This is a genomic window from Brevundimonas sp. RM1 (assembly GCF_052907225.1).
The window spans coordinates 1-55,587 of record NZ_JBRERY010000015.1 but is presented as its reverse complement, the minus strand read 5'-3'; the positions used below and the strand labels follow the sequence as shown (position 1 = coordinate 55,587).

Annotated in this window: 55 protein-coding genes and 1 tRNA gene (1 of these 56 only partly in view); 19 read left to right on the top strand and 37 right to left on the bottom strand. The window is 67.8% G+C overall.

Translation table 11 applies throughout. The features are described from left to right. A protein-coding gene (locus tag ACU5AP_RS12905; protein WP_128116211.1) for an OmpA family protein crosses the window boundary here: on the bottom strand, positions 1–332 show its beginning. 343 nt of this gene lie to the left of the window's left edge; 332 of the gene's 675 nt are visible here — the first part of the coding sequence; the start codon lies at positions 330–332; its stop codon lies off the left edge, out of view. 203 nt (positions 333–535) lie between these two features. On the opposite strand from ACU5AP_RS12905, the gene ACU5AP_RS12900 reads away from it, so the two are divergent. Beyond that, the gene (locus ACU5AP_RS12900) at positions 536–955 is read left to right on the top strand and encodes an Hsp20 family protein (RefSeq protein WP_003163940.1); all 420 of its coding nucleotides are present in this window, start codon (positions 536–538) and stop codon (positions 953–955) included. A gap of 58 nt (positions 956–1,013) precedes the next feature. After that, complete coding sequence (locus tag ACU5AP_RS12895; RefSeq protein WP_128719468.1) at positions 1,014–1,268, top strand: DUF1150 family protein; 255 nt, start codon at positions 1,014–1,016, stop codon at positions 1,266–1,268. A gap of 38 nt (positions 1,269–1,306) precedes the next feature. Here ACU5AP_RS12895 and ACU5AP_RS12890 read toward each other — a convergent pair whose 3' ends face one another. From ACU5AP_RS12890 to rplU, 11 genes are all read right to left on the bottom strand, one after another. Further along, a complete protein-coding gene (locus ACU5AP_RS12890; protein ID WP_003163938.1) occupies positions 1,307–1,771 on the bottom strand; it encodes a PTS sugar transporter subunit IIA in 465 nt (154 codons plus the stop codon). A 77-nt stretch (positions 1,772–1,848) separates the two neighbouring features. Further along, on the bottom strand, positions 1,849–2,499 hold the full coding sequence (hpf, locus tag ACU5AP_RS12885; protein ID WP_040344572.1) for a ribosome hibernation-promoting factor, HPF/YfiA family: 651 nt from the start codon (positions 2,497–2,499) through the stop codon (positions 1,849–1,851). Positions 2,500–2,571: 72 nt separating this feature from the next. Then, positions 2,572–4,095, bottom strand: a complete 1,524-nt coding sequence (gene rpoN, locus ACU5AP_RS12880) for an RNA polymerase factor sigma-54 (RefSeq protein WP_128719469.1) — start codon at positions 4,093–4,095, stop codon at positions 2,572–2,574. 108 nt (positions 4,096–4,203) lie between these two features. Next, positions 4,204–5,004, bottom strand: a complete 801-nt coding sequence (gene lptB / locus ACU5AP_RS12875; protein ID WP_076224610.1) for an LPS export ABC transporter ATP-binding protein — start codon at positions 5,002–5,004, stop codon at positions 4,204–4,206. Between the two features lie 6 nt (positions 5,005–5,010). Then, a complete protein-coding gene (locus tag ACU5AP_RS12870) occupies positions 5,011–5,499 on the bottom strand; it encodes an LptA/OstA family protein (protein ID WP_128719470.1) in 489 nt (162 codons plus the stop codon). Next, on the bottom strand, positions 5,496–6,158 hold the full coding sequence (gene lptC / locus ACU5AP_RS12865) for an LPS export ABC transporter periplasmic protein LptC (protein ID WP_446681328.1): 663 nt from the start codon (positions 6,156–6,158) through the stop codon (positions 5,496–5,498). The genes ACU5AP_RS12870 and lptC overlap by 4 nt, the downstream gene beginning before the upstream one ends. A 20-nt stretch (positions 6,159–6,178) precedes the next feature. Beyond that, a complete protein-coding gene (locus ACU5AP_RS12860; RefSeq protein WP_128719471.1) occupies positions 6,179–6,793 on the bottom strand; it encodes a ribonuclease D in 615 nt (204 codons plus the stop codon). A gap of 163 nt (positions 6,794–6,956) precedes the next feature. Then, positions 6,957–7,043, bottom strand: a tRNA-Leu gene (locus ACU5AP_RS12855). 124 nt (positions 7,044–7,167) lie between these two features. Then, positions 7,168–7,701, bottom strand: coding sequence for a GNAT family N-acetyltransferase (locus ACU5AP_RS12850; RefSeq protein ID WP_003163930.1), 534 nt, complete (start codon positions 7,699–7,701; stop codon positions 7,168–7,170). A gap of 177 nt (positions 7,702–7,878) precedes the next feature. Then, positions 7,879–8,163, bottom strand: coding sequence for a 50S ribosomal protein L27 (rpmA, locus tag ACU5AP_RS12845; RefSeq protein ID WP_040344569.1), 285 nt, complete (start codon positions 8,161–8,163; stop codon positions 7,879–7,881). 96 nt (positions 8,164–8,259) lie between these two features. Next, positions 8,260–8,739 carry a 50S ribosomal protein L21 gene (gene rplU / locus ACU5AP_RS12840; RefSeq protein WP_003163928.1) on the bottom strand — a complete coding sequence of 160 codons (480 nt, stop codon included), beginning with the start codon at positions 8,737–8,739 and terminating at the stop codon, positions 8,260–8,262. Between the two features lie 304 nt (positions 8,740–9,043). On the opposite strand from rplU, the gene ACU5AP_RS12835 reads away from it, so the two are divergent. The 4 genes from ACU5AP_RS12835 to ACU5AP_RS12820 all read left to right on the top strand — a co-directional run bounded on the left by ACU5AP_RS12835 (position 9,044) and on the right by ACU5AP_RS12820 (position 12,120). Continuing rightward, entirely contained in the window at positions 9,044–9,703 is a 660-nt protein-coding gene (locus tag ACU5AP_RS12835) for a hypothetical protein (RefSeq protein ID WP_128719472.1), read from the top strand. 86 nt (positions 9,704–9,789) lie between these two features. Beyond that, complete coding sequence (locus ACU5AP_RS12830) at positions 9,790–10,761, top strand: cation diffusion facilitator family transporter (protein ID WP_128719473.1); 972 nt, start codon at positions 9,790–9,792, stop codon at positions 10,759–10,761. A gap of 49 nt (positions 10,762–10,810) precedes the next feature. Continuing rightward, entirely contained in the window at positions 10,811–11,914 is a 1,104-nt protein-coding gene (locus tag ACU5AP_RS12825; RefSeq protein WP_446681327.1) for a CobW family GTP-binding protein, read from the top strand. After that, the gene (locus ACU5AP_RS12820; RefSeq protein WP_003163923.1) at positions 11,911–12,120 is read left to right on the top strand and encodes a DUF2093 domain-containing protein; all 210 of its coding nucleotides are present in this window, start codon (positions 11,911–11,913) and stop codon (positions 12,118–12,120) included. The genes ACU5AP_RS12825 and ACU5AP_RS12820 overlap by 4 nt, the downstream gene beginning before the upstream one ends. Positions 12,121–12,138: 18 nt before the next feature. Here ACU5AP_RS12820 and ACU5AP_RS12815 read toward each other — a convergent pair whose 3' ends face one another. Beyond that, positions 12,139–12,825, bottom strand: coding sequence for an alpha/beta fold hydrolase (locus ACU5AP_RS12815; RefSeq protein ID WP_128719475.1), 687 nt, complete (start codon positions 12,823–12,825; stop codon positions 12,139–12,141). Positions 12,826–12,913: 88 nt separating this feature from the next. Here ACU5AP_RS12815 and ACU5AP_RS12810 point away from each other — a divergent pair, with 88 nt between their 5' ends. The 3 genes from ACU5AP_RS12810 (at position 12,914) to ACU5AP_RS12800 (ending at position 16,740) form a co-directional block, all read left to right on the top strand. Further along, a complete protein-coding gene (locus ACU5AP_RS12810; protein ID WP_128719476.1) occupies positions 12,914–13,879 on the top strand; it encodes a WD40 repeat domain-containing protein in 966 nt (321 codons plus the stop codon). 113 nt (positions 13,880–13,992) lie between these two features. Further along, positions 13,993–14,700 carry a monofunctional biosynthetic peptidoglycan transglycosylase gene (gene mtgA, locus ACU5AP_RS12805; RefSeq protein ID WP_128719477.1) on the top strand — a complete coding sequence of 236 codons (708 nt, stop codon included), beginning with the start codon at positions 13,993–13,995 and terminating at the stop codon, positions 14,698–14,700. Positions 14,701–14,826: 126 nt separating this feature from the next. Beyond that, positions 14,827–16,740, top strand: a complete 1,914-nt coding sequence (locus ACU5AP_RS12800; RefSeq protein ID WP_128719478.1) for a ubiquitin-activating E1 FCCH domain-containing protein — start codon at positions 14,827–14,829, stop codon at positions 16,738–16,740. Positions 16,741–16,815: 75 nt separating this feature from the next. Here ACU5AP_RS12800 and ACU5AP_RS12795 read toward each other — a convergent pair whose 3' ends face one another. The 5 genes from ACU5AP_RS12795 to ACU5AP_RS12775 form a co-directional block, all read right to left on the bottom strand. Next, complete coding sequence (locus ACU5AP_RS12795; protein WP_128719479.1) at positions 16,816–17,838, bottom strand: isopenicillin N synthase family dioxygenase; 1,023 nt, start codon at positions 17,836–17,838, stop codon at positions 16,816–16,818. 54 nt (positions 17,839–17,892) lie between these two features. Next, positions 17,893–18,726: a DUF4908 domain-containing protein gene (locus tag ACU5AP_RS12790; protein WP_046651918.1), complete on the bottom strand. Its 834-nt coding sequence runs from the start codon at positions 18,724–18,726 to the stop codon at positions 17,893–17,895. A 48-nt stretch (positions 18,727–18,774) separates the two neighbouring features. Then, positions 18,775–19,500 carry an acetoacetyl-CoA reductase gene (phbB, locus tag ACU5AP_RS12785; RefSeq protein WP_128719480.1) on the bottom strand — a complete coding sequence of 242 codons (726 nt, stop codon included), beginning with the start codon at positions 19,498–19,500 and terminating at the stop codon, positions 18,775–18,777. A 100-nt stretch (positions 19,501–19,600) separates the two neighbouring features. Further along, the gene (locus ACU5AP_RS12780; RefSeq protein WP_446681326.1) at positions 19,601–20,671 is read right to left on the bottom strand and encodes an NAD(P)-dependent alcohol dehydrogenase; all 1,071 of its coding nucleotides are present in this window, start codon (positions 20,669–20,671) and stop codon (positions 19,601–19,603) included. A 4-nt stretch (positions 20,672–20,675) separates the two neighbouring features. Further along, positions 20,676–21,428, bottom strand: a complete 753-nt coding sequence (locus tag ACU5AP_RS12775) for a DUF72 domain-containing protein (RefSeq protein WP_128719482.1) — start codon at positions 21,426–21,428, stop codon at positions 20,676–20,678. A gap of 135 nt (positions 21,429–21,563) precedes the next feature. Between ACU5AP_RS12775 and ACU5AP_RS12770 the strand changes: the two genes are divergently transcribed. Beyond that, positions 21,564–21,944: a hypothetical protein gene (locus tag ACU5AP_RS12770; RefSeq protein ID WP_446681325.1), complete on the top strand. Its 381-nt coding sequence runs from the start codon at positions 21,564–21,566 to the stop codon at positions 21,942–21,944. Between the two features lie 92 nt (positions 21,945–22,036). Then, a complete protein-coding gene (locus ACU5AP_RS12765; RefSeq protein ID WP_128719484.1) occupies positions 22,037–22,828 on the top strand; it encodes a TSUP family transporter in 792 nt (263 codons plus the stop codon). Positions 22,829–22,843: 15 nt separating this feature from the next. Here ACU5AP_RS12765 and ACU5AP_RS12760 read toward each other — a convergent pair whose 3' ends face one another. The 3 genes from ACU5AP_RS12760 to ACU5AP_RS12750 form a co-directional block, all read right to left on the bottom strand. Continuing rightward, on the bottom strand, positions 22,844–24,454 hold the full coding sequence (locus ACU5AP_RS12760; protein WP_128719485.1) for a PAS domain-containing hybrid sensor histidine kinase/response regulator: 1,611 nt from the start codon (positions 24,452–24,454) through the stop codon (positions 22,844–22,846). 94 nt (positions 24,455–24,548) lie between these two features. Beyond that, the gene (locus ACU5AP_RS12755; protein ID WP_128719486.1) at positions 24,549–25,910 is read right to left on the bottom strand and encodes a glutamate--cysteine ligase; all 1,362 of its coding nucleotides are present in this window, start codon (positions 25,908–25,910) and stop codon (positions 24,549–24,551) included. A 69-nt stretch (positions 25,911–25,979) separates the two neighbouring features. Then, entirely contained in the window at positions 25,980–26,699 is a 720-nt protein-coding gene (locus ACU5AP_RS12750) for a 16S rRNA (uracil(1498)-N(3))-methyltransferase (RefSeq protein WP_128719487.1), read from the bottom strand. A gap of 73 nt (positions 26,700–26,772) precedes the next feature. On the opposite strand from ACU5AP_RS12750, the gene ACU5AP_RS12745 reads away from it, so the two are divergent. Together ACU5AP_RS12745 and ACU5AP_RS12740 are read left to right on the top strand one after the other, a co-directional pair. After that, positions 26,773–27,186: a hypothetical protein gene (locus tag ACU5AP_RS12745; RefSeq protein WP_128719488.1), complete on the top strand. Its 414-nt coding sequence runs from the start codon at positions 26,773–26,775 to the stop codon at positions 27,184–27,186. Between the two features lie 50 nt (positions 27,187–27,236). Then, on the top strand, positions 27,237–28,751 hold the full coding sequence (locus ACU5AP_RS12740) for an ABC1 kinase family protein (protein ID WP_128719489.1): 1,515 nt from the start codon (positions 27,237–27,239) through the stop codon (positions 28,749–28,751). Between the two features lie 6 nt (positions 28,752–28,757). Here ACU5AP_RS12740 and ACU5AP_RS12735 read toward each other — a convergent pair whose 3' ends face one another. The 6 genes from ACU5AP_RS12735 to ACU5AP_RS12710 all read right to left on the bottom strand — a co-directional run bounded on the left by ACU5AP_RS12735 (position 28,758) and on the right by ACU5AP_RS12710 (position 34,892). Next, positions 28,758–28,946, bottom strand: coding sequence for a hypothetical protein (locus ACU5AP_RS12735; protein ID WP_003163904.1), 189 nt, complete (start codon positions 28,944–28,946; stop codon positions 28,758–28,760). A 35-nt stretch (positions 28,947–28,981) separates the two neighbouring features. Beyond that, entirely contained in the window at positions 28,982–30,145 is a 1,164-nt protein-coding gene (locus ACU5AP_RS12730; protein ID WP_446681324.1) for an acyl-CoA dehydrogenase family protein, read from the bottom strand. A gap of 101 nt (positions 30,146–30,246) precedes the next feature. Continuing rightward, entirely contained in the window at positions 30,247–32,028 is a 1,782-nt protein-coding gene (locus ACU5AP_RS12725; protein ID WP_128719490.1) for an acyl-CoA dehydrogenase C-terminal domain-containing protein, read from the bottom strand. Between the two features lie 4 nt (positions 32,029–32,032). Next, a complete protein-coding gene (locus ACU5AP_RS12720; RefSeq protein WP_003163901.1) occupies positions 32,033–32,521 on the bottom strand; it encodes a MerR family transcriptional regulator in 489 nt (162 codons plus the stop codon). A 201-nt stretch (positions 32,522–32,722) separates the two neighbouring features. After that, a complete protein-coding gene (locus tag ACU5AP_RS12715) occupies positions 32,723–33,136 on the bottom strand; it encodes a DoxX family protein (protein WP_313518948.1) in 414 nt (137 codons plus the stop codon). A 262-nt stretch (positions 33,137–33,398) separates the two neighbouring features. Beyond that, positions 33,399–34,892, bottom strand: a complete 1,494-nt coding sequence (locus tag ACU5AP_RS12710; protein WP_313518951.1) for a protein adenylyltransferase SelO family protein — start codon at positions 34,890–34,892, stop codon at positions 33,399–33,401. A 222-nt stretch (positions 34,893–35,114) separates the two neighbouring features. On the opposite strand from ACU5AP_RS12710, the gene nhaA reads away from it, so the two are divergent. Together nhaA and ACU5AP_RS12700 are read left to right on the top strand one after the other, a co-directional pair. Next, positions 35,115–36,326, top strand: a complete 1,212-nt coding sequence (gene nhaA, locus ACU5AP_RS12705; RefSeq protein WP_128719493.1) for a Na+/H+ antiporter NhaA — start codon at positions 35,115–35,117, stop codon at positions 36,324–36,326. 231 nt (positions 36,327–36,557) lie between these two features. Next, a complete protein-coding gene (locus ACU5AP_RS12700; RefSeq protein WP_128116239.1) occupies positions 36,558–39,152 on the top strand; it encodes a TonB-dependent receptor in 2,595 nt (864 codons plus the stop codon). Positions 39,153–39,438: 286 nt separating this feature from the next. Here the strand turns inward: ACU5AP_RS12700 and ACU5AP_RS12695 are convergent, their stop codons facing one another. From ACU5AP_RS12695 to ACU5AP_RS12660, 8 genes are all read right to left on the bottom strand, one after another. After that, positions 39,439–42,528, bottom strand: a complete 3,090-nt coding sequence (locus ACU5AP_RS12695; RefSeq protein ID WP_313518957.1) for an efflux RND transporter permease subunit — start codon at positions 42,526–42,528, stop codon at positions 39,439–39,441. A gap of 9 nt (positions 42,529–42,537) precedes the next feature. Continuing rightward, positions 42,538–43,698 carry an efflux RND transporter periplasmic adaptor subunit gene (locus ACU5AP_RS12690; RefSeq protein ID WP_446681323.1) on the bottom strand — a complete coding sequence of 387 codons (1,161 nt, stop codon included), beginning with the start codon at positions 43,696–43,698 and terminating at the stop codon, positions 42,538–42,540. A gap of 182 nt (positions 43,699–43,880) precedes the next feature. Then, entirely contained in the window at positions 43,881–44,318 is a 438-nt protein-coding gene (locus ACU5AP_RS12685; RefSeq protein WP_003163895.1) for a DUF6491 family protein, read from the bottom strand. Positions 44,319–44,351: 33 nt separating this feature from the next. Beyond that, complete coding sequence (gene mnmD / locus ACU5AP_RS12680; protein WP_128719495.1) at positions 44,352–46,163, bottom strand: tRNA (5-methylaminomethyl-2-thiouridine)(34)-methyltransferase MnmD; 1,812 nt, start codon at positions 46,161–46,163, stop codon at positions 44,352–44,354. 133 nt (positions 46,164–46,296) lie between these two features. Next, complete coding sequence (locus tag ACU5AP_RS12675; protein ID WP_052747950.1) at positions 46,297–46,584, bottom strand: hypothetical protein; 288 nt, start codon at positions 46,582–46,584, stop codon at positions 46,297–46,299. A 139-nt stretch (positions 46,585–46,723) separates the two neighbouring features. Continuing rightward, a complete protein-coding gene (locus ACU5AP_RS12670; protein ID WP_003163894.1) occupies positions 46,724–47,041 on the bottom strand; it encodes a hypothetical protein in 318 nt (105 codons plus the stop codon). A gap of 91 nt (positions 47,042–47,132) precedes the next feature. Next, a complete protein-coding gene (gene motA, locus ACU5AP_RS12665) occupies positions 47,133–48,002 on the bottom strand; it encodes a flagellar motor stator protein MotA (protein WP_003163893.1) in 870 nt (289 codons plus the stop codon). A 112-nt stretch (positions 48,003–48,114) separates the two neighbouring features. After that, on the bottom strand, positions 48,115–48,885 hold the full coding sequence (locus tag ACU5AP_RS12660) for a DUF2306 domain-containing protein (protein WP_223850992.1): 771 nt from the start codon (positions 48,883–48,885) through the stop codon (positions 48,115–48,117). Between the two features lie 176 nt (positions 48,886–49,061). Between ACU5AP_RS12660 and ACU5AP_RS12655 the strand changes: the two genes are divergently transcribed. Beyond that, the gene (locus tag ACU5AP_RS12655) at positions 49,062–50,051 is read left to right on the top strand and encodes a helix-turn-helix domain-containing protein (RefSeq protein WP_128719496.1); all 990 of its coding nucleotides are present in this window, start codon (positions 49,062–49,064) and stop codon (positions 50,049–50,051) included. Here the strand turns inward: ACU5AP_RS12655 and ACU5AP_RS12650 are convergent. Next, the gene (locus ACU5AP_RS12650; protein ID WP_138141940.1) at positions 50,048–51,847 is read right to left on the bottom strand and encodes a long-chain-acyl-CoA synthetase; all 1,800 of its coding nucleotides are present in this window, start codon (positions 51,845–51,847) and stop codon (positions 50,048–50,050) included. The two genes, ACU5AP_RS12655 and ACU5AP_RS12650, sit on opposite strands and share 4 nt — an antisense overlap. A 257-nt stretch (positions 51,848–52,104) precedes the next feature. Further along, positions 52,105–53,430: a PQQ-dependent sugar dehydrogenase gene (locus ACU5AP_RS12645; RefSeq protein WP_446681322.1), complete on the bottom strand. Its 1,326-nt coding sequence runs from the start codon at positions 53,428–53,430 to the stop codon at positions 52,105–52,107. Positions 53,431–53,580: 150 nt separating this feature from the next. Between ACU5AP_RS12645 and ACU5AP_RS12640 the strand changes: the two genes are divergently transcribed. The 3 genes from ACU5AP_RS12640 to ACU5AP_RS12630 form a co-directional block, all read left to right on the top strand. Further along, positions 53,581–54,516 carry an ABC transporter ATP-binding protein gene (locus ACU5AP_RS12640; RefSeq protein ID WP_003163886.1) on the top strand — a complete coding sequence of 312 codons (936 nt, stop codon included), beginning with the start codon at positions 53,581–53,583 and terminating at the stop codon, positions 54,514–54,516. Beyond that, on the top strand, positions 54,516–55,283 hold the full coding sequence (locus ACU5AP_RS12635) for an ABC transporter permease (protein ID WP_446681321.1): 768 nt from the start codon (positions 54,516–54,518) through the stop codon (positions 55,281–55,283). The genes ACU5AP_RS12640 and ACU5AP_RS12635 overlap by 1 nt, the downstream gene beginning before the upstream one ends. A gap of 93 nt (positions 55,284–55,376) precedes the next feature. Next, the coding region (locus tag ACU5AP_RS12630) for a hypothetical protein (protein WP_446681320.1) at positions 55,377–55,587 on the top strand (211 nt) is incomplete at its 3' end.

The window sequence follows — 55,587 nt, the reverse complement described above, 5'->3', positions numbered from 1 at the left end:
AGGACCAGGTTGTCGCCCTGACGCGCCACGCCGACGCCGGTGCCCGACAGTTCGGCTTCCAGGGCCCGCTGCTGGCCGTCCATGTACTGGCCGACCCCGGCGCCGGCCAGGGCGCCGATGCCTGCGCCGATCAGGGCGTTCTTGCGGCCCTGCTCGCCGCTGGAGGTGTTGGTCAGATAGCCCAGCAGCGCGCCGCCCAGGGCGCCCGCGACGGCGCCGGTGCCGGTGTTGTTGCGGCGCGGCGTGGAGCTGTAGGGGTCGGTCGTGGTGCAGGCGGCGGCGCCCAGCAGGGCGGCGATGCTCAGACCGGCGACGGCGATCTTGGCGCGCATGGGAAATCCTTTCGATGGCGACTTCTGGTCGCGTGAACGCTTGCCCCACAGTTAAGGTTTCAATGTGTATGGACCATGAACGCGGACCGGCGTCGCCTGCCGTTGACCTCCGCAGCCCGTCCCCCCATCTGTAACAGCGGCCGGGCGCTTCGCCGATCACGGGGGGCGCCGGACGGCCGAGGTCGCTTCATTGCGAGGGCCCCATGACTGCACGCACCCTGTTGTTCGACAGCCCCTTCCTGTTGGGTTTCGACCATACGCGCGCCCTGATCGATCGGGCGGCCAAGGCGGCGGCCGAGTCCTATCCGCCCTACAACGTCGAGCAGCTCGGCGAGGCGGCGGTGCGCATCACCCTGGCGGTGGCGGGCTTCACCCCCGAAGAGCTGTCGGTCACGGTCGAAGGGCGTCAGTTGACCATCACCGGCAAGCGCGACGACGCCGGGCGCGACCCGCAGGCCTTCCTGCACCGGGGCATCGCGGCGCGCGGCTTCGTCCGCAGCTTCGTCCTGGCCGACGGGCTGGAGATCGCGGGCGCCCGCCTAGAGCATGGCCTGCTGCACGTCGAACTGATCCGCCCGGAACAGGAACGCAGCGTGCGGCGCATCCCCATCACGACGGGCTGAACGGCCGTCGAACCGCCTGGCTTTCCAGGCGTTTAGTCAAGCGTAAGGAGGCGGTCTTATGACGCCCAACATGAATACGAAGGACTTCGCCGATTTCGGCGCCCCGGACCTGGTCTATGTCCGCGCGATCCGCGCCTCCGACGTTCTGGAGGATGTCAGGGCCGAGACGGCCGCCGACATCGAAATCGATCCGGATCAGATCCTCTATGCGGTGCACGGCGCCGACGGCGAGCGTCTGGCCGTCATGCTGGACCGCGAGACCGCCTTCGCGGCCGCCGTGGCGCATGACCTGGAGCCGATGTCGGTCCATTAGGCGTGTTGAAAACCGAATGAAGACGTAAGGAAGACCGCTCAGGCGGCGGTCTTCGACACATCCTTGACGAACAGGGCGCGGATGGCGTCCACGGTCCGCGCCTGGCGCAGTTGCTCGCGCAGTTCCGGCGAACGCAGGGCGCGCGACACCGCCGCCAGCGCCCGCAGATGCTCAGCCCCGGCGTCCAGGGGCGCGAACAGGGCGAACAGCAGATCAACCGGACGATCGTCCAGCGATTCATAGGCGACCGGCGTGTCCAGGCGCACGAAGACGGCGCAGACCCGATCCAGCCCCTTGATGCGCGCGTGCGGCACAGCGACGCCCGAGCCCAGACCCGTCGAGCCTAGGGCCTCGCGCTCCTGGAGAGCCTCGAACGCCTTGTCGGCGTCCAGGTCGAAAGCGGCGCCGAAAGCTTCGGCTACGGCGTGCAAGGCCTGACGTTTGGATGACGCCCCGCCCCGCAGGACGATCCCGTCCGACGACAGCAAATCAGCGATGTCCATGCTTACCCCGAAAATCGAACCCGACATTGGCGGAAGGGCGGGTGCTCTTTAGCGCCTTCGCCCTTCCTGAGGAAGCCTCAGCCGACAGCTTGCGCCGCCGCGCCCTTGGTCGTGCGCTGCGGATCGATCCAGCCGACGTTGCCGTCGGGCCGGCGATAGACCACGGCCAGGCCGCCGTGGGCGGCGTTGCGGAACATCACCAGCGGATAGCCGGTCATGTCCAGTTCGGCCACGGCGCGCCCCACGGTCAGGGTGCGGATCTCGGCCTCGGTCTCGGCGATGACCATGCCCACAGGGGGCGGTTCGCCCGGCAGGCCCGCCTCGCCGAACTCCTCGTCCTCGACGGTGTCGGGGTCGCGGAAGATGGTCAGGGCGGCGACTTCGCGCGCGGCGTTCTCAGTCTTCTCGGGCGACAGGCCCTTGGGTCCGATGTGGTGGTCCTTGAGGCGGCGCTTGTAGCGACGCACGCGCTTCTCGAGCTTGGACAGGCTGTCGGCGAAGGCCGCCTGGGCGTCGCCGCCGAAGCCGGTCGTCACCAGCGACTGGCCCGAGGCCAGACGCACCCAGCAATCGACCCGGAAGCCGTGTCGATCCTTGGACACCACGACCTCGGCGTCCTGGGCGCCGCGGGCGAAATACTTGCCGATGCCCTCTTCGAGTTCCTGGGAGATGCGCGAGCTTAGCGCTTCGCCGACATCCACTTGCTTGCCGCTGACTTGGATCTTCATGTCCCTAGAACGCGACTGACTGGCTTTGGTGTCAATGCCGATCACCGATTTGTGGTGACGCTTGAGAAGGGGTCAGCCGGCCTTCATCAGGCGGCGGCGCTGGATCGACGAGGGAATGCGCAGGGCCTCGCGATATTTCGCCACAGTGCGCCGCGCGATGTCGATTCCCGCCTCGTTCAAAATCTCCACGATGCGGTCGTCGCTCAGCACGTCGCCGTCGCCGGATTCGCCGTCGATCATGGTCTTGATTCGCTGGCGCACGGCTTCGGCCGAGTGGGCCGCGCCGCCGTCGCTGGACTGGATGGCGGCGGTGAAGAAGAACTTCAGCTCGAACACTCCGCGCGGGGTGGCCACGTATTTGTTCGAGGTCACGCGGCTGACCGTCGATTCGTGCATCTCGATGGCCTCGGCCACCGTCTTGAGGGTCAGAGGCCGCAGGAACTCGACGCCGAAGGCCAGGAAGGCGTCCTGCTGGCGCACGATCTCGGACGCCACCTTCATGATGGTGCGGGCGCGCTGATCCAGCGACTTGACCAGCCAGCTGGCCTGGGCGGCGCAGTCGGCGACGAAGGTCTTCTCCATGTCCGAACGCGCGCCGGCCGCCACCACGGCGTGATAGCGCTTGTCGACCAGCAGGCGGGGCAGGGTGTCGGTGTTCAGTTCGATCCGCCAGCCGCCGGCCGGGTCGGGGCGCACATGGACGTCGGGCACGACCGTCTGGGCCGGTTCGCCGCCGAAACCGGCGCCGGGACGCGGCGTCAGGGCCTTCAGCTCGGCGATCATCTCGACCAGATCCTCGGCGTCGACGCCGCAGACTTTGCGCAGGGCCGCCAGGTCGCGCCGCGCCAGCAGCTCCAGATGGTCCAGCAGGGCGCCCATGGCCGGGTCGAAGCGGTTGCGCTCGACCAGTTGCAGCTTCAGGCACTCGGGGATGGAGCGGGCCATGACGCCGGTCGGCTCGAAGCCGTGGCAGACGGCCAGGACGGCCTCGATGCGGGCTTCGTCCACGCCCAGCCGTTCGGCGATCTCGCCCAGGTCGGCGCGCAGATAGCCGCCTTCGTCCGTGGCGTCGATCAGGGTCAGGGCGATGGCGTGGTCGGCGGGGCTGAAGCCGGCGGCCGAGGCCTGGGCTTGCAGATGCTCCCACAGGGTCTCGTCGCGCTGGTCGGGGCGTTCGCGCTCCTCGCCGTCGGCCAGGCCGCCGCCCGAGCCGGCGCGAGACCAGTCGGCCAGGCCGGGCTGGTCGGTGGCCGGATCATCCTGGCGGTCGCTGACGCGCTCGCCGGGAGCGGCGTCGCCGTACAGATCGTCGGCGCCGGCGTCCAGACTCTGGGCGTGGGCGTCCGAGCCTTCGACGAAACGCATCTCGCCGTCGTCGCCGCCGTCGCCCGCAGACGCGTCATTGGCGGCCTCGGGCGCGCTCTCAGAGCCGGGCTCGCCCTCATCCCGCTGCAGCAGGGGATTGCGCTCCAGCTCGCCCTCGACGAAGGCCTCCAGCTCAAGGTTCGACAGTTGCAGCAGCTTGATCGCCTGCTGCAGCTGGGGCGTGATGACCAGCCCCTGCCCCTGCCTGACCTCCAGCCTCTGACCGATCACGTCGTTTCCACCCCGCACGCAGGCGCTGTTGGCCCGCTTCTTGCTGGGATCATGGATCGGAAGCCGTTAACGCGAGGCGAACAGCCGCCGCGTCAGGCCTTCTGGGCGTCAGGCGTACATTTCGCCCAGGTAGACGCGGCGCACCTCGGCGTCGGCGACGGCTTCGTCGGCCGTGCCTTCAAACAGGACGGATCCGGACGAGATGATCGAGACGCGATCGATGATGTCCAGCGTCTCGCGCACATTGTGGTCGGTGATCAGCACGCCGATGCCCTGGCTGGACAGATAGCGGATCACCTGGCGGATGTCGGCGATGGCCAGGGGGTCGATGCCCGCGAACGGCTCGTCCAGCAGCATGAAGCTGGGCCGCGCGGCCAGGGCGCGGGCGATCTCGACGCGGCGCCGCTCGCCGCCCGACAGGCCGGTGGCCGGGGCGTGGCGCAGATGGTCGATGCGCAGTTCTTCCAGAAGGCGGGTGGTCTCGTCCCGCACGCCGGCGGCGGTCTTCTCGCGCAGTTCGACCACGGCCTTGACGTTCTGCTCGACCGTCATGCCGCGGAAGATGGAGGCTTCCTGCGCCAGATAGCCCAGGCCCATGCGCGCGCGCTGGTACATGGGCTGCTGGGTGATGTCCTCATTGTCCAGCCAGATCGAGCCGCTGTCGGCGGGGATCAGGCCGGTGATCATGTAGAAGCAGGTCGTCTTGCCCGCCCCGTTGGGGCCCAGCAGGCCGCAGACCTCGCCGCGCTGGACGTTCAGGGAGACGTCGCGGACGACCTGGCGCTGGCCGAAGCTGCGGGCGATGTGCTCGACGCGAAGGCCGGTCGGACGCGCATCGTCGGCCGAGGTCGCCGCCGTCTCGGCGGCGGGCGCGTCCCGATTCAGGGCTGAGAGTTCCTTGCGCGCCACGCGGGGTCAGTTCCCTTGCGGATAGAAGACGCCCTGGACGCGGCCGTTGGCGCCGCCGCCCTCGATGCGCGCCGTCTCGGTGCGGACGTTGTAGACGAGGCGGTTGCCGGTCAGCACGCTCTTGCCCTGGGTCAGGATGACGTCGCCGGTCACGACGATGTTGCCGTCGTTTAGCGTGTAGACGGCGCGGTCGCCCTTCATGCTCTGGTCCGGGGTGACGAAGTAGACGCCGCCGTTGGCCTCGATGCGGTTCAGCTCGCCGTTGGCCGTGAAGCCGCGGATGGCGTCGGCGCGCAGGCGGTTGCCGCCCTGCGTCACCTCGGCTCGTCCGCGCAGGGAAAAGCCGTCGGGCGTATATTCGCCGCTGTCGGCGCCGTACTGGACCGGCTGGCGGCTGGCGTCGGCGCGGTTTTGGGCGCCCGAAACGGCGGGCAGGGCCAGGGCGGTCATCAGGACGGCGCCCGCGATCGTCAGCTTGGACTTGGACATGTTCATCGGTCGGCTCCGGCGGGATTGATCGTCCCGCTTACCTTGGTTTCGCCCTGGCCGTTGAAAACGACCCGCTGGCCTTGATCATAAATCGCATAAGACGAAGCATTGATGCTTCCAAGGGGGCCGCGACCCTGCACCCCCTTGTCGCCGGTCACCACCCCGGTCTCGGTGTCGACCACGGCCTCGGGCGTGACCAGGGTCCAGCCCGAGCCGCCGTCGGAAATCTTCACGTTCGGGCCGATGACGACCTTGCGCTGGGTTTCCAGATAGGTGCCGCCGTCGGCGGTCAGCTCGGTCGTCTTGCGCGCGCCGAGGTTGAGCCGCAGCAGCGGGCCGACCAGGCGGAAATGACCCGTGGCCGGATCGCGCACCGCGCCCTGGGCGCCGATGACGAAGGAGCGGCCCTGCGCGTCCTGGCCGTGGAACATGGGGTTGTCCAGGCGGATCTCGCGGCTCTCGCTGGCCTTGCGCTCCACTCCCGACATGACGGTGCGGAACACGGTCCAGGTCAGGGCGCCGCCCGCCAGCATCAGGATGACGATGGGCAGGACGCGGCGATACAGCTTCACCCGGCGCGAGCGCGTGCGCCAGCGTTCGCCGGCGCGGGCGACGCGCGCCTCGTCAGCGCGCTTCTGCTCGTCCTGGGCGGGCTGTTCGCTCATCGGCGTCTCGGGTCCGATTCTCAGGCGTGGGCGAAGATGTCGATCTCGTCCCAACCGGCCAGGTCGAGGCGCGAACGCACGGGCAGGAAGTCGAAGCAGGCCTGGGCCAGCTCCATGCGGCCTTCACGCACCAGCATCTCGTTCAGGCGGTTCATGATGGCGTGCAGGTACAGAACGTCCGAGGCGGCGTAGTCGAGTTGCGCCTGGCTCAGTTCCGCCGCGCCCCAGTCCGAGCTCTGCTGCGCCTTGGACATGTCGACCCCGGCCAGCTCCTTGGCCACGTCCTTCAGGCCGTGGCGGTCGGTGTAGGTGCGCGCCAGCTTCGACGCGATCTTGGTGCAGTAGACCGGGCGCGTCTCGACGCCCAGGTGCAGGTCGAACATGCCGATGTCGAAGCGGCCGAAGTGGAAGATCTTCAGCACCTTCGGATCGGTCAGCAGCCGCTTCAGATTGGGGCAGTCGTAGGTCGGACGGTTCAGGCGTACGACGTGGGCGTTCCCGTCGCCCGACGACAGCTGCACCACGCACAGCGGATCGCGACGGAAGCGCAGGCCCATCGTCTCGGAATCGATCGCCACCTGCGGCCCCAGGTCGAGGCCGTCGGGCAGGTCGCCTTCGTGGAAATAAACCGTCATGCGCGTAAAACTCGTTCGTCGTTCAGGCCGTAACATAGACGAACCGCGCGCTATCGCTAGGACGCAGGCTCGAGCTTTGCTGTCGCGGCCGTCGGGAAGGGGAAGCAAGGGCCGAAATGACAAACGGCGCCGCATCCGATCGGATACAGCGCCGCTTGAGAAATGGTGCCCAGGAGAGGACTCGAACCTCCACGGCCGTTAAGCCACTGGCACCTGAAGCCAGCGCGTCTACCAATTCCGCCACCTGGGCCCGGTGGGTCGCCCCGCCGAGGGCCGGACTAATAGGGGGGAGCCTCGGGGCGGTCAACAGGCTTTTTTCCGATTCCTGAAAAAACTGCACCGTTGACCAAAAGCTCCGAGAAATCCGCGCTCTATCAGGCCAGCCAGACCATCATCCGCGTATCGGCGCTTTCGCCCCGCGCGCGGCTGAAGGCCGGGCGGGTCTCGCCCGTGTACAGGAAACCCGCCTTCTCCAGCACCCGGCCAGAGGCGGGGTTGTCGGCGAAGTGGCCGGCCATCAGGGCGCGACGCTTCCACCGCGTCGAGGCCCAGACCAGGGCGCCTTCCAGCGCCTCGGTCGCATAGCCGCGGCCCCAGAACTCGCGCCCGATCCAATAGCCGGCCTCGGGCACGGCGTCGGTGTTCTGGAACATGCCGATGACGCCCACGGGACCGTGGTCCTCGTGCTCGATCAGGAAGGTGTTGGCCCGCTTCGGATCCTGGGACGCCACCTGCAGGACGAAGTCCTCGGCGTCGTCGACGCGAAAGGGGTGGGGCATGCGCTGGGTCATGCGGGCGATGTCGTGGTCATTGGCCAGGGCCGCGATCCGCGTCACGTCCTGGGCGCCGGGCGCGCGCAGCAGCAGACGCCGCGTCTCGACGACGGGGGAGGTTTCGATCACGCACATGGTTCGGTCTCGATGTCTTCGGCGCCGCCTCCTTGGAGGGCTCGGGCGGCTTGCGAGGCGGGGAAACGCAAACGGGGAGCCTGGTGATCCAGACTCCCCGCGGAAAATTTTCCCTTGGTCCGGATCGGCTGCTGTCGAGAGCAACGCGATCCGGGGAAATACTGTCCTGGCTTCGCGTTACTCGGCGGCCATCGCCTGGGCGTCGTCGTTGGCCGGGAGAATCGACACGTAACAACGGCCGCCACGTTTGGTGGTGAACTGCACCGCGCCGGTCGCCGTGGCGAACAGGGTGTGGTCACGGCCCAGGCCGACGTTGGCGCCCGGGTGGAACTTGGTGCCGCGCTGACGCACGAGGATGTTGCCGGCCAGCACGCGCTCGCCGCCGAACTTCTTCACGCCAAGGCGCTTCGACTCTGAGTCGCGACCGTTACGCGACGAACCGCCGGATTTCTTGTGAGCCATCTTGCTGCTCCTCTTCCTTGGTGCGCTACCGCCCGTTCGGGCTGCTTGAGCGCGCCATCTGTCCTGCTAGGCGCTGATCCAGCGCCGGTGAAAATCTTAGGCTTCGGCGCCTTCGGCCTTGGCGGCCTTCTTGGCGGGAGCCTTCTTGGCCTTCGGAGCCTCGGCTTCGACAGCCTCGACGCGCGGGGCCAGGCCACGAGCGCGGGCGTTGATTTCCGCCTTGGTGATCAGCTCGACCTTGCCGTCCCACTTGGCCTTCTCGCCGGCGCCTTCGATGCCGGTGATGCGCAGGACCGATTCCATCTGGCGATGGCCGTTCGTGCGGCGATAGCCCTGACGACGGATCTTCTTGAAGATCTTGATCTTCTCGCCCTTGCGGGTCTCGATCAGCGTGGCTGCGACAGCGGCGCCGTCGATCAGCGGAGCGCCGACCGTAACACCCTTGTCGCCGCCCAGCATGAGGACTTCACCGAAATTGACGGCAGCGCCAGCGTCGCCGTCGATCTTCTCGACAACAATCACATCGCCCGGTTGGACCCGGTACTGCTTTCCGCCGGTCTTGATCACCGCGTACATTAGGAAGCCTCAGCGTGAACGCAAAAATGGATGCGCCCGCCAGGAGACCCTGCGGGCGAAGAGCGGCGACATATACGGATGGTCACGGAAGAGTCAACGTGAAAGGGCGGCGTCTGGGGCGAAAACCCGCGCGAAACCTGTTCCTGGCGGAGTCTGTGGCCCGATTGCACGGGTGATGCAATGGGCGAGACAGGATGTTCGCGCGCGTATGCGAGACGGACGGCGGCGCGGCGTGACGCCGCGCGTGAAGATTCTTCGCCGATTCTTCTCGATTGTTATAAGGTAACATTCTAAGGGAGCAGCCATGTCCTCCCCCGATCTCGCCGAGCCGGTGCTGTTGTCGCTTCTGGGCGGCGGCTTCGTCGCGGCCTTTCTGCATGCGGCCCTGCCGACCCACTGGCTGCCTTTCGTCCTGGTCGGCCGCGCCCAGCGCTGGAGCGTGGCGCGGGTGATGACGGCCGTGGTCACGGCGGGGCTGGCGCATATTCTGTCGACGGCCGTGGTCGGCTCGCTGATCGTGGCGGCCGGGCTGGCGCTGAACCGTTGGGTCGAGGGGCTGCTGCCGCACCTGTCGGCGGCGCTGCTGTTCCTGTTCGGCGCCTTCTACCTGGCCAGGGCCTCGCTGAAGCGTCCCGTCACGGCGGGCGGGCCGGCGACGGAACTGGCTGAACCCGCCGTGTCCGACAAGGCGGCCTTCTGGGGCCTGGTGCTGATGATGGCGGTGACGCCGGGCGAGGTGCTGCTGCCCATCTATCTGTCCTCGGCGACCGAGGGCGTGGGCGCCCTGGCCCTGCTGACCCTGACCTTCGCGGCGGGGACCGTGCTGGGCATGACCTTGCTGGCCGCCCTGGCGACGGCGGGCTACTCTATCCTCAGGCTGGAGCGGTGGGCGCGCTATGAAGGCGCCATCCTGGGCGGGGCGCTGATCCTGATCGGCTTCCTGGTGCTGACGCACCAGCACTGAGTTTCGATAGGTTATATATTTACATTCAAAGACTTATCTTCTGCGGGACTTGACCTTCTCGCGCGGGAAGACCTAGCTGAGCGGACATGGCGCACGATCACGCACACGGCCATGACGGCCACGACCCCTCCCATGACCCCGGTCATTCGCATGGCCATGGCCACTCGCACGGCTTCGGCGGGCACCATCATCATGGCCCGACCGACACGGGCGACTGGCGCTACGCCGTCGGCCTGATCGTCAACCTGGCCTTTGTCGTCGCCGAGTTCACGGCCGGCTGCATCGCCGATTCCACCGCCCTGATGGCCGATGCGGGCCACAATCTGTCGGACGTGCTGGGTCTGGCCATGGCAGGCGGGGCGGCCTGGCTGGCGCGGCGCGCGGCGGGGCCCAAGCGCACCTACGGCTATGGCAAGGCGACGGTGCTGGCGGCCCTGGGCAACGCCCTGCTGCTGATCTTCGCCTGCGGGGCCATCGCCTTCGAGGCGGTGCGCCGCCTGGCGGAGCCCGCGCCCGTGGCCTCGGGCGTCATCATCGTCGTGGCCGGGATCGGCTTCTTCATCAACCTGGGCACGGCCCTGCTGTTCATGAAGGATCAGCACAAGGATCTGAACGTGCGCGGCGCCTATCTGCACATGATGGCCGACGCCGCCGTGTCGCTGGGCGTGGTCGTCGCGGGCGTCGTTATCCTGTTCACCGGCTGGTCGCTGATCGACGGGATCGTCAGCCTGATCATCGTCGCCGTCATCATGATCGGCACCTGGGGCCTGCTGAAGGATTCGGTGAACCTGGCCCTGGACGCCGCGCCCAACGGTCTGGACGTGGGCGAGATCCGCGCCGCCTTCCTGGCCCTGCCGGGGGTGACGGCGGTGCACGACCTGCACGTCTGGGGTCTGTCGACGACCGATGCGGCGCTGACCGCACACATCGTTCATGAACGCCCCGACGGCGACGCCCTGCTGGCAGAGGCGCAAGGCCTGGCGCGCGGCCGATTCGACATCAGCCACACGACCCTTCAGCTGGAAACGGCGGTCCTGCCGGATTGTCCGACCTGCTGAGCGGTTTCGCCTCTTCCCAAGGCGGCCCTCAGCCGCCATCTAGCGAGCCATGACCCAGAAGACACCCGTGACCGTCCTCACCGGCTACCTCGGCGCCGGCAAGACCACCCTGCTGAACCGCATCCTCACCGAGGACCACGGCAAGCGCTACGCCGTCATCGTCAATGAGTTCGGCGAGATCGGCATCGACAACGACCTGGTGGTCGGCGCCGACGAGGACGTGTTCGAGATGAACAACGGCTGCGTCTGCTGCACGGTGCGCGGCGACCTGATCCGCGTGGTCAACGGCCTGATGAAGCGCCAGCGCCCGGGCAAGCCCGCCTTCGACGCCATCATCGTCGAGACCACGGGTCTGGCCGACCCCGGCCCGGTGGCCCAGACCTTCTTCGTCGACGACGAGGTCAAGGCCAAGACCCAGCTGGACAGCGTCACCGCCCTGGTCGACGCCAAGCACGTCATGGCGCGTCTGGACGACTCCAAGGAAGCCCGCGAGCAGGTGGCCTTCGCCGATCGCATCATCCTGAACAAGATCGACCTGGTGGACGAGGCCGCTCTGGCCGCCGTCGAGGCCCGCCTGCGGGCGCTGAACCCCCTGGCCCCCATCGTCCGCGCCGAGCGCTCCAACGTGCCGCTGGATCAGGTGCTGGGCCTGCACGCCTTCGACCTGGACCGCATCCTCGAGGTCAAGCCGGACTTCGTGAACCCGCCCCACGGCGCCGAGGGCCACGTCCACGACGAGCACTGCGGCCACGGGCATGACCATGCCGAGGATCACGTTCACGACGAACACTGCGGCCATGAGCATCACGATCACGACCACGATCATGCACACGGCCCGCGCGGCCACGCCCATGAGGACGACATCAAGGGGATTTCCCTGACGCTGGACCGTCCGCTGAACGGCGCCAAATTCACCGCCTGGCTGGACAAGCTGCTGGGCGAGCAGGGTCAGAACATGCTGCGCGCCAAGGGCATCATCGACGTTCAGGGCGAGGACCGCCGCCTGGTCTTCCAGGCCGTGCACATGATCCTCGAAGGCGACCTTCAGAAGCCGTGGGGCGACAAGGAGCGCCGCTGGAGCCGCGCTGTCTTCATCGGCCGCGACCTGGACGAAGCCGCCCTGAAGGCCGGGTTCGAGGCCTGCGCCGCATGAACCCGCCGCCCCGCCCGCGCACCGAAGCCAAGCTGATCTACGGCACGCCCGAGTTCGAGATCGTGCAGCACGGCGACCACGTCCGCTGCGCCGTCTCGGGCGCGCCGATCCCGCTGGAGGCGCTCAACTATTGGAGCGTCGAGCTTCAGGAGGCCTACGCCTCGGGCGAACTGATGACCCAACGCTGGGTCGAGACGCACAAATAGGTTGCTGACCCTCTCCCATCAGGAGAGGGTTTTCAGCCACGATGTCATCACTCGCGCCAGCGCCTTCGGCTGTTCCAGCGGGATCATGTGGCCGCTGTGCTCCACCGTCGCCAGCGTCGAGCCGGAAATCCCGCGGTGCAGCTCCTCCGCCTCCTCGCGCATCCGCAGGCGATCGGCGTCCGCCGCCACGATCAGCGTCGGCTGACGGATCTCGCTCAGACGTGCCAGATCGCCCGCCCGCGCCATCGCCGACTGGCGGTGAAACGCTTCGCCGCCCAGCCTCAGCCCCATGTCGCGCACCCGCGCGATCATCGTCTCGTCGTTCGTCAGATCAGGATGCAGGGACGAGACGATGGCCGGACGGCTCAACCCCTTGAAGGCCTTCGGCGGCGCCTTCAACGACGAGCGCCTCTGGCGGATCAGCTCCTCCGTATCCCCGCGCGCCGAGGTGGCGATCAGGATCAGCGCCTCCACCCGCTCCGGCGCGATCCGCGCCAGCTCCCGCGCCACATAGCCGCCCATGGAAAAGCCCACGGCGACGAACCGCTCCGGCGCATCGCTCAGGATGGCGGCCGCCATGCGCTCGATATCCTCGCCCCGGCTGAGGTCGGTGGCGACCAGCGGCCCGAACGGCGCCAGATCGTCGGTCATGGCGTCCCACAGGGTCGCATCGGCCATGAAGCCGGGAATGAGCAGCAGGGTCATGGCTCCCTCATAGACCCGCCACGCGACAGACGCGACGGGGGAGGTTATGAGGCGCATCCGACTTCTCCTTCGCCCTGCGTGAGCCGACATGACGACCTTCTCTTTCGACGCCCAGGTCACCGCCGCCCTGTTCGACAAGACGGGCGCGATCTTCGCCCTGGGCGACGGCTCGGTGCGGTTCGAGAGCGGCGCCCGCAGCGAGGTCCATGACGGCGCCGTGCTATGCGCCTGCGTCCACCCCTCGGGCGAGGGGATCGTCACCGGCGGCGACGACGGCAAACTGGTCTGGAGCCGCGAGGGCGAGGCCGTCCTGCTGGCCCAGACCAAGGGCCAATGGATCGACGCCGTGGCCGCCTCGGCCGAGTCCGGGCTGATCGCCTTCTCCTCGGGCCGCGCGCTGAGCGTGCTGGACGTCAAAGACCCGCACTTCCGCCGCGACTTCCAGCACGAGCGCACCGTCTCGGGCGTGGCCTTCGACCCCAAGGGTCGCCGCATCGCCGCCTCGACCTATGGCGGCGCCTGGCTGTGGTACGCCCGCATCGAGCAGCAGCAGCCGACGAAGCTGGCCTGGGCCGGGTCGCATCTGGCGGTCGGCTTCTCGACCGACGGCGCCTATGTCGTCACCTCCATGCAGGACAACCAGCTGCATGGCTGGCGCCTGAAGGATCAGAAGAACATGCGGATGGGGGGCTATCCGTCCAAGATCAAGAGCTTCGCCTTCATGGCCAAGGGGCAGCTTCTGGCCACCTCGGGCGCGCAGGGCGTGGTGCTGTGGCCCTTCGTCGGCTCCAACGGGCCGATGGGCCGCGAGGCGACCGAGATCGGCTATGACGAGACGACCCTGATCGCCCAGGTCGCCGCCGCCCCCGCCCACGGTCGTCTGGCGGCCGGGCTGGAGGACGGGCGCGTCTGGTGGGCCGACCCGGCCGGGCGCGGCCTGCAGTTCGTCAAGCAGGACAAGGGCGCGCCCATCACCGCCCTGGCCATGAGTTCCGGCGCCGCTCGCATCGCCTGGGCCGACGAGGACGGGCAGGCGGGCGTGGTGTCGCTCTGACCCCTACCTCTCCATGCCGTCATCCTCGGGCTTGACCCGAGAATCCAGCCTCGCGACGGCGGCTCGGCAAGCGTCGCCGTGATTTCTCAACCTTCCTGAGCCATGCTCCGTCCATGACCCGTGCGAAACACCGCAAGCGGCGGCCGCTCCTGACCCTTCTGCTGATCCTGGCCCTGTTCCCGCTGGCCGGGGTGGCGGTGCATCGCTTCCTGCCGCCGCTGGCGACGATCCTGATGGTCAAGCAGGCCGCGGCCGGGCACGGCATGGACTATCGCTGGCGCTCGCTGGACCGTATCTCGCCGCGTCTGGTCGAGGCGGTGATCGCCGCCGAGGACGCCCGCTTCTGCCAGCACCACGGTTTCGACGTCGAGGCGATCCAGAAGGCGCTGGAGGCCAACGAACGCGCCGAACAACGCGGCTCGGGCAAGGTCCGCGGCGGCTCCACCATCAGCCAGCAGACCGCCAAGAACGTCTTCCTGTGGCCGGGCCGCGACTGGGTCCGCAAGGGGCTGGAGGCGGGCTACACCGGCCTGATCGAGATCGGCTGGGGCAAGCGGCGGATCATGGAGATGTATCTGAACGTCGCCGAATGGGCGCCGGGCGTCTATGGCGCCGAGGCCGCCTCGCGCCACTGGTTCGACAAGAGCGCGGACAAGCTGACGGCGCGCGAGGCCGCTCGCCTGGCCGCCATTCTGCCCAGCCCGCGCCGCTACAACGCGGGATCGCCCGGTCCCTATGTCCGTCGTCGCGCCGCCCGCATTCAGGCGGCCATGGGCACGGTGCGCGAACAGGGGCTGGACGCCTGCGCCGACCGCCGCTGAAGCCGGCCGTTTCGCAACCTGTCGTTAACCGTGAGCGTGGGGCCAAGCCTTAACGGAACCGTGTCAGCCTGGGATCGACTGCGGACCCGTGCGTCCGCGCCGAGGCAGCCGGGGTTTGGCAAGACGATGGACCGACTGAAACGCGCTCGCGCGGCCGCCGGGCTGAAGAGCCTGGCCTCGCGCTTCCTGCGCCAGACCCAGGGCAATGTGGCGATGATGTTCGCCATGGCCCTGCCGGTGCTGCTGATGATCACCCTGGGCGCCATCGACATCCACCAGGCCTCCAAGGTGAAGGCCCAACTTCAGGACGCGCTGGACGCCGCCGCCCTGGCCGCCGCCCGCTCGACCTTCACCGACGACGTCAACATCAACAAGGTCGGCCTGGCGGCGCTCAAGGCCAACATGCCGGGCTATTTCGACAAGGAGGGCGACACCGCCAGCTTCGTCCTAATCGACAATCGACGGGTCGAGGCCGATGCCAAGGTTGATGTGAAGGTGCTGGTCGCCAACGTCTTCCTGCCGCCTTACGGCAAGCTTTTGGACGACTATCTTCCGGTCGGCGTCAGCTCAGAGGTCGTGCGGGCCTCGCGCAACGTCGAAGTGGCGTTGGTTTTGGACATCACCGGCTCCATGTCCGGTTCGCCGTTGGCCAGTCTGAAGGAGGCCGCCAAAGACCTGGTGGGCCTCGTGGTGCAGGAGCAGCAGAGCCCTTTCACGTCGCGGGTGGCTTTGGTGCCGTATTCTATGGGTGTGAACCTGGGGGATTACGCTGACAGCGTGCGCGGCCCTTTGAAGGATACGACGGCGATCAGCGCCGCAGACTGGGCTGATGCGTCTCGCTCGCTCTCTCGAGTCTCCAGCGGCGTCCTAACTGCGAACAGCCATGGGCTGAAAACAGGCGAGTATGTTTGGATAAGTGGAGTCAGCAACGCTTCGTCTGGCTTGAATAACCGCATCCATCGCGTGTCATCCGTGACTGCTGATACCTTCCAGCTTGACGGCTTTTTTGGCAGCGGCAGCCGGAATACAGGCGGTTTCCGTCGATGCTGGTCGTCGGATTGCCGCGTATGGGTGACATCGGCCCAGCACACCCTGTCGACGGGCGACTGGGTGAGGATTTCGGGCGTTCAAGGTATGAGCGGTCTCAACGCCTACTTCCAGGCGACGAAGATTTCCGACGACCAGTTCAGCGTCGATCTATCGGGGCCGGGGCAATCCCCCTATTCTAGAGGGGGTGCTGTCCAGTGCGGCTACGATGGCTGCCGGACCCGATACTACATCGGCCGCGACAACAGCACTTTGCGAGAACTTCCGTCGAGCACTTGCGTCAGTGAACGCTTGTGGATCTCGCGAAATAGTGTCGGCAAATTAGTGCCGACGGACCGGACTCCTCTCCGAACGAAGGAGAGGGACGATTGGGTCGGCCGCAACTATCCGCACAGCAACAACCGCTGTTTGAGCAATACGCTCACGCCCTTGAGCTCTCAGGTCGAGACCAAGAACGGGGTCACGGGGCTGAATAGCCTGATCGACGGCTATCAGGCGGCCGGTTCGACAGCAGGACAGATCGGCATTGAATGGGGCTGGTATGCGGTCTCGCCGAACTTCAACACCGTCTGGCCCTCCGCCAGCAGCGCCAATCCTTATGATACCTCTAAGACGCTGAAAGCCGTCGTGCTGATGACGGACGGCGAGTTCAACAACCCCTATTGCCAGGGGGTGATTTCGCGCGACGCCCCCAGCAACGGATCTGCGGGCAACGCCAGCTATCAGATCAACTGCAGCGCGCCGAACGGCAGCCCTTTTGCTCAGTCCGTGGCGCTCTGTGAGGGGATGAAGAAGGAGAACATCGTCATTTACACAGTCGGCTTCAATCTCAGCACCAGCACAGGCGGGGTGGGCGTGGATACGGCCTATGAGGTCATGGAGCAGTGCGCCACCAGCAAGGAACACTTCTTCAAGCCGAACCAGAATACCGACCTGAAGGAAGCTTTCCGCGCCATCGGCCGCGACATCACCCGCCTGCGCATCGCCCGCTGACGAAGACGCGGGGCAAGCAAAAGGGCCGGCGGATCGCTCCGTCGGCCCTTCGTGCTTTTCAGTCGTTCCGTCCGATCAGATCAGGCGGATCTCCTTCAGGCGCTGGGTCAGGAAGTCCTCGGCCAGGATGGTCTGGCCCGCATAGCGGTCGGGGTTCTCCGCCGTGATCGTCGACGGCAGGGTCTCGATCGGGAAGTCCGGGTTGAAGTGCAGGAAGAAGGGCGTCGAATAGCGGGCGAAGCCGCGACGCTCGGGCGCTGGATTGACCACGCGATGCGTCGTCGACGGCAGGACGTGGTTGACCAGCCGCTGCAGCATGTCGCCGATGTTGACCACCAGGGCGCCCGGCGGCGGGGCGATGTCCAGCCATTCGCCATCGGAGTCCTTCAGCTGCAGCCCGGCCTCTTCGGCGCCCAGCAGCAGGGTGATGACGTTGATGTCCTCATGGGCGCCCGCGCGCACGCCCTCGGCGTCGGCCGGGATCGGCGGATAGTGCAGCAGGCGCAGCACGCTGTTGCCCAGTTGGACCTTGTCCTCGAAATAGTCGTCGTCCAGCTTCAGATAGCGGGCGATGGCCTTGAGGATGCGGCGGCCCAGTTCATCCAGGCCGTCGAACAGGCCGTAGACGTGCTCGCGGAAGCCCGCCACCTCGGTCGGCCAGACGTTGTCGCGCATGTATTGGCGATAGGGATGGCCTTCCGGCAGCTCGCGGCCCGTGTGCCAGAACTCCTTCAGGTCCACGGCCTTGGCGCCCTTGGCCGCCTCGACGCCGAAGGGGGTCAGGCCGCGCGCGCCGCCCGTGCCGGCCTGGTGATACTGGCGCTTCACGTCTTCAGGCAGGGCGAAGAAGGCCTTGGCGTCGGCCACGGCGGCGTCGATCAGACCCTGGTCCAGACCGTGGTCGGCGATGACGGCGAAGCCGTAACGGGCGAAGGAGGCGCCCAAGGCGTCGGCGAAGGCCTGGAAGTCGGCGTCGTAGCCCTTCATCGACACCGGAACGATGGCGCGGGTCTTGGCCTTGTCCTCGGCGGAAACGGCGGTGAGGGAAGAGGTCACTGTGAAATCAGCCTCTCTGATAGTGAATATGGCGGCCCTCATACGCCCAATGGGCGCGAAAGGGCAGATGGCGCGGGTCGGACCTTTGGTCCACCGTCAGTCCTGCGGGATGACGGCCCGGATGACGCGCGCGGACGAAGGGCGGCCGGCGATGCCGCGCCGGGGATCGACCACGACGCGCAGGTCTCCGCTGGAATAGGTCACGCTCGCGCGCGGGCCTTCGACTACGGTGATGCTGCGCAGCCGGTCCAGGAAGGGGCGGGCGCTGGGCGAACGGGCGATGCGGACCACGGCGTCGGTGGTGACGATCAGGGCCTCGATGCACAGGGCCTCGGATTCCTCGCCGAAGACGTTGATGCGGACCAGGCGGCCCATGGCCTCTGACACCAGGCTGCTGCGCCGGGTCATCAGGTTGAACATCTGCACCGGGCCGAGCGAGGGCGGCTCCAGGCTGACGGGCGGCCCGGCCAGGCTGACCGGCGAGCCGCCGGGCGTGCGCGTCGTATAGACGGTGATGCCGCCGCCGGTGGTGACGCGCAGCACCTGATCGCCCGCATCGTTGCGATAGATGGTGTCGCCGCGCGGCGCCGAGGACGGGCGCAGGGCCCAGGTCTCGGTCGAGCGCTCGAACCGCAGCAGGGTCAGCGACCCCGCCCGGTCCAGGATGAAGGTTTGCCCCGCTTCCGAGACATAGCGCCCCGGCGGCGGGGTGGTGCGGATCACCGACTGGTCGCGGATGACGCGGCTCTGTTCGGACTGAACGTTCGAGCGGGTCTGGGCCTCGGCCTCGACCGCGCCCGCCAGACAGGCCAACGCCAGCGCCAGCCCCGTGGCCTGGAGCAGGCGCACGCCCGCGCCCGTCGCTGCACTGGGCGTTGCGACGGCGAAGAAAGGCGGCTTCTCCGCCACGACTTCGACCGCAGACTTCATGTTTTCAGAGGTGATACGCGCGAACGGCGGATTTTGGGCGAACGCGGCTTATCCAACCAGGTACTGCCCGCCGTTGAGCGAGAGCGTGCAGCCTGTGACATATCCGGCACGCTCGCCCGACAGCCAGGACACCATGTCGGCGATCTCCTCGCCCTTGCCCAGGCGGCCGACGGGGATCTGGGTCACGATGGCGTCCAGCACCTTCTGGTCCATGGCGCCGACCATTTCGGTGTCGATATAGCCCGGCGCGATGCAGTTGACGGTCACGCCCTTGCGCGCGTTCTCCAGCGCCAGCGCCTTGGTGAAGCCGATCATCCCGGCCTTGGCGGCGGAATAGTTGGTCTGGCCGATCTGGCCCTTCTGACCGTTGATCGAGGAGATGTTGACGATGCGGCCGAAGCCCCGGTCGCGCATGCCGTTGATGACTTGGCGCGTCATGTTGAACACGCTGTCCATGTTGACGCGGATCACGTCGGACCACTGGTCCGCGCTCATCTTGTGGAAGAAGCCGTCGCGCGTGATGCCGGCGTTGTTCACCAGGACGTCGATGGGGCCCAGCTGCGCCTCGACCTCCCTGACCGCCCGCTCGCAATCCTCGAACGAGCCGACGTTGCCCTTCACCACCATGACGCCCAGTTCGCGGGCGGTGGCCTCTGCGGCCTCGGTGTTGCCGGAATAACCGGCTGCGACCTGCAGCCCGTCTTCCTTCAGTCGTTGAACGATCGCCTTGCCGATGCCCCGGGTGCCCCCGGTGACGAATGCGGTACGCGTCATGACGTCTCCCTGTCCTGTGCGGCGGCCGTCGTGGTCGCGACGCCGTCCGCCTCCCTTGCCGACAGCCTTAGCGCGGCTGGCGGCGAACGAGAAGACGGGGTTACGCCGTCGCGGCCATACGGCTCATGTCGATGACGAAGCGGTAGCGCACGTCCGACCGCTCCATCCGTTCATAAGCTTGGTTGATCTGATCGGGGGCGATCACCTCAATCTCACACACGATCCCGTGTTCGCCGCAGAAGTCGAGCATCTCCTGCGTCTCGCGAATGCCGCCGATCAGCGAGCCGGCGATGCGCCGCCGCCGCCACAGCAGGGGCATGGCGAAGACGGGCAGCCCTTCCGTCGTCAGGCCCAGCATGACCATGGTCCCGTCGCGCGCCAGCAGATTGACGTGGCTGGCGATCTCATGCGTCGCCGAGACGGTGTTGATGATCAGGTCGAACTGTTCGGCCGCCGCCTTCATGGCCTCGGCGTCCGAGTTGATCAGGAAGTGCCGGGCGCCCATCCGCTCGGCGTCGGCCTTCTTGCGGTCCGAGGTCGACAGCACCGTCACCTCCGCACCCAGGGCGGCGGCCAGCTTGACCGCCATATGGCCCAGCCCGCCCAGGCCGATCACCGCCACCTTCGACCCCGGCCCCACGCCCCAGGTCTTCAGCGGCGACCAGGTGGTCACGCCCGCGCACAGCAGGGGCGCCGCCGCGTCCAGCGGCAGGCTGTCGGGAATCTTCAGCACGAAGGCCTGGTCCACCGTGATGCGGTCGGAATAGCCGCCCTGGGTGATGGTCTGGCCGACGGCCGCGCCCTTGGGATCGCGCGAGCCGTAGGTCTGGGTCATGCCCCGCTCGCAATACTGCTCCAGCCCCTCGCGGCAGGCCGAACAGGTCCGGCAGCTGTCGACCATGCAGCCGACGCCGACGCGGTCGCCTTCCTTGAAGCGGGCGACATTCGCGCCGACCGCCGTCACCACCCCGGCGATCTCATGGCCCGGCACGATGGGATAGCGCGTCCCGCCGAGATCGTTCTTCACCACATGCAGGTCCGAGTGGCAGACGCCGCAGTATTTGATCTCGATGGCCACGTCGTCCGGGCCGGGATCGCGGCGCTCGAAGCTGTAGGGGCTCAGCGGCTGGTCGGCGGCGGTCGCGGCGAAGGCGCGCGTGGCGATGGGCATGGGTTCAGTCCTTCAGCTTGGCGATCAGCGCCTGGGCCGCCGCCGGGTTCCGCACCTTGGCCCCCGAGATGAAGTAGGCGAAGACGTCGCCGCGTTCGGCCCAGCCGCGCGCCTGTTTCGCCACGGCGTCCAGCTCTTCCGAGGTCATGCCCGTCGGCTCGTCCTCGCGGCTGGACATCAGCCGGGCGTAGGCAAAGTCTGTCGTCGCCTCGTCGATCTGGGGCCAGGTCGGCTCCTCGTCGTCGACCGCATAGACGACGGCCGCGCCGTATTTGCGCGCCAGATCATAGAACTGTTCGGTGGCGAAGGTCGGATTGCGTACTTCCAGCGCGTGCCGCAGCCGCACCCCGTCCTTCTCCTTGGGCAACAGTTTCAGGAAGCCTTCGAAGTCCTCGGGCTCGAACTTCTTGGTTCCCATGAACTGCCAGTTGATCGGCCCCAGCTTGTCGCCCAGCACGGTCAGCCCCTGCGACAGGAACCGCTCGAAGCTCTCGGCGCCGTCGGACAGAACCTTTCTATTGGTGCAATAGCGGCTGGCCTTGACCGAAAAGACGAAGCCGTCGGGCGTCTCGTCGCGCCACTTCATCCAGCTGTCGGGCTTGAAGGTGGAATAATAGGTGCCGTTGATCTCGATCGAGGTCAGCGCCCGGCTGGCGAACTCCAGCTCCCGCTTCTGCACCAGCCCCTCGGGATAGAAGACCCCGCGCCATGGCTCGAAGGTCCAGCCGCCGACGCCGATGTGGATGGATCCTGTCATGGGAAGGCCTCCTGTACGGTGGTCTTGATCGCAGGATTTCGTCGATGGCGCTATGCAAAGCCGCTATGGCGCTCGCAATGGCTTGGCCTCTACGGCGGTCTATGCATAGTGTTGGTCGACAAACGGAGGTCGATCATGTTGTTGGCGGTCCTATTCTACGGCGTCACGGCGCTGGCCGGTCAGGCGGAGGTTCGGCCCGCATTCCAGCAGGCGCCAGCACAGTCCAACCATCAGTTCATCCATCCCAGTCCGGATAAGGCGGACCCTACCATGTGGCGCTTTCAAGACATGGATGATCGCCGCGCTATCGATGACATGCGTCGCGAGCGCGTCCGGCTGAACTACGAGGCCGCGGTGATCAATCAGCGCTGGCAGCTGGCGGATGAGTTGGACAAGCTGATCGCCGCCAATGAGTGCGAGCGGGCGACAGAAATCGCACAGAGAGCCGGGTATCGCGATTTTCGCGATGGCGTGGCCAACGCCTGCCGGGTCAGGGCGGCCGCACCCGCGTCCTAAACCGCTACGCCTTGAGCCTCGTTTGCGCGCAAGAGCGTGGCGATCCGTCCCCCACGGGGCTATAGCGCCAGCCTGACCGGAGTGCTGCGCGCGTGTTCGACCTGACGCCTGAGATCATCGCCCTGTTGGGCGTCGCGTCGGTGATCGCCGGCTTCATCGACGCCATCGCCGGGGGCGGGGGGCTGATCTCCTTGCCGGCCCTGTTGTCGGTCGGGCTGAACCCGGTCGCCGCCATCGCCACCAACAAGGTTCAGGGCAGCGTCGGCACCGCCAGCGCCCTGTGGAATTTCTGGCGCAAGGGACGGGTGGACTTTCGGCTGATCCGCTGGCCGATGCTGTTGACGGCGATCGGGGCGGGGCTGGGCGCTTTCGCCGTGACGCTGGTCGACACGCGGTGGCTGATGATCCTGCTGCCCGTGCTGCTGGTCGGCATCGCGCTTTATTTCCTGCTCGGCCCCAAGGCGGCGGACGAGGACGCCCACGCCCGGCTGACGCCGCTGGCCTACGCCTTCGTGGCGGGCGGGATCGGCTTCTACGACGGCTTCTTCGGGCCGGGGACGGGGTCGTTCTTCGCGCTCAGTCTCGTCATGCTGCTGGGCATGGGGCTGACGCGGGCGACGGCCCACACCAAGGCGCTGAACCTGATGAGCAACGTCGTCGGCATCGTCGTCCTGGCGGTCGGGGGCCATGTGGTCTGGGTTCTGGCCGGGATCATGGCGGTGGGCCAGTTCGTCGGCGGGCGCATGGGCTCGCACGCGGCCATGCGTTTCGGGCCGCGCCTGATCCGCCCCCTGTTGGTGGTGATCTCCCTGGCCATGACGGCGCGGCTGTTGTCCGATCCGGCCAATCCGCTCAGAGCCATGATCGCCGGCTGGCTGGGCTAGGTCAGCTGGGCTAGGTCAGCCGGGCTGGACCGCGCGGTCGACCAGCGTCCTGCGGACCGCATCGGTCAGGGCCTCGGCCGTGACGGGCTTGGCCAGGTGCAGGTCGGCGCCGGCCTGGGCGGCCTGTTCCTGATGCTCGATCATGGCGTTGGCGCTCAGCATGATGACCGGCGCGCGCGGGCGCGCCGGGTCGGCGTGCTCGACATCGCGCAGGGCGCGCGTGGCGCTCAGCCCGTCCATCACCGGCATCTGCATGTCCATCAGCACCAGGTCGAACCGTTCGGCGACGAAGGCGGCCACCGCCTGCTCGCCGTTCTCGACCAGGGTCAGCTCGACGCTGTCGCCCAGGATCAGCTGCACCACCCGCTGATTGATCGGATGATCCTCGGCCAGCAGGACGCGCGGGCGCGGGCCGGCAGGCGGCGCGTCTGACGCCGCCTCTTCGACGTAGGCCGCATCGAACTGGGCCAGGGAGGCGATGCGCGTCAGCGGCAGCTCGACCTGGAAGCGGCTGCCTTCGCCCGGGGCCGACTCGGCCTCGATGCGTCCGCCCATCATCTCCGTCAGGGCGTGGCAGATGGACAGGCCCAGCCCCGCTCCGCCGAAGCGCCGGGTGATGGAGGCGTCGGCCTGGCTGAACCGCTGGAACAACTGCGCCGCGTGATCGGCGCCGAAGCCGATGCCGGTGTCGCGCACTTCCAGTGTCAGCAGGACGGCGCCGTCGCCCCTGTCCAGCAGATCGACATGGACCGATACCTGGCCCTGGGCGGTGAATTTGACGGCGTTGGACAGCAGATTGCCCAGGATCTGGCGAACCCGCACCACGTCGCCGTTGAAGACGCCGCACGCCGCATCGGCGCGCTCGAAGCGGAAGGTCAGGCCTTTCTCCTCGGCCAGGCCGCGCAGGGGGGCGATGGCGGGGATCAGGGCGTCGTTCAGGTCGAAGGGGCGGGTTTCCAGCGTCATGCGCCCGGATTCGATGCGCGACACGTCCAGGATGTCCGTGACCAGCCGCTCCAGGGTCACGCTCGAACTGCGGACCAGTTCGACCATCTCGGCCTGCTGGGGCGACAGCGGCGTGCGCGCCAGGGCGTCGATGACGCCGATGACCCCGTTCAGCGGCGTGCGGATCTCATGACTCATATTGGCCAGGAAGTCGGACTTGGCGCGGTTGGCGGTCTCGGCCGCCGCCTTGGCCTCGACCAGGGCGCGCTCGGCGGCCACCTTGGCCGTCACGTCGCGGGCGACGGCGTAGATGCGGTCGCCGAACTTCTGCGCCCGCCATTCCAGGGTGACGTAGCGGCCGTCCTTGTGGCGATAGCGGTTGACGTGGCCCAGCACCGGATCGCCGGGGCGGCGCGTCTCGACCTCGGTCACGCTGCCCAGGGTGCCGGGCATGTCGTCGGGGTGGACCAGGGTCAGTATGGGCAGGCCGACCAGCTCTTCGGGCCGATAGCCCAGGATGGAGGCCCAGGAGGCGCTGACCCGCACGATCCGCCCCTCCAGGTCGCGGATCACCAGCAGGTCCAGGGACACGTCGAAGAAGGTCGCCAGATCGACCCCGGCGTCAGGCGGCGGCTGCGGCTGTCCCGTCGAGGAAGGGGCGGCGGCCGGAGTGAGGGGCATGGGCGGTCCTGAGGCGCGGTCCTGAAGGCAGGCTGGACCTCACCCTAGCGCCTGCCGGTTAAGGGCGCCTTGCGGCTCGCGTCTCAGGAGAGCTTCAGTAGGCCATGTCGCGATAGACGCGGCTGATATCGCCGCCCCATTCGCCGTTGTAGAGCTCCAGCAGGCGGTCGGCCGAGGTCACGCCGCTGTCGGCGATGTCTTCCAGTTCGGTGATGTAGCCGCGCTCGTCCACCATGCCGCCCGAGAAGCGGGCGCGGTTCTTCAGGCCCTGCTTGGCGATGTTGACCATGTCGACGGCGATGTCGCGCACGCTGCGGCCGTTGACTTCGGCCTTCAGGCCCAGCCGCGTCACGTCGCGGCGCAGGCGCTCGTGATCGGCGATGTCCCAGTCCTTGCACAGGTCCCACGCCGCCGCGAGCGACGGGGCGTCGTACAGGATTCCGGCCCACAGGGCGGGCAGGGCGCAGATGCGGCTCCACGGCCCGCCGTCGGCGCCGCGCATCTCCAGATACTGTTTCAGCCGCACCTCGGGGAAGAGGGTGGTCAGGTGGTCGGCCCAGTCCTTGGTCGTCGCCCGGTCGCCCGGCAGGGCGTCCAGCTTTCCGTCCATGAAGGCGCGGAACGACTGGCCCGACAGGTCGACATAGGTCTCGCCGCGCTTGGCGAAATACATCGGCGCGTCCAGCGCATAGTCGGCGTAGCGTTCGTAGCCGAAGCCGTCCTCGAACACGAAGTCCAGCATCCCCGTGCGGTCCGGGTCGGTGTCGGTCCAGACGTTGGCGCGCGCCGACAGGAAGCCGTTCGGCCTGCCTTCGGTGAAGGGGCTGTTGGCGAACAGGGCCGTGGCGATGGGCTGCAACGCCAGCGACGTGCGGAACTTCATCACCATGTCGGCTTCGCTGTCGAAGTCGAGGTTCGCCTGGATGGTGCAGGTGCGCAGCATCATGTCCAGGCCCAGATCGCCCTTCTTGGGCATGTAGGCGCGCATGATGTCATAGCGGCCCTTGGGCATGACGGGGATGTCCTCGCGCCGCCACATCGGGTCGAAGCCCAGGCCCAGGAAGCCCAGGTTCAACTGGTCCGCGACCTGCTTGACCTCCATCAGGTGCTGGCCGGTCTCGTTGCAGATGTCGTGGATGTCCTTCAGCGGGGCGCCCGAGAGTTCGAACTGACCGCCCGGCTCCAGACTGATCGAGGCGCTGAAGCCCTCGGCGTTCTTGCGTTCCAGGGCGATGACGCGGCCGGCTTCCTCGACCGGCGACCAGCCGAAGCGCTGCAGGCCCGTCAGCATGGCTAGGATGCCGTTCTCGCCCTCATAGGCGGGGCGACGCAGGGTCGACTTGTCGAAGCCGAACTTCTCGTGCTCGGCGCCGATGCGCCACTGGTCGCGGGGCTTCTCGCCCTTCGACATGGCGTGGATCAGCTGGTCTCTGGAAAGGGGCGCCGTGTCGGACATCTGTAACCTCTGCTGTCGCGGCTAGATGGGCCAGCCGACGGCCATGCTCAAGGGGGGCGGCGGAAACTTCTAGCGATCCCAGTCGCCGACGGCCGCCTGCCACAGGGTCATGGCGGCGATGGCGGCGGTGTCGGCCCGCAGGATGCGCGGCCCCAGCGAGACGGCGGTGGTGAAAGGCAGGGACCGCAGCCGCTCGCCCTCCTCGGGCGAGAAGCCGCCTTCGGGCCCGATCAGAATGGCCCACTTGCCGTCGCCTGCGCCGGTCAACGCCGATGCGGCGGGCGCGCCGCCCGTCTCGTCGCAGAACATCAGCCGACGCCCCGCCTCCCAGCCGCCCAGCAGGGCGTCCAGCTTCACCGGATCATCCACGACCGGGACGTCCAGGCGTCCGGTCTGCTCGGCGGCCTCCTCGGCGATGGCGTCCAGCCGGTCCAGCCGCAGACGGTCGGCGTTGGTGCGATGGGTCAGCGCCAGCCGCACCCGCTTGGCGCCCAGTTCAGCCGCCTTTTCGACGATGGTCTCGACGCGCGCCTTCTTCACCACGGCGACGATCAGCTCCAGATCGGGGCCATAGATCTGCGGCCGCATCTGTTCTTCGGCGCGCAGGATGACGCCCTTCTTCAGCACCTCGGCGACGCTGACGCGCCACTCGCCGTCGCGGCCGTTGAAGACCAGCAGTTCGTCGCCCGCCTTCAACCGCATCACCTGCGTCAGATAGCGCGACTGGTCGAGCGTGGGCGCCACGGCGGCGCCGGGGGCGAGGTCGCCCTGAACATGAAGACGGATCATGCGACAGACTTAGCGAGGGTGGAGACGATCGTCATCCCGCTCCGACACGATGCAGGTGAAATCCGTCTTGCGGATGGCCGCGCCCTCATTCGCCTGTCATGGTTATGCGTTGGAGGCGTTTGAAATGCTGCGAAAACTGGAGCGCCGGGCGGGGCCTTTTGCAGTGGTCGCTATGATAGGAATTGTCGCAGCCGGAACCTATGCGCAGTTCGCCCTACCTTATTATCGCGGCGGAGCGGAACCGGCGGGATGCTATTTTTACGATGCCCTCTTCATCGGCGTCAGATGTGCTCCGGATATGCCGGGCATGTTTGCTGGCGGGTTGACGATCAGCTGGTATCTGACATGGGGCGTGTATTGGCTGGCGTTGTCTGCGGAGATGCCGCCATTCCTTGGCGTGCCGGTGCTGGGCTTGTGGGGCCTTGTGATCCGAAGCGGGGCGCGCTGGATCTGGAGCAAGCGTTCACAGCCTGCCTTGCATCCCTGAGAACGGATGTATGAGGGGAACGCGGCGAGCCTGCCCTGCGTTGGCCTCTCATGTTCACAACCTTGGCCGTAGCGGCGCGCGATCGAAAACGTCTGGCCGAGATTTCAGGCGTCGCCGCCCGCTTCGGGCTTGAGGCCGTGCTGTTGCGCCTCGGTCTCGGCGGCGGCGAAGCCCATGCCGACGGGCCGGAGCCTTTGTCGCGCCGCACCCGTCAGGCGCTGGAGGCGCTGGGCCCCACCTTCGTCAAGCTGGGCCAGATCCTGTCCACCCGCTCGGACCTGCTGCCCGCCGATTGGATCGCCGAGTTCGAACAGCTTCAGAGCGCCGGCCCCACCCTCGACTTCGAGACGCTGCGGCCCGAGGTCGAGGCCGCGCTCGGCGGGCCGCCGGAACAGGTCTTCGCCCGTTTCGACGCGGCGCCGCTGGCCGCAGCCTCCATCGCCCAGGTGCACCGCGCCGCCCTGCACGACGGGACTGAGGTGGTGGTCAAGATCCGCCGTCCCGGCGTGCGCCCGCGCGTCGAGGCCGACCTGCGCCTGATCGCCGAACTGGCCCGCCGCGCCGAACAGTCCAGCGCCGAGATCGCCCGCTATCGCCCGCGCGCCCTGATCGCCCAACTGACCGAGGCCATGCTGGACGAACTGGATTTCACCACCGAAGGCCGCAACGTCGACCGCTTCGCCGCCGACTTCGCCAGGAACCGCGATGTGGTCATCCCGGCCGTCTATTGGCAGCACACGACCGACAGCGTGCTGGTGCAGGACTATCTCGACGGCGTCCCTCCCGTGGACGCGGCGCGGCTGAGGGCGGCGGGCGTCGACCCCCACCGGCTGGCCCGCGTCGGCGCCGAGGCGGTGCTGGACATGGTGCTGGTCAACGGGCGGTTTCACGCCGATCCGCACCCCGGCAACCTGCGCGGCCTGCCCGGCGACCGGGTGGGCTTGCTGGACTTCGGCATGGTCGGGGCCGTTACCCCGCGCCGCCGCGCCGAGCTGATCAGCTTCGTCCAGTCGCTGGCCGCCGGCGACGGCGCCCGCATGGCCGAGGTGCTGGCCGACTGGACCGAGGGGACGGACGTCTCGCGCGCCAGCCTGACCGCCGGGGCCGAGCGGCTGATCGCCCGCCACGGTCAGGGCGCGGTCGATCTGCCCGCCATCGTCGCCGATCTGATGGGGCTGATGCGGCAGGAACGGGTGGCGGCGCCGCCCGATCTGGTGCTGATCCTCAAGGCGTTGGTGACGATCGAGGGGGTGTTGTCGCGCGTCGATCCCGACTTCGACCTGGTCAAGACGATGAAGGGCGCCTGGAGCCGCGCCCTCTTCTCCAGCCGCAGCCCCGAGGCCCTGCGCAACCGCCTGATCGGCGCCCTGTTGGACCTGTCGGCGGCCAGCGACGACCTGCCCCGCCTGATCCGCGCCGCCTCGCGCGGCCTGACGGCCGACCCGGTCGTCAACGCAGCGTCGGACAAGGAAACCGCCCGGTCGATCGTCTCGGCCGGGCGGTGGATCGCCGCTTCGATTGTGCTCGCCGGCGCCCTGGTCGCGGGCGCCCTGCTGCTGCGCTGACGGGCCTCAGCGCGTCGCGTCCAGCCGTTCCTCGATCAGATCGCGGGCGATTTTCAAGGCGGCGATGCGGCGGACGAGAAGGGTGTGCTGCGCCGCGCCGGGGGCCAGCTTCAGGACCGCCTTCTCGCATTTGGCGATCAGGGATTCGACGGCGCGCAGCGCTTCTGACAGGTCCGTCTCGCTATGGGCGGCCATCCGTCCCTGATCTCCCTTGGCGCCGCACGGCGCCCTTAAAGCGTCCGCGCGATCAGCAGCTTCATGATCTCGTTCGTCCCGCCGTAGATGCGCTGGACGCGGGCGTCCTTGTACAGCTGGGCGATCGGGTATTCGGTCATATAGCCGTAGCCGCCGAAGAGCTGCAGCATCTCGTCGATGGTCTCGCCCTGGATGTCCGTCACCCAGTATTTGGCCATGGAGGCCGTGGCGGCGTCCAGCTGCCCCTTCAGGTGCAGGCCGATGCAGTGGTCGACGAAGACCTTGGCCACGGTCAGCTTGGTCTTGATCTCGGCCAGTTTGAACTGGGTGTTCTGGAAGTCGATGACGCGCTTGCCGAAGGCCTTGCGCTCCTTGACGTAGGCCAGCGTCGCCTCCAGCCCGCGCTCGGCGGCGGCCACGCCCTGAACGGCGATGTTCAGTCGCTCCTGCGGCAACTGCTGCATCAGCTGGACGAAGCCCTGACCCTCAGTGTCGCCGATGACGTTCTCCAGCGGCACCTTCACATCGTTGAAGAACAGCTCGGAGGTGTCGTTCGCCTCCATGCCGATCTTGTGCAGGTTGCGGCCGCGCTCGAAGCCTTCGGCCCCGTCGGTTTCGAGACAGATCAGGCTGGTGCCCTTGGCGCCCTCGGCCGGGTCGGTCTTGGCGACGACGATGATGAAATTGGCCAGCTGGCCGTTGGTGATGAAGGTCTTGGAGCCGTTCAGGACATAGTGGTCGCCTTGTTTGACGGCGGTGGTCTTGACCCCTTGCAGGTCTGAACCCGCGCCCGGCTCGGTCATGGCGATGGCGCCGACCAGTTCGCCCGACTGCAGGCGCGGCAGCCAGCGCGCCTTCTGCTCGGCCGTGCCGTAGTGCCAGATGTAGGGCATGACGATGGCGTTGTGCAGGCTGATGCCGAAGTGGTCCGCGCCCTTCCAGCCCAGTTGGCGCATCAGCACGACTTCGTGCCGGTAATCGCCGCCGAAGCCGCCGTCCTCTTCCGGCAGCGACAGGCCCAGCAGGCCCGCTTCGCCCGCCGCGTTCCACAGCCCGCGCGGCACCGAGGAGGCGGCGATCCACTGCTGGAACTTCTCTGGCGGGGCGTGTTCGTCGATCCACTTGACGACGGAGTCGGAGAAGAGGACGATCTCCTCTTCGCGCATGAAGTCGGGATCGGGGCTGCCTAGGACGTTCATAGGGTTGTTTCCTGCTGACGCGGGCGGTCTGCGCCGCCCTTCTGCGATAAAGAAAGGGCCTCCCCCGCTGCGGCGAGAGAGGCCCCTGGATCAGAAGCGGATTAGAACGCCTCTGCGGGCATTTGCATCAGCACCTCGGCGCCGGACTTCAGCTTCTTCAGGTGCGCCCCGGCGTCGGGCAGGATGCGCTCGACGAAGTAGCGGCCGGTCATCAGCTTGTTGGCGTAGTAGGGATCGGCGTCCCCGGCCGCGATCTTCTCTTGCGCCGCCTTGGCCATCTGCGCCCACAGGAAGGCGTAGGCCGTCAGGCCGAAGATATGCAGATAGTCGGTTGAGGCGGCCGCCGCATTGTCCGGGTTGGCCATGCCGTTCTGCATTAGCCACATGGTGGCCTCCTGCAGCTTCTTCTTGGCGTCGGCCAGGCCCTCGACGAAGGGCTTGATCGCCTCGTCGTCGCCGTTCTCGCTGACGAAGGCGTCAATGTCGGCGAACCAGCTCATGATGGCGCGGCCGCCGTTGGCGGGCAGCTTGCGGCCGACCAGATCCAGCGCCTGAATGCCGTTGGTGCCTTCATAGATCATGGTGATCCGCGCATCGCGCAGATACTGCGAGGCCGGGAAGTGCTCGGTGTAGCCCGAGCCGCCGTGAACCTGCATCGCCAGAGAGGCGACGTGGAAGCCCTTGTCGGTCAGATAGGCCTTCAGCACGGGCGTGATCAGGCCCATGTAGTCCTTGGCCTTGGTGGCGACGGCTTCATCGGCGGCCTTCTGCAGGTCGGCCTGCAGCGCAGTCCACAGGATGAAGGCGCGGCCGCCTTCGACGAAGGCCTTGGCTTCCAGCAGCATGCGGCGCACGTCCGGGTGGACCATGATCGGGTCGGCCGGGCCGTCCGGGTTCTTCGGTCCCGTCAGGCTGCGGCCCTGCAGGCGGTCGTTGGCGAACTCGACGGCGGCCTGATAGGCGGCGTCGCCGATGGCCAGGCCCTGCAGGCCGGTGCCCAAGCGCGCCTCGTTCATGACCACGAACATGTTGTTCATGCCGCGGCCTTCTTCGCCGATCAGCCAGCCCTTGGCGTTCTCATAGGCCATGACGCAGGTGGCGTTGCCGTGGATGCCCATCTTGTGCTCGAGCCCGGCGCAGGACACGCCGTTGCGCTCGCCCAGCGAACCGTCCTCGTTCACCAGGAACTTCGGCACGACGAACAGGGACAGGCCCTTGATGCCCGGAACCGCGCCTTCGACGCGGGCCAGCACCGTGTGGATGATGTTGTCGGCGAAGTCGTGCTCGCCCGCCGAGATCCAGATCTTCTGGCCGGTGATCGAATAGGAGCCGTCGCCGTTCGGCACCGCCTTGGTGCGGACCATGCCCAGGTCGGTGCCGCACTGCGGCTCGGTCAGGTTCATGGTGCCGGTCCATTCGCCCGACGCCATCTTCGGCAGGTACTTCTGCTTGATCTCGTCCGAGGCGCTGGCCTCGATGCCGTGGAAGGCGCCGCTGGTCAGGCCCGGATACATGGAGAAGGCGGCGCTGGCGGCGGCGGTGAACTGGCCTACCGCGCTCGACACGACCGAGGGCATGCCCTGACCGCCGAACTCGGTGCTGAAGCCCAGCGAGGGCCAGCCGGCCTCGACCATCTGGTGATAGGCTTCCTTCCATCCCTTCGGCGTCGTCACCACGTCGCCCTGGATGTGACAGCCTTCCAGATCGCCGGGACGGTTGATCGGGGCGATGACCTCTTCGGCGAACTTGCCGCCTTCCTCGACGATCTGGTCGATCAGGTCGCGCGACAGGTCGGCGTCGGGCAGCTGGTTGCCGTAGTTCTCGACCTTCAGAACGTCATGCAGGACGAAGGACAGGTCGCGGACGGGCGCCTTGTAGCTCATGGGATCAGGCTCTCGCTTTGAAGGTCAGGAAGTGATCGTCGGGGTCGTTGAGACGTTCGCTCAGCAGGCTGGCGTAGGCCTCTGCGCCCGGCAGAAGGTCGGGACGGTGTTCCGTCAGCTTGGACTCCATCCAGGCGCAGGCGGCCTCGGCCGTCTCGATGGCGCCTTCGATGTCTTCGAGCTGCTGCTTCAGCGCCTGAATGCGGGCGCGATGGCGCGGCAAGGCGATGGCCATCTGATGGACGTTGTGGTCCTTCTGGTCATACAGATCCAGCATCTCCTGGATCTCGACCAGGGTGAAGCCGATGCGCCGGCCGCGCATGATCAGCTTCAACCGGGCGCGGTCGCGCGGACCGTAGACCCGCGTCTGACCCTTGCGCGACGGCGTCAGCAGGCCCTTGTCTTCATAGAAGCGCAGCGCACGCGCGGTCGCGCCGAACTCGCGGCACAGCTGCCGGATGGAATAGGTGCGATGTTCGTCAGCAATCGGCATGACGACTTCATAACTTGACGCGGACGTAAAGGGAAGCTTTTCGCGCGCCGGGCTACGAAGTTGTGAACGAGCGGGCGAGAGGGCGTCGGCGGACAAAAGAAAAGGCCGCGACCGGGGACGGGTCGCGGCCTCTGTATTTGCGGGCCCTCAGGGGGGGAGGGGGAGAAGCGGACCCGCAAAACCTTTCAGCGATGCGGCGGCTCAGCGGCGACGCAGCCACAGCACCGGCGCCGTGATGGCGATGAGGAAGACATTGGTCAGGCTCAGGCCCAGGTCTAGGCCGAAGGCGTGCACGCCCAGGGCGATGCTCTCCAGGATCAGCAGGCCCGCCGCTGCGGTCAGAAGCAGGGGGCGGCCGAAGCGCCACGAGACCAGCGGCGCCAGAACCATGGCGGCCAACACGATCTCGGCGACGCCCAGACCGCGCACGAAGGCCTCGCTGGCCGCTGCGGGCCACTGCATCAGGACGATCAGATTCTCCATCGGTTCGGACAGCTTGGCGTAGCCGGCGGCGATGAAGAACATGGCGATCCAGCCCTGGAAGGTCCAAAGCGCGATGTTCAGGTAGTCGGCGCGGGCGCGCGCCTGATGATTGGTCAAGGTGGTCGTCGTCATGGCCGTAACCGTTAATTCGCAACAGACACAAGATCAGTTGCAGGGTTCCGATTTGCAAGCGGCTGAAACATTCTGTGATCACGGTCGGAAAACGACGTGGCGACAGCAGGGCCGAAACCACAATTCCTCGTAACCCAACCGGGATCATCCGCCTCTACGCCCGGGCGGATTTCGAGTCAACGTTCGATGACATCAATTGATGACTTAAGGGCGCGGCTTCACAGTATTCGCTCATTCCCGCCTGCGCGGGGATGGCGAGACCTCAAAGACGCCAGGCCGCCTTCGCCGTCTCCAGTCGGGCCAGCTTGGCCTGCAGCGGCGCCCAGTCGTCGGCCGCGTCGATGGCGCTCCACAGGGCTTCGACTTCGTCGATCAGCATCTCTTCCGGTTCGGCGGCGGCGAACATCGGATGCTCCAGCCGCTCGGGCCGGTCGGGCTCATGCTCCATCAGGGCGAAGCGGAAGGCGTCGAAGGTCTCGCCCTGATAGGTCTTGCCGCGCACCCCGCCCAGCGCCCGCGCCGCCGAGCTGAAGCCGCCGAACCAGTCGAAGAAGAGCGGCTCCCAGCGCAGGGCCTCCTTCTTCTCGCGCGCCAGCGCCAGGGTCGCATCCAGCAGCCGTTGGTCCGCCGCCTCGCCCAGGCTCTGCACGCCCAGCCGGTTCAGGAAGGCCGTCCGAAGATGGCGGATGTAGGCCGGGCCGAACGCGTTCAGCGCCGCCGCCAGCGGTTCGGGCTCGGCGATTAGCTTCAGGCAGCCCGCCAGCTGGGTCAGGTTCCAGAACACCGCCTCGGGCTGGCGCGCGAAGGCGTAGAGGCCGTTCTGGTCGAAATAGGCGGCGGTGAAGCCCGGCTCATAGTGGGGCAGGAAGCGCCACGGGCCGTAGTCGAAGCTCTCGCCCGTGACGTTCAGATTGTCGGTGTTCAGCACCCCGTGGACGAAGCCTGCCGCGATCCACTTCGCCGTCAGCGCCGCCGAGGCCTCGACCACCGCCGCCAGAAAGCCCGCCGCGTCGCCCGGCGCGACTGCCGGATGATACAGGCTGCGGGCGTGCTCCATCAGCGTCTCGATCTGATCCTTGCGCCCATAGTATGCGGCGCGCTGGAACGTCCCGAACCGGATGTGGCTGTGCGACAGCCGCACCATGACGGCCGATCGTGTCGGCGACGGCTCGTCATGCCGCTCAAGGTCTTCGCCCGTCTCGATCAGCGACAGGATGCGGCAGGTCGGCACGCCCAGGCTGTCCAGCATGGCCGCCGCCAGCGCCTCGCGCGCGCCGCCCTTCAGCGTCAGCCGCCCGTCCGCATGACGCGACCACGGCGTCTGGCCCGAACCTTTGGTTCCAAGGTCGAGGAGGCGACCTGGAAGAGGGCTATCGCTCGCTGCTTGAGCGCCGCTTCCCTCGCGGAGGGAGGCTGCTTGAGGGAGGCTGGCGTCCTTATCGCCTTGAGGGACTTCCCGCATCTGCGCCGCCAGGAAGCCGCGCCCGTCGCCGATGTCGGGGTTGTAAATGCGGAACTGATGGCCGTGATAGCGCATGGCGATGGGGCCGGGCTGGCCGGGCAGGGGCTCGAACCGGCCGAAATGGGCGATCCATTCGGCGTCGCTCAGCGTCTCCAGCCCGACCTGCGCCGCCGCGCGGTCGTTGCGCAGGCGCAGGATCGTCTGCGGGAAATCGGCCGCCTGCACGGGGTCGCCATAGTCGGCGCCCAGGTCGAAGAAGCGGGGTTCGGGGCGATAGGCGGGGGAGACGGGCATGGGCGGCAGATGCGCCTTCGCCGCGCATTTCGCAACTGCGAGCCCGATCTGGCCGATCAGGCTTGAACCTTCGTCGCCGATCCGTATTTTCTCCCGCAGACATCAGGTCTCGCGTGAACCGATCCCGAGGCCAGGCCGGCGCCGCCCTGCGCGCGAATCCGGTCCGGCGTCCGTCGATAACCTGACGCCACGACAGACCATCTCATTGTTTCGGAGACCTTCGTGGCCAGAAAATTCACGCTCGCCTTTCTCAAGACCGAGGCCGGTTCCGGGGCCGTCCTGGGCCTCGCCGCCGTCGCAGCTCTGATCGTCGCCAACTCGCCCCTGTCGGCCGACTATTTCGCCTGGCTCAAGAGCGTCCACACCGTCCAGATCGGCCCGCTGCGGCTCGAAGAGACGGTCTCCGACTGGATCAAGGAAGGCCTGATGGCGATCTTCTTCCTCGTCGTCGGCCTGGAGATCAAATACGAGATCCTCAAGGGCGAACTGAGCAATCCCAAGAAGTTGGCCCTGCCCATTCTGGCCGCCCTGGGCGGCATGGCGATTCCGGGCCTGGTCTACCTGGGCGTGGTCGGGGCGCTGGGCGGGCCGACGCAGGGGTGGCCCATTCCCCTGGCCACCGACATCGCCTTCGCCCTGGCCGTCTTCGCCGTGGTCGGGCGCAATCTGCCGTCCTCCCTGCGCGTCTTCCTCTTGACCCTGGCCATCGTCGACGACCTGGGCGCCATCGCCCTGATCGCCATTCTGTTCAGCCAGGGGGTGCAGTGGGTTCCGCTGCTGGCGGCGCTGGGCGTCATCGCCGTCTTCGCCGTCCTGGGGCGTCGCCGCATGGCGGCCGCCTTCTGGGTGCTGGGCTTCGGCGCCGTCTGGTATCTGACGGTGCAGTCGGGGCTGTCGACCTCGCTGACCGCCGTGGCCTTCGCCCTGATCGTGCCGGTCGATCCGCGCCGCGAGACCTCGCAGAGCCCGCTCAAGGACGCCATGCACGACCTGCACCCCTATGTGGCCTATCTGGTCCTGCCCCTGTTCGCCTTCGCCAAGGCGGGCGTCTCCTTCGCCGGCCTGTCGTTGGAGCAGGCCTTCGCCCCGCTGGTCATCGCCATCGCGCTGGGCCTCTTCATCGGCAAGCAGATCGGCGTCTTCGGCGTCGCCTGGCTGGCGGTGAAGCTGGGCCTGGGCGACAAGCCGTCGGGCGCGGGCTGGATGCAGCTTTACGGCGTCAGCCTGCTGTGCGGCATCGGTTTCACCATGAGCCTCTTCATCGGCGTCCTGGCCTTCCCCGGCGCGGTGGACTCGCCCGAGCAGATCGAGGTCAAGCTGGGCGTCATCGGCGGGTCGCTGCTGTCGGCCGTCATGGCGGCGACGATTCTGGCGCTCGCCGAGGCCGGGCGAAAGAAAAGACGCGATGCGAAATCAGTCGCTTCGGCTACCTGAACGACGATAACATTGACCTAACGTCAGTATATTTGTCTCTTTATCGCCACAGGTGAGGCGGGCTTGGGTGAAATTATCGTTCTCCAAGTGGCCTCTCCTTGTCGGTGACTCGACCATAGACTACCCCTTTTGAATGAGAATTCGCGTCGTTCAATGAGCGCGGGTCATCAGGGACAGGAATCGCGCACGGCCGCGAATGCGGTCGGGCCCATAGAGTCGGGGAGCCGCCTTATGCGTTTGAACCACATCCTCCGCTGCACCGCTTCGGTCGCCGTCGTCGGCGTCGCAGCCTTCGGTCTTGTCGGCGCCGCCGCCGCTCAGGACGGACCGACCACGGTCGACGACATCATCGTCACCGCCCAGAAGCGCGAACAGAGCCTGCAGGACGTGCCAATCGTGGTGACGACCCTGTCGCAGGAGGCGCTGGACGGCGCCGGGGTCCGCGACATCAAGGATCTGCAGATCCTGACGCCGGGCATGACCGTCACCTCGACCCAGTCGGAAACCGCCACCACCGCCCGCATCCGCGGCGTCGGCACCGTCGGCGACAACCCCGGCCTGGAGAGCTCGGTCGGCGTGGTCATCGACGGCGTCTACCGCTCGCGCAACGGCGTCGGCTTCGGCGATCTGGGCGAGCTGAGCCGCATCGAGGTGCTGAAGGGGCCGCAAGGCACCCTGTTCGGCAAGAACACCTCGGCCGGCGTCATCAACATCATCACCGAGGCGCCGTCCTTCACGCCGGGCTTCAGCGCCGAGGCCACCTACGGCAACTTCAACGCCTGGGGCCTGGCCGGGTCGATCACCGGCCCGATCACCGATCAGATCGCCGGCCGCCTCTATGTGGCCAAGCGTCAGCGTGACGGCTTCTACGACGTCGTCACCGGCCCCGGCCCGCGTCAGGAGCAGGACGACCAGAACCAGGACTTCTGGACCGCGCGCGGCCAACTGCTGATCCTGCCTTCGGACGACGTGTCGATCCGCCTGATCGCCGACTACTCCAAGCGCGACGAATACTGCTGCGTCTCGACCCAGGTCCGCACCGGCCCGACCTACGGCATCATCACGGCCATCGGCGGCCAGCAGACGCCGCCCGCGCCGGGCTTCGGCAAGCTGCCTTTCTCGCGCAAGGCCTACGCCAACCGCGGCACCGGGCAGGAAATGGAGGACATGGGCCTCTCCGCCGAGGCCAACATCGACATCCCGTCGTGGAACGCCACCTTCACCTCGCTCAGCTCCTGGCGGAACTGGTCGGGCGTCAACGGCATGGACCTCGACTACACCACCGCCGACCTGCTCTATCGCGTGGACGACGGCGGCTACGGCTTCGAGCTGGAGAACCTGACCCAGGAGTTCCGCCTGGCGGGCGCCACCGACCGCCTGGACTGGCTGGTCGGCGCCTTCCTCACGCGCGAAAGCATCGCCCGTGAGGACAGCTATTGGTACGGCGCGGGCTACACCCCCTATATGTCGCTGCTTCTGGGGTCGCGGCTGAACCTGACCAATCCGGCCGCCGTGAACTGCGTGACCGGGGCTGGCGCCACGCCGATGGGCATCGTCGGTTGCCTGACCGGGGCGACCGCTCCGACCGGGCCGGGCTTCGGCGTCGGTCAGGGCGTGAAGGATCACTACAGCCAGCGCACCGAATCCATCGCCTTCTTCACCAACAACACGGTGAAGCTGACCGACAAGTTCGACGTCACCCTGGGTCTGCGTTACTCGAACGACCACAAGCGTTTGATCGGCGTTCAGGACAATGTGGGCACGAACGGCGCGGCTTGCGGCGGCGCCCTGGGCAACGCCGGCGCCATCGGCGGCGCCATCGGCATCGCGAACCCCACGCTGACGCCGGCCCAGATCCAGGCCCTGGCCTCGACCCTGGTCGGCACCATCTGCCTGCCCTGGGCCAACCCCCAGTTCGACAATCGCCGCATTTCGGAATCGAACAACGGCGGCGAGTTCTCGGGTACGATCAAGGGTAGCTATCGCTTCAACGACAGCGTCATGGGCTACGCCTCCTACGCCCACGGCTACAAGTCGTTCGGCTACAACATGGATCGGGTGCAGGCGGGCGTGACGCCGACCTCGTCGCTCTACTTCCCGTCCGAGACGGTCAACAGCTATGAAATCGGGCTGAAGAACACCCTGTTCAACCGCTCGGTGCTGCTGAACCTCACCTACTTCAATCAGAAGTTCGAGGACTTCCAGCTCAACACCTTCCTGGGCACGGCCTTCGTGGTCGAGTCCATCCCCGAGGTCACGACCGAGGGCGTCGACGCCGACTTCGTCTGGTTCACCCCGGTCGAGGGCCTGTCCTTCTCGGGCGGCGTGACCTACGCGGACACCAAATATGGGAACTTCGTCGCTTCGGACCTGACCAACCCGGCCAACTTCCCGCAGCTGTCCCTGCTGCCGGGCGCCCGCGCCTCGTTCGCGCCGGAATGGTCGGCGACGGCCTCCGTGGCCTTCGACCGTTCGATCGGCGCGGGGCTGAAGCTGGGTATGAACCTGTCGGCAAAATACTCGACCGAGTTCAACACCGGCTCCGACCTGCTGCCCTACAAGATGCAGGACGCCATGACCCTGCTGAACGGCCGCATCACCCTGGGCGCGGAAGACGAGAACTGGGCGCTGGACATCTGGGGCCAGAACCTGACGGACGAAGAGTATATGCAGGTGGCCATCAACGCTCCGCTGCAGGGCTCGGCCTTCCAGACCACGGTCCAGCCGAACGGCACGTACTACAGCCCGGCCGGCGACACCCAGACCTACAACGCCTTCATGGGCCAGCCGCGCACCTACGGCATGACCCTGCGCGTCCGCTACTGATCCAGCAGGGCGTCTGAGAGTCTGAGGGCGGGGCGGAGCAATCCGGCCCGCCCTTTGCTTTTGGCGGGACCGCGCGGGACGGAGGGCCCAATCCCGCTCACCCCGGCTGACGCCGGGGGCCAGTGTTTTGGCCTCAGAACGTCTCCATAATCAGGCAGGGTCGGCGACGGGCTGACGGGATCCCGGCGTCCGCCGGATGAGCGGCTATCGAACGCGACCGCCATACGAAAAAGCCCCCGGCCGCATGACCGGGGGCTTTTCCTCATTCAACCGCGAGCCGGCCGCCTCACTCCGCCGGGGTGTGGTTTTCCCCCGCCAGTCTCCGCTGCCCGGCGAACATCCGGTTCAGCATGCGCCGCCCGAAGCCGGCGATGTCGTCGATGATGGTGAACACCGCCGGGATATAGAGCAGCGACAGGAAGGTCGAGGAGATCAGCCCCCCCACCACGGCCACGGCCATGGGCGAGCGGAACTCCACGTCGGCGCCCCAGCCGATGGCGATGGGCACCATGCCCGCCCCCATGGCGAAGGTGGTCATCAGGATCGGCCGCGCCCGCTTGTGGGCGGCGTCCATGATGGCGGCGAAGCGGCTCAGCCCGCTCTTCTCGGCCATGATGATGTAGTCGACCAGCAGGATGGAGTTCTTGGCCGCGATCCCCATCAGCATCAGCACCCCGATCAGGGCCGACATGGAGAAGCTCTTGCCCGCGATCACCAGGGCGATGAAGGCGCCCCCGATGGCCAGGGGCAGGGCCGCCATGATGGTGACCGGGTAGGCGAAGCTTTTGAACAGCAGGGTCAGCACGGCGTACATCAGCAGAATGCCCGACAGGAAGGCGATGCCGAAGCCCACCAGCATCTCCTGGATGAACTCGGCGTCCCCGGCGGGCACCTGACGCACGCCCGTCGGCAGGTTCTTCACCGAGGGCAGCTTGTTGACCGCCTGGCCCGCCGCGCCGGTGGTGATGCCGTCCAGCTCGGCCGAGATGGAGGCGATGCGCGAGCGGTCCTGACGGCTGACCGTGGCCGGACCGGCGCCGAACTCGATGTCGGCCACGGCGCTCAGCGGTACGGCGGCCCCTGAGGCGGTCGGCACGCGCAGCGTCTCCAGCACGTTCAGATCCTCGCGCGCGGCCTCGGTCAGCTGCAGGCGAATGGGGATCTGGCGGTCGCCCAGATTGTACTTCGGCAGGTTCTGGTCGATGTCGCCGATGGTGGCGACGCGCACGGCCTGGGAGATGGCCCCCGCCGAGACGCCCAGCAGCGCCGCTTCATCCGGGCGCGGCGTGACCAGGATTTCCGGCCGGGCGATGGCGGCGGTGTTGACGATATTGGCCAGGCCCGGCACCCCGCGCATCTCCTCCTCGACCTTGCGGGCTGCGGCTTCCAGCACGACGGGATCGTCGCCCAGGATGGAGAAGGTGTAGCTGGTGCCGTCGCCCGGTCCGCCGCCCTGCTGGGCGATGCCGGCGCGGATGCGGGCGCCGGGGATCTGCTTCATCTCATCGACCATGACGCGGGCGAAGGCCTGCTGGCTCAGCTCGCGCTTACCCTTGGGCACCATGTCGGCGTAGACATTGGCCTGGTTCACCGACTGCCCGCCGATGGCGGCGTAGACCGAGGTGACCTCGGGCCGGGCGTTCAGCTTCTGCGTCACCTGCTGCACCACGACATCGGTCTGATGCAGGGTGGAGCCGGGCGGCAGTTCGATCTGGAAGGCCGCGCGGCCCTCGTCGGCGGGCGACATGAACTCGAACGACATCTTGGCCGCGATCGACAGGCCGATGGAGCCGAACAGGAAGGCCCCGCCCATGATGAAGACGATCCAGCGATGGCGCAGGCACCACTTCAGCGAGCGCAGATAGCCCGCCATCCAGAAGGGATCCTTGTCCTCGTGGTGGGTGTGCTTGAGCATGTAGGCCGCCATCAGCGGCGTCAGCAGACGCGCCACCACCAGCGAGAAGAAGACGCTGATGCAGGCGGCCAGGGCGAAGGCCTTGAAGAACTGGCCGATGATGCCGGGCATGAAGCCCACGGGCGCGAACACGGCGATGATGGTGCCGGTCGTCGCCACGACGGCCAGGCCGATCTCGTCGGCGGCCTCGAAGGCGGCGTCATAGGGCGGTTTGCCGTCGCGCATGTGGCGGACGATGTTCTCGATCTCCACGATGGCGTCGTCGACCAGGATGCCGATCGTCAGCGACAGCGCCAGCAGCGTCACCACGTTCAGCGACTGGTCCATCGGCCCCAGGATGGCGAAGGTCGGAATCAGCGACATCGGCATGGCCGTCGCCGCGATCAGGGTCGCCCGCCAGTCGCGCAGGAAGATCCACACCACGATGACCGCCAGGACCGCGCCCAGGATCAGCGCCTCCAGCGAGGCGAGGTAGGATTCCTCGATGTATTTCACGCTCGAGGTGACCTGTTCGATGGTCAGTTCGGGATGGGCCTCGTCGATCTTCTCCACCTCGGCGCGGACCTTTTCGGAGACCTTGACCTCGCTGGCCTCGCGCGAGCGCAGGAAGTTGAAGGTCACGGCCTCCTGGCCGTTGTAGCGGGCCAGGCGGCGCGGTTCGCTCCACTTGTCGACCACCGCGCCCAGGTCGCCCAGGCGTACGTTCTTGCCGTCGCCGACCGGCACCAGGGTCTCGCGCAACTGCTCGACCGAACCGGCGGCGCCCAGGGTGCGCACGGCGCGCTCGGACCCGGCGATGGTGACGCGACCGCCCGGCAGGTTGTTGTTCACGTTGGTCAGGGCCTGGCTGACCTGGGCCGCCGTCACGCCGTAGGCGCTGAGCCGCTGCGGGTCCAGTTCGACGCGGATCTCGCGGTCCACCCCGCCGGAGCGGTTGACCTCGCCGACGCCGCCCAGCGCCAGCAGGGCGCGGCTCATCTCATTGTCGATGAACCAGCTGATCTGCTCGGGCGTCATGGTTTCCGAGCGCACGACATAGGTGATCAGGGCGTCGCCGGTGATGTCGATGCGCTGGACCGTCGGCTCCTGCATGTCCTGGGGCAGGCTGGCGCGCACCCCGCTCATGGCGTTGCGGACGTCGTTGGTGGCGCGCTCGGTGTCGGTGCCCAGTTCGAACTCGATGGTGGTCGAAGACACCCCGTCCGAGACGTTGGAATAGATGTGGCGCACGCCGGACAGGCCGGCGATCGAATCCTCGATCACGCGCGTGACCTGCACCTCCATCTCGGTCGGGGCGGCGCCGGGGCGCGCGGCCGTGACCGCGACCAGGGGGAAGTCGATGTCGGGGTTGTTGTTGATCCGCATCCCGGCGAAGCCGGTCACGCCGCCCAGCGTCAGCAGCAGGAACAGCAGGATGATGGGGATGGGGTTCTTGATCGCCCAGGCGGAAAGCTGATTCATGGCCGGGCCTTACTTCTTGGCGGGCGCTTGGGCGGCGGGGGCGGCGGCCGGAGCCGCTGCGGGCGCAGCGGCGCGCGGCGCGGCCACTGTCACCTTGTCGCCGTCGTTCAGGAAGCCGGCGCCGGCCACCACGACGCGGACGCCCGCGTTCAGCCCCTCGACCGAGGTCTGGTCGTCGCGCCGCGACAGCACCGTCACCGGCACGAAGCGCACCGAGGAGTCGGCGTTCAGCACGAACACCCCTGACTTGTTGCTGCGGTAAAGGACCGCGTCCGTCGGCACCACGGTCGCCGGTCGGGCGCCCGCCTCGATGGCGGCGCGGGCGAACATGCCGGGTTTCAGCGCGCTGCCGGGGGCCAGGCTGATGCGCGCCAGGCCCAGGCGGGTCTGCGGATCAACCTCGGGCGTGACGATGCGGACCGTGCCGGTGGTCGAACCGGCCTGGCTGGAGGTGACGGCCGCGCTCTGACCGGCCTGGATCAACGGCAGTTCGGTCTCCGGCACCTGGGCGTCCAGCTCCAGACGGCCGTCGCGCACCATGCGGAACAGCTCGGTTCCGGCGCTGATGATCTGGCCCTTGGTGACGCTGCGGCTGATGATCAGGCCGCTGACCGGCGCGCGGATGGTGGCCTGGGACAGGCGAGTCTGGGTCTCGGCCAGGGCGGCCTGGGCCGAGGCCAGATTGGCCGCCGAGGCCCGCTGATTGGCCAGGGCCGTGTCCAGCGACGCCTGGCTCAGGAAGCCGCGCGTCTTCAGCTCCTGCGCACGGCCCAGTGCGGCGTCGTCGCGGGCGACGTTGGCCTCGGCCGTCTGCACCGCCGCCTGCTGCTGGCGCACCTGGGCGCGTAGCAGGACGTCGTTCATCTGCACCAGCGGCTGGCCCTGACGGACATAGGAGCCTTCGTCGACATAGAGGGTCGTCGCCGTCAGTCCGCCGGTTTCGGCGCCGACCGGCACCTCTTCCCAGGCCGAGACGGTGCCCGAGGCGACCACGGTGCGAGGCAGGGCGACCGAGGTCGCCGTCGTCGCGCTGACGGTCTGGCGCGAGGCGCCGTCCTTCTTGTCCTTTTCGTCCCCGTGTCCGCCGCAGGCGGCCAGGGTCAGACTTGAAGCCAAGGCGAGAGCCAGGCTGACGTTCAGCCGGGCCGGAAAGTGTCGAGAGGTCGCCACGTGCGGATATCCTGGGAGGTTGAGCGTACAGTCAGGCGCGCGCCAACCTTCTGTCCGGCGTCGCGGGCATAGCAACGCTGTTTACCCGTTCGGCGATCCGCGCTCAAACGACTCATTCGCAATTACTGCGATGTAATCTGCAACCGAAATGGGTTCTGACTGTGCGGGCGGCCGAGGTGCGATCAGGGGCGGACCCGATCCGGCAAGGCGGCGACCTCAGCCGCGCTCAGGGCCTTGACGATACGGACGCGGCAAGGACCGTTGACGCCCGACATGCCGCGCACGTTCAGGTTCGCCCAGTCGCCGGCGCACAGGCGTGACTTGCCGGCGCTTTGCGGGCGAATGGTAAGGGCCGTGGCGAAGTCCATGTCCTGACAGATGCCGGCCGCCTGGGCGTGATAGATGCGTCCGCGACCCGTGTCGAAATAGATGTTGGTGCGATCATCCGAGCGGAAGTTGCGGACCTGATCGGCATAGAAGCAGGGGGCCGCCGTCGACGAGGCCGTCTGCACGGTGGAGGCGCCGCCGTTCGTCTGGGGCGCGCAGGCTGCGACGCCCAGGCTCAGCGCCAGGCTCAAGGCCGTGATCTTACAAGCGGCGAAGGGAATGCGGCGAGCCATGGCGAATCCTTTGTCGATCGTTGGTATGCAACCCTAGTGGTCTTCAGCGACATTGTCATGACGCGCAGGGCTCAGACGATGCCCATGGTCGAGCTGAACGGGAGATGACCGTCCCATGATCAGCGCCGCCAGATGCTCGCCCAGCAGGGGGGCGACGCAGAAGCCGCGCGAGCCCAGCCCCGTCAGGACATACAGGCCCGTTTCGCCCCAGGCGCCGCACAGCGGCAGGCGGTCGGGCGTCGTGGCCCGCACGGCGACCCGGCGGCCGCGCGCCTCGGCGGGGGTCTGATCCACGACCTCGGCGAGGGCGGGCAGGGCGGCGGCCAGGGTCGCCTGGTTGCGGGCGCTGGCCGCATCGGACGCCTCGGCCGCCTTCACGCCCCGGTCGTGGGTGGCGCCGTAAAGCATCCCGTCCCCGGTCGGCGCGGCGTAGCCGCCCCAGGCGACGGGCAGAGGCGGCGGCGTCCCTTCGATCCAGTCCGCCTGTCCCGCCACCGGCGACAACGGCAGGTCGGGCATGAGCCGCGCCGATCCCCAGCCCGCCGCCAGCACCACGGCGTCCGCCTCGACCAGCACGTCGCCGTCCTCGCCCTTCACGCGCCAGCCGTCTCTCGTCGCCTCCAGCGCGGCCGCGCGTCCCGCCGCCCGTTCGGCGCCCGCCAGCCACGGCTCCAGTATGGCGCTGGAGCGCGTCGCCAGGGCTTGGCCCATCATCAGACCGCCGCGCGTCGTGGGTTCGCCCAGGCGCTCGGCGCAGGCGGCGGGGGCCAGCCGCTGCATGGCGCCCTCGGGCCACAGGGGCTGGGCCGCGATCTTGTCGAAGCGGGCGGCGTCGCGCGGAGCCTGCTCCAGTTGCAGCACCCCTTCGGCGACGACGGCGCCGGGCAGGGCGCGGTACAGGCTTCCCGCCCGCTCCAGCGCCTGGGCGTGGAACCCGGCGATGAAGGCGTCGCCGGCATCCAGCCTCGGCGTGACCAGCGACGCGGGAAAGCCCGAGGCCCCCGCGCCCGCCCGCTCGGCCTCGACGACCGTGACGCGCGCGTCCTCGGCGATCAGGGCGCGGGCGACGGCGGCCCCGGCGATCCCGGCGCCGATCACGGCGACATGGCGGGGGCGCTCCGTCGGCGCCTCGCCCGCCATGCGCGCCTCCAGCCGTTCGCGCTTCCTGCCGTGGCCGGGCTTCTTCTCGACGGTGAAGCCGTACTCGGCCAGGCCGCGTCGCACGGCTCCGGCGACGGTGAAGGTGGCCAGCCGCGCGCCGGGGTTGGAGCGCGCCGCGACGAGGGCCAGAATCTCGGGCGACCACATGCCGGGGTTCAGCGCGGGCGAGAACCCGTCCAGGAACCAGGCGTCGGCCGGTCCCGACCATTGGTCCAGCGCCCAGCGGGCGTCGCCGACGGCCAGGTCGATCGTCGCCCCCCACTGCGGCAGGTCCAGCCGATGAAAGCCGGGCGTCCCGGCGGGCCAGGCGTCCAGCACCCCGGCGGCCGTCTCGGCCAGCTCGGGCCAGGCGGCCAGGGCGCGCGCGGCCTCATCGCGCGTCAGCGGGAAACCTTCGATGGAGAAGACCTTAAGCCGCGCCCCGTCCGCGCGCGTGCGCCGCCACAGGTCCAGCAGGGCGACGATGTTCAGCCCGGTGCCGAAGCCCAGCTCGCCGACGGTGAAGGCGGATCGCCCGGACCAGGCCTCGGGCAGGCCGCAGCCCTGCAGGAAGACCGCTCGGGTCTCGGCCAGGCCGTCGTCCTTGGAGAAATAGACATCGCCGAATCGCCCGGAACGGGGCGAGCCGTCGTCGGCCCACAGCAGTTGGGGTGAAGCGTCGTCGGAGGGCGGTGCGGCGGTCATGGCGGGGGTCTATCGGGCCGCGCCGCCGGACGAAAGCCGCCCTGCTTGGAAAGCGGGCATGAAAAAGGGGCCGTCCGTGAGGACGACCCCTTTCCGCATCGCGATCCGAAGACCGCGATCCAAGACGTAAGTCTTAGTGAGCGGCAGCCGGAGCAGCCGGAGCAGCGGCCGGAGCGGCAGCGGCGTCAGCGGCCGGAGCAGCAGCGGCGTCGGCAGCCTTGGTGGCTTCGCCGGCAGCTTCGCCAGCGGCGGCGGCGGCGTCGGTGGCGGCGGCGTCAGCCGTAGCAGCGGCGTCGGCAGCGGTGTCGGCGGCGGCGGTGGCGTCGGCGGCGGCGTCTTCAGCCTTGTCCGTGGCGGCCGGTTGGCAAGCAGCCAGGGCCAGAGCGGCGGCCGAAGCGGCGATCAGAGCGGTGATGCGCATAGGTTTCTTCCTTCAGAAGGTAAAAGCGAGACCATGAACCTCGCTGAGGAAGTGATAACGGCTTCGTGAGCGGGAGTGCAAGCGATTTCTCACGCGTTCGTGAAGACAACTTGAGGCAGGCCGGATTCAGCCCTGAAATTCAAGGGTTGTCCGGGGGAACGGGGCGCGGCGCCGTCGGGTCCATGGGGTCGGGCGGAGTCGGCTCGTTCGGATCGGGCGGCAGGGTCGGGGGCGTGGGGACGGGGATCGCGTCGCCTGGCGGCGGGGTCGCCGTTCCCGTCGAATCGGGCGCAGGCGCGGGACTGACCGGAGGCGCGGCGGCCGCGGGCGCGGGGTCGGCCAGGGGGGCGGGTCGTTCGGGCGCCCGCTCGTTGCAGGCGGCGGTCAGCATCAGAATCGACAGGCCGCCGAGCGCGGCTGCGAAATGAGCGGGACGGCGGGTGAGACGCACAGGCATGGGACAGCTCCAGGCGTAGGGCCGCGCACGCGGCCGTGATCCTGAGAGAACCGTCGTGAACGCTCCGTGTTCCGAAGATCGCCGAAGGGCGTCAGGCGTCCATCGGCGCGGCGGCCAGGGCTTCTTCCATTTCGGTGAAGGACGGCTGCGCGGTCGAGGGGATGTCGCCGCGGCCGATCTCGACCGAGATCTGGGCCGCGTTGCCGTGCAGGTGGGCCACCAGCACCGACTGGATGATCTTGTAGTAGGCGCCTTCCTCTTCGACGATGGCGTTGAGGCGCGAGGCGAACGGCCCGACCAGACCATAGGCCAGGAAGACGCCCAGGAAGGTGCCGACCAGGGCGCCGCCGATCATGCCGCCCAGCACTTCCGGCGGTTCGGTGATCGACCCCATGGTCTTGATGATGCCCAGCACGGCGGCGACGATGCCCAGGGCGGGCAGGCCGTCGGCCAGGGTTTGAAGCGCGTGGGCCGGGGCCAGGGCCTCGTGGTGGTGCTTCTCCAGCTGCTTCTCCATGGCGTCCTCGATCTGGTGCGGATCCTCGAGGTTCATGGTCATCATCCGCAGGGTGTCGCAGATGAAGTCGGTGGCGAAGTGGTCCTTCAGCACCTTGGGATATTTCTGGAAGATGGCGCTTTCGGCCGGCTTTTCGATGTGGCTTTCCAGGGCGATCACGCCCTTGGACTTCATCGTCTTGGTCAGCTGGAACAGCAGGCTGAGCAGATCCTTGTAGTCCTGCTTCTTCCACTTCGGCCCGGCGAAGCACTTGCCCAGGCCGCCCAGGGTGGCCTTGATCACCGGCAGGCTGTTGGAGATCAGGAAGGCCGCGATGCCCGCTCCGAAGATGGCCATGAGCTCATAGGGCAGCGAATAGAGGATCGTCGCCATCTTGCCGCCGTGCAGCAGGAAGCTGCCGAACACCATGGCGAACAGCATGACGATGCCGATGATCTGGAACATGAGGCGAGCAGGCGTCCTGGAGCCGAAGGGTCAGGACGCCGTTATCGGCGTTAATGCTTAAGGCCGCGTTTCGCGAATCCCGGTTCGGGACGAAAACGCGAGATGGGCGTCGCTAGAGCATATAGGGGCCCCACATGAAGACGACGGCCCCGAAAACGCCCAGGGCCGTGACGGCGGCGGCCAGCCCCATCGCGACGACGGTCAGTCGCTGGAGGCCGCGGCGGGCGCTGCGTCCTGCGCGCCAATAGGCTTCGAACAGGGCCAGGGGAATGAGATAGGCGCCGAACTGCAGTACGATGTCGGCCGGGCCGGACAGGGTCTTGTTCATGCCGAGGCCGCCCGTGGCGATGGCCCAGGCCATCAGTCCCACCCGCAGGAACCAGACGCCGTTGACCGCCAGAAAGGCGCGCATCGCCCATCGACGATGCGCCTCGAAGTCCCGTCGAACGGCCGTGCGCCACGCCAGGGCGGCGAAGACCAGGATCAGCGCCCCGTCCACCGAGACCGCGACGGCCGATATGAGCGACAGATAGGTCTCTCGCCCCCAGGTCAGCCACAGGCCGCCGACCGCCATGACGACGGCCGTGATCAGGAAGACGCGCCCGTTCCAGCGATGGAGGGCCGGCGCCCGGCGCCGCAGGGCCGGAATCAGCTGCATCAGTCCGCCCAGGGTGACGACCGCCGCCAATAGGACGTGGATGGCGAACATCACATTCCCCACGTCGTCGCCGGGCGCATAGCCCTTGATCAGTGGCTTGTCGTTCCAGCCGGCGAAGTCCCCGATCAGGGTCCGCCGTCCGAAATGGGCCAGGATCATCCAGACGAAGGCGGCCTGGCCGATCGCGGCGATGCCGAACCAGATCACGCCGGATCGCCGCAGCAAGCTTGCGTCCGATCGCGCGCGGATCGGGGGGCTTGCGGTTTTCGATATCGTCACGTCCTGTGCGTCCCTGGTTCGTTTGAGGTGATCCGGGCTGTGAGCGGTTTGGCCGTCGCGATCTCGCCGATTTGGAAATCGGCCATGGATTTTCCGCCGTTCTCGCGCGGAGCGGTCCGGTGATGAGCGCCTATGGCCTGATCGCGGCGCCGCGCGCCGGTTCGCGCCTGTCGGAGCTGGCGCTGTACGGCGGTCTTTTCGCGACAGCGGTGGCGGCCTTCTGTCTGGCGCAGGTCATGGGCCATCGCTTCGGAATGGCGTCGGAAGCGGTCGCGGTGTTGGGCGACGCCACCTGCGGCTGGTCCTGGCTGCTGGTCCGCGCCCTGTTCCAGCCGCCTCTTCCGGCCGGAGGCGCTCGCGCCCGATGGCCCCTGCTTGTGGTTCTGGCCCTGGTGGGGGCGGGGGCTTTCCTGCGCCTGGCTCCGGATATCTCAGCCGCCGGGCCGCGCATGGTGGACAATCTGAGCGGCCTGGTCAGCTCCGCCCTGCTGCTGCTCGCCGCCGTCGAGCCGCTCAAGCGGCTGGGGTCGGGCGTTTCGGCCTCGGAGCGCGGGTTCCGCATCGGCTTCGCCGTCGGCTATGCGGCGATCCTGGCGGTCGCCGTCGTCTGGGTGAACGGCGCGCCGGACGGGAGCTGGGCCGCGCTTCGCAGCGGTGAGATCAAGGCGGTCTGCGCCCTGATCGCCCTGGGCGGCATGGGCTTCGCCGTCTGGTGGCGCCGCCGCCGCCCGCTGACGACGACCGTTCGCAGTCGCGCCCGGCCCCGGACCGATGCGGAGGCGGACCTGGGCGAGCGCATCCTGCGTCTGATGACCGAACAGGCGCTCTACGCCCAGCCCGACCTCAAGGTGTCGGATCTGGCGCAGCGTCTGGGCGAGGCGGAATACAAGGTCAGCCGCAGCATCGCCGGGCTGGGCTTCCGCAACTTCAGCCAGATGGCCAACCATTTCCGCATCGAGGAGGCGAAGCGGCGGCTGGCGGACCCCGCTCTGCGCCGCCTGCCGATCCTGACCATCGCCTATGACTGCGGCTTCGGGTCGATCGGCCCCTTCAACCGCGCCTTCAAGGCGCTGACCGGCGTGACGCCGCAGGCGTTTCGCGCGCGGGTCTAGAGCCGCGTCGCGCCGCTCAGGATCGCCTCGCGCGCCTTGGCGGTCAGCTTCTGATAACCGGCCTTGCCGCCGCGCACCCAGACGGGGCCGTCGACCTTGTCCGGGTCGAAGCCGTCGGCGACCAGATCGACCTTGCGGTATTTGAAGGTGCCGGTGGTGTCGGCCGACTTCAGCATCCGCACGAACACCGGCCGGGCGTAGGTCGGCAACTGCTCATCGGCCCAGGCGGCGAAGGCGGCTGCGTCGAACTTCTCGTCCAGCACCAGGCCGACCATGCCCGCCTTGCCTTCCTGGCCCGGCACCTCGACGCCATAGGCGATGACTTCCTGCACGCCCGGCGCCTCGGACAGGCGCTGTTCGACCTCGGCGGTCGAGACGTTCTCGCCCTTCCAGCGGAAGGTGTCGCCCAGACGGTCCATGAAATAGAGGTAGCCCTGACGGTCCTGGCGCATCAGGTCGCCGGTGCGGAACCAGCGGTCGCCCTTCTTGAACACGTCGGTCAGGATCTTCTTCTCCGAAGCCTTCTTGTCGGCGTAGCCCGAGAAGTCGTGGCGGATGTCGCTGCCGATCTGGCCGATGGCCTCGCCCGTCTCGCCGGTCGGCACCAGGCGGCACAGGCCGTCGGGGCCGCGCACCGGCTCGCCCGTCTCCGGGTCCAGGTCGATCAGGCGGATGTTGATCTGCGACTTCAGGAAGCCCGGCACGCGGCCGATGGCCCCGGCCTTGCCGTCGAAGTTGAACAGGGAGACGTTGCCTTCAGTCGAGCCGTAGAACTCAAGAATGTCCTTGATGCCGAAGCGGCTCTGGAACTCGGGCCAGACGTCGGGGCGCAGGCCGTTGCCGAAGGCCAGCCGCAGCTTGTGGCCCTTCTCGTCCGGGTTTTCGGGGCTGTTGATCAGATAGCGGCACAGTTCGCCGATGTAGACGAACATGGTCGCGCCGGTCGTCTTCACGTCGGGCCAGAAATGCGTGGCCGAGAAGCGCCGCCGCGTGATCATCCGCCCGCCGTTCAGCAGCACCGAGCCGACGCCGACCAGCCCCCCGGTCGAGTGATACAGCGGCAGGACGTTGAACAGGGCGTCCTTGGGCGTCGAGGCCGTGGCTCCGGCGAAGGCGCGCATATAGGTCCGCACCCGCGAGTGCGGCATCCGCGCCGCCTTGGGCAGGCCGGTCGTGCCCGAGGTGAAGATGTACAGGGCCGTGTCGCGGTTGGTCATGCCCTGACGCAGCGAACGGTCGGGCCGCACCGAGGAGGCGCTGCGCACGGCGTTGTCCAGGTCGCGGCGCGCGTTGGTCTCGTTCTCTTCGCCCAGGCCGTGGACCCAGATCATCAGGTTGCGGTCGACCAGGCCGCGCGCGTCCTCGACCGCCTGCCAGCAGTCCTCGTCCGTCACCACGTTGAAGGCGGTCGAGATGGTCAGGCAGTGGGCCAGGGCCGCGCCGGTCAGATTGTTGTTGATCAGGGCGGTGGCCACCCCGACCTTGGAGAAGCCGAACCAGGCGGCCACGTATTCCACGCGGTTGTGCATCACCAGGGCGATGACGTCGCTGCGCTTCAGATTGCGGCTCTTGGCCCAGTTGGCGTAGCGGTTCGCCAGGGCCTCGAACTCGCGATAGGTCAGCTTGCGGCTCTCGTCCTCGACCGCGATGTTGGGGCCGAACCTGTCGACCGCCTCCTCGATGTCGTCACAGGCCAGGACGTCGCTGTCGAGCGTGATGGGCTTGATGCGCTTCAGAAGTCTGAACAGCCCGCCAGCGAACTTGATGTCACGCCGGATGTTTGCCGCCAGTCCCATGGGTGCGCCGCCTCTTCCCGATTGCCTTTGTCATGGTTGATGGACGGCGCGGGGCGGCGGGTCAACCGGCGGCGGAGACGCAGGCGGGGCCATTCGACAAAAAGGCAAGCTTTCGCGTCCTTTTCAATGACGTAGGGTCAAGTCGAAGGCCGACCTAAGGTCAAGCTGATCCGACGCTGATCGGCGGTTCCACACTGGATCGTCTACAGATGAAATCGGGCTCGCGCCCTCATGACTGATCAGGCGGACGCCGCATCTCATCGCGAGGCGGGCGTCACGCGCCAGACCGCGTCGCCCACGTCGTCGGCGACCAGCAGGGCGCTGCGTCTGTCTACCGCCACGCCGACGGGCCGCCCCATGGCCTCGCCCCTTGCGTTGCGGAAGCCGGTCAGCACGTCCTGCGGCGGCCCGTCCGGGCGCCCGTCGCGGAAGGGCACGAAGATGACCTTGTATCCGGACGGCGGGTTGCGGTTCCACGAGCCGTGCTGGCCGATGATCGCCCCGTCGCGCCACTGGGGCAGCAACGTCCCCGTATAGAAGGTCAGGCCCAGAGAGGCCGTATGCGACCCCAGGGCGTAGTCGGGCTTGATCGCCCTGGCGACCATGTCGGGCCGGGCGGGCTGCACCCGTTCGTCGACGTTCTGGCCGTAATAGCTCCACGGCCAGCCGTAGAATCCGCCGGGCGTGACCGACGTCATGTAGTCGGGCACCAGATCGTCGCCCAGGGCGTCGCGCTCATTGACGGAGGTCCACAAACGCCCGTCCTGCGGATTCCAGGCCAGGCCGACCGGGTTGCGCAAGCCCGAGGCGAAGACGCGCCGTGCGCCCGTCGCCGCGTCGATCTCCAGAATGGCGGCGCGGTCGACCTCCTCGTCCAGCCCGTTCTCGCCGATGTTGGAGTTGGAGCCGACCCCGACATAGAGCTTGGTCCCGTCCGCCGAGGCGACCAGGCTCTTGGTCCAGTGATGATTGCGCCCGGCGGGCAGGTCCGCGACCTTGACCGGCGTCGCGTCGATGCGCGTCCGGCCCGTCTGATAGGGGACCATGACCACGGCGTCGGCGTTGGCGACGTACAGCCGCTCTCCGACCAGGGCCATGCCGAAGGGCGAGGTCAGGCCGCTCAGGAAGACGGTCTTCGTCTCCGCCGTCCCGTCGCCGTCGGCGTCGCGCAGCAGGCTGATGCGGTCGGCGCTGGGGCGGTCGCCCGATCCCGCGCGCGCCATCACCAGCCCTTCGATCCAGCCGCGCAGGCCCCCCTTCTTCTCCTTCGGCTTGGCGGGCGCCTGGGATTCGGCGACTAGGACGTCGCCGTTGGGCAGGACGTAGAGCCAGCGCGGATGATCCAGCCCCGTCGCAAAGGCGTTCACCGCCAGGCCCGCCGCCGCAACCGGCGTCTGTCCCTGCGGCCAGCCGACGGCGCGGGCGATCTTCACGGTCGGCACGGCTTGGGGCCGGGGCGCCGGCAGGTTGGGCGCGGCGCCGAAACCGTCTGTCTCCGGCAGCACGCTTTCGGTCTCGCAGGCCGCCAGACCGAGCAGGGCGACGAGGGGCAGGGCCAGAAGAAGGGGGCGGCGAGGGGACATGGCGATCGTCCTGTGCGGTTCGGCCTCGACTATAACGCCTTTCAGGGCGGATCGCTCCTGCAACCCCTTCCCGTTGGAAGAGGGCGGGCGTCCCCTTGAGCCGCATCATGCCGCTCCTTATCTGCCTTCCCCGAAGCCGGGAGGGGCTCCATGCCAGTCGTCATTTCCATCGAAGGTCTGACCAAGACCTACAAGTCCGGCCATCAGGCCCTGAAACGCGTCGATCTGGAGATCGAGAAGGGCGAGATCTTCGCCCTGTTGGGTCCGAACGGGGCGGGCAAGACGACGATGATCTCCATCGTCTGCGGCATCGTCACCCCGTCCAGCGGAACCATCACCGCCGACGGCCACGATATTCAGAGCGACTACCGCGCCGCCCGCACCAAGATCGGCCTGGTGCCGCAGGAGTTGACGACCGACGCCTTCGAGACCGTCTGGGCCACCGTGACCTTCAGCCGGGGCCTGTTCGGCAAGGCGCCGAACCCGGCCTATGTCGAACAGATCCTTCGCGACCTCAGCCTGTGGGACAAGAAGGACGCCAAGATCATGACCCTGTCCGGCGGGATGAAGCGCCGCGTCATGATCGCCAAGGCCCTGAGCCACGAACCGGAAATCCTGTTCCTCGATGAGCCCACGGCGGGCGTCGACGTCGAACTGCGCCGGGACATGTGGTCTCTGGTGCGCCGCCTGCGCGAGCGCGGCGTGACCATCATCCTGACCACCCACTACATCGAGGAAGCCGAGGAGATGGCCGACCGCGTCGGCGTCATCCTCAAGGGCGAACTGATCCTGGTCGAGAAGACCGCCGACCTGATGCAGAAGCTGGGCAAGAAGACCCTGACCCTTCAGCTTCAGGAGCCGCTGGCCGCCCTGCCGCCCGAACTGGCCGACTGGAACCTCACGCTGCAAGGCGACGGGACCGAACTGGAATACGTCTTTGATTCCAACGCCGAAAAGACCGGCGTCCCCTCCCTGATGCGCCGCCTGTCGGATCTGGGCGTCGGCTTCAAGGATCTCAGCACCCGCCAGAGCTCGCTCGAGGACATCTTCGTCGGCCTGGTCCATCAGGATCGGGAGGCCGCGTGATGAGCTTCAACGGCTATGGCGTCTGGGCCATCTATCGCTTCGAGATGGCGCGCGCCCTTCGCACCCTGTGGCAGTCGCTGGTGACGCCGGTCATCACGACGTCGCTCTATTTCGTCGTCTTCGGCGGGGCCATCGGCAGCCGCATGACCGAGGTGGACGGCGCCCCCTACGGCGCCTTCATCGTGCCGGGCCTGATCATGCTCAGCCTGTTCACCCAGTCGATCTTCAACGCCTCCTTCGGCATCTACTTCCCCAAGTTCACCGGGACGATCTACGAGATCCTGTCCGCGCCCGTGTCGCCGCTGGAGATCGTGCTGGCCTATGTCGGGGCGGCGGCGACCAAGTCGGCGATCCTCGGCCTCATCATCTTGGCCACGGCGGCCTTCTTCGTGCCGCTCGAGATCCTGCACCCCTTCTGGATGCTGGCCTTCCTGATCCTGATCTCGACCACCTTCGCCCTGTTCGGCTTCATCATCGGGGTCTGGGCGCAGAATTTCGAGCAGCTTCAGTTCGTGCCCATGTTGATCGTCACGCCCCTGACCTTCCTGGGCGGCGCCTTCTATTCGATCGAGATGCTGCCCGAGGGCTGGCGCACGGTCGCCCTGTTCAACCCGGTGGTCTATCTGATCTCGGGCTTCCGCTGGGCCTTCTACGGCGTGGGGGACGTCAGCGTCGAAATCAGCCTTGCGGCCACGCTGGGCTTCTTCTTCGCTTGTCTGGCGGTGGTGGGCTGGATCTTCAAGACCGGCTATCGTCTGAAGAACTGAAGGTCACGAAAGCGCCGAACTCGGCGCTCACCGTCCTGCCCCTCTAACGCCTTTTCGACCTGATGCGCGCTCGCCGTGAGCGCCGGAGACCGAATGTCCGACGCCGACGACAAGCCCCAGTCGCCTGAAACGCAGCCCGCCCCGCGCGCCCCCGAGCCCTTCCGCCGGGGCCAGATCACCTGGGGCCGCCCGCCCCAGGCCGCCTTCCACGTCGGCCCTCTGCCGCGCGACGAGGGCCTGGCGCGCCTGGCCGCCATGCCGCCGCACCCGAAACCGGCCCAGCCGAAGCCCGCCCCCGCGCGCC

Coding starts and splice junctions, on each gene's coding strand:
- ACU5AP_RS12900 (WP_003163940.1), top strand. CDS start 536: ATGACTGCACGCACCCTGTTGTTCGACAGCCCCTTCCTGTTGGGTTTC.
- ACU5AP_RS12895 (WP_128719468.1), top strand. CDS start 1,014: ATGACGCCCAACATGAATACGAAGGACTTCGCCGATTTCGGCGCCCCG.
- ACU5AP_RS12890 (WP_003163938.1), bottom strand. CDS start 1,771: ATGGACATCGCTGATTTGCTGTCGTCGGACGGGATCGTCCTGCGGGGC.
- hpf (WP_040344572.1), bottom strand. CDS start 2,499: ATGAAGATCCAAGTCAGCGGCAAGCAAGTGGATGTCGGCGAAGCGCTA.
- ACU5AP_RS12870 (WP_128719470.1), bottom strand. CDS start 5,499: ATGAACATGTCCAAGTCCAAGCTGACGATCGCGGGCGCCGTCCTGATG.
- lptC (WP_446681328.1), bottom strand. CDS start 6,158: ATGAGCGAACAGCCCGCCCAGGACGAGCAGAAGCGCGCTGACGAGGCG.
- ACU5AP_RS12860 (WP_128719471.1), bottom strand. CDS start 6,793: ATGACGGTTTATTTCCACGAAGGCGACCTGCCCGACGGCCTCGACCTG.
- ACU5AP_RS12850 (WP_003163930.1), bottom strand. CDS start 7,701: ATGTGCGTGATCGAAACCTCCCCCGTCGTCGAGACGCGGCGTCTGCTG.
- rpmA (WP_040344569.1), bottom strand. CDS start 8,163: ATGGCTCACAAGAAATCCGGCGGTTCGTCGCGTAACGGTCGCGACTCA.
- rplU (WP_003163928.1), bottom strand. CDS start 8,739: ATGTACGCGGTGATCAAGACCGGCGGAAAGCAGTACCGGGTCCAACCG.
- ACU5AP_RS12835 (WP_128719472.1), top strand. CDS start 9,044: ATGTCCTCCCCCGATCTCGCCGAGCCGGTGCTGTTGTCGCTTCTGGGC.
- ACU5AP_RS12830 (WP_128719473.1), top strand. CDS start 9,790: ATGGCGCACGATCACGCACACGGCCATGACGGCCACGACCCCTCCCAT.
- ACU5AP_RS12825 (WP_446681327.1), top strand. CDS start 10,811: ATGACCCAGAAGACACCCGTGACCGTCCTCACCGGCTACCTCGGCGCC.
- ACU5AP_RS12820 (WP_003163923.1), top strand. CDS start 11,911: ATGAACCCGCCGCCCCGCCCGCGCACCGAAGCCAAGCTGATCTACGGC.
- ACU5AP_RS12815 (WP_128719475.1), bottom strand. CDS start 12,825: ATGACCCTGCTGCTCATTCCCGGCTTCATGGCCGATGCGACCCTGTGG.
- ACU5AP_RS12810 (WP_128719476.1), top strand. CDS start 12,914: ATGACGACCTTCTCTTTCGACGCCCAGGTCACCGCCGCCCTGTTCGAC.
- mtgA (WP_128719477.1), top strand. CDS start 13,993: ATGACCCGTGCGAAACACCGCAAGCGGCGGCCGCTCCTGACCCTTCTG.
- ACU5AP_RS12800 (WP_128719478.1), top strand. CDS start 14,827: ATGGACCGACTGAAACGCGCTCGCGCGGCCGCCGGGCTGAAGAGCCTG.
- ACU5AP_RS12795 (WP_128719479.1), bottom strand. CDS start 17,838: ATGAGGGCCGCCATATTCACTATCAGAGAGGCTGATTTCACAGTGACC.
- ACU5AP_RS12790 (WP_046651918.1), bottom strand. CDS start 18,726: ATGAAGTCTGCGGTCGAAGTCGTGGCGGAGAAGCCGCCTTTCTTCGCC.
- phbB (WP_128719480.1), bottom strand. CDS start 19,500: ATGACGCGTACCGCATTCGTCACCGGGGGCACCCGGGGCATCGGCAAG.
- ACU5AP_RS12780 (WP_446681326.1), bottom strand. CDS start 20,671: ATGCCCATCGCCACGCGCGCCTTCGCCGCGACCGCCGCCGACCAGCCG.
- ACU5AP_RS12775 (WP_128719482.1), bottom strand. CDS start 21,428: ATGACAGGATCCATCCACATCGGCGTCGGCGGCTGGACCTTCGAGCCA.
- ACU5AP_RS12770 (WP_446681325.1), top strand. CDS start 21,564: ATGTTGTTGGCGGTCCTATTCTACGGCGTCACGGCGCTGGCCGGTCAG.
- ACU5AP_RS12760 (WP_128719485.1), bottom strand. CDS start 24,454: ATGCCCCTCACTCCGGCCGCCGCCCCTTCCTCGACGGGACAGCCGCAG.
- ACU5AP_RS12755 (WP_128719486.1), bottom strand. CDS start 25,910: ATGTCCGACACGGCGCCCCTTTCCAGAGACCAGCTGATCCACGCCATG.
- ACU5AP_RS12750 (WP_128719487.1), bottom strand. CDS start 26,699: ATGATCCGTCTTCATGTTCAGGGCGACCTCGCCCCCGGCGCCGCCGTG.
- ACU5AP_RS12745 (WP_128719488.1), top strand. CDS start 26,773: ATGGCCGCGCCCTCATTCGCCTGTCATGGTTATGCGTTGGAGGCGTTT.
- ACU5AP_RS12740 (WP_128719489.1), top strand. CDS start 27,237: ATGTTCACAACCTTGGCCGTAGCGGCGCGCGATCGAAAACGTCTGGCC.
- ACU5AP_RS12735 (WP_003163904.1), bottom strand. CDS start 28,946: ATGGCCGCCCATAGCGAGACGGACCTGTCAGAAGCGCTGCGCGCCGTC.
- ACU5AP_RS12730 (WP_446681324.1), bottom strand. CDS start 30,145: ATGAACGTCCTAGGCAGCCCCGATCCCGACTTCATGCGCGAAGAGGAG.
- ACU5AP_RS12725 (WP_128719490.1), bottom strand. CDS start 32,028: ATGAGCTACAAGGCGCCCGTCCGCGACCTGTCCTTCGTCCTGCATGAC.
- ACU5AP_RS12720 (WP_003163901.1), bottom strand. CDS start 32,521: ATGCCGATTGCTGACGAACATCGCACCTATTCCATCCGGCAGCTGTGC.
- ACU5AP_RS12715 (WP_313518948.1), bottom strand. CDS start 33,136: ATGACGACGACCACCTTGACCAATCATCAGGCGCGCGCCCGCGCCGAC.
- ACU5AP_RS12710 (WP_313518951.1), bottom strand. CDS start 34,892: ATGCCCGTCTCCCCCGCCTATCGCCCCGAACCCCGCTTCTTCGACCTG.
- ACU5AP_RS12700 (WP_128116239.1), top strand. CDS start 36,558: ATGCGTTTGAACCACATCCTCCGCTGCACCGCTTCGGTCGCCGTCGTC.
- ACU5AP_RS12695 (WP_313518957.1), bottom strand. CDS start 42,528: ATGAATCAGCTTTCCGCCTGGGCGATCAAGAACCCCATCCCCATCATC.
- ACU5AP_RS12685 (WP_003163895.1), bottom strand. CDS start 44,318: ATGGCTCGCCGCATTCCCTTCGCCGCTTGTAAGATCACGGCCTTGAGC.
- mnmD (WP_128719495.1), bottom strand. CDS start 46,163: ATGACCGCCGCACCGCCCTCCGACGACGCTTCACCCCAACTGCTGTGG.
- ACU5AP_RS12675 (WP_052747950.1), bottom strand. CDS start 46,584: ATGCGCATCACCGCTCTGATCGCCGCTTCGGCCGCCGCTCTGGCCCTG.
- ACU5AP_RS12670 (WP_003163894.1), bottom strand. CDS start 47,041: ATGCCTGTGCGTCTCACCCGCCGTCCCGCTCATTTCGCAGCCGCGCTC.
- motA (WP_003163893.1), bottom strand. CDS start 48,002: ATGTTCCAGATCATCGGCATCGTCATGCTGTTCGCCATGGTGTTCGGC.
- ACU5AP_RS12655 (WP_128719496.1), top strand. CDS start 49,062: ATGAGCGCCTATGGCCTGATCGCGGCGCCGCGCGCCGGTTCGCGCCTG.
- ACU5AP_RS12650 (WP_138141940.1), bottom strand. CDS start 51,847: ATGGGACTGGCGGCAAACATCCGGCGTGACATCAAGTTCGCTGGCGGG.
- ACU5AP_RS12645 (WP_446681322.1), bottom strand. CDS start 53,430: ATGTCCCCTCGCCGCCCCCTTCTTCTGGCCCTGCCCCTCGTCGCCCTG.
- ACU5AP_RS12640 (WP_003163886.1), top strand. CDS start 53,581: ATGCCAGTCGTCATTTCCATCGAAGGTCTGACCAAGACCTACAAGTCC.
- ACU5AP_RS12635 (WP_446681321.1), top strand. CDS start 54,516: ATGAGCTTCAACGGCTATGGCGTCTGGGCCATCTATCGCTTCGAGATG.